Source organism: Alkaliphilus transvaalensis ATCC 700919 (assembly GCF_000621485.1).
GTDB lineage: Bacteria > Bacillota > Clostridia > Peptostreptococcales > Natronincolaceae > Alkaliphilus > Alkaliphilus transvaalensis.
Genome location: NZ_JHYF01000015.1, coordinates 1 through 57,671 on the forward strand (window position 1 = coordinate 1; position 57,671 = coordinate 57,671).

Genomic DNA, 57,671 nt, shown 5'->3' on the forward strand with positions numbered 1-57,671 from the left:
CAGATAGAAAAACGCACATTAGAGGAAACCGGGAGTTTTCATGGAAAAATGTTTCCTTATTTTACAATAAATAATAAACAGTATTTTTATAAGGATGAAATAGATGAGTGGTTAAGTGAAGTTGCAAGTAATAATAGAGAATATAACACAGTAAATGGGTGGATATTACATTAAAAAGTTGATAGTTTTTTTCTGATTATTATATAGAATTTACAAGAGAGCAAATCTATAATTATTTTACAAAAGTACAGCAAGGGATAAAAAAGCAAGCTTAAGGGTGCGACGTCCGATCGCACTCTGAGTCATAGGGCATATGGCATCGGAGAACAATACATTTGAATAAAGGTGCTGGTGGCACGTGTCAAGGGAAAAGTCAGAGTACCACACCATCTTACTGGGTGCAAGCACCGCCAAGAGGCATGTCTTTGGGGTCCAGTTCGAAGGTGTCGCAAATGCAAGACGTTAGCAGAAATTCTATGCTAATTAGGTGTATGAATAGATTTAGTGAGGAGATAAAGAAATGAAAAGCATAATAATCGGAAATGGTGTAATAATTCAATTTGGCGGGAGTAAATATTCAAATAAATCGATTATCAAAAGAGCTTTAAAAAATATATCATCAGGGAATTTTCCTAAAGAAATATATCCAGTTGAATCTGGTATGGCAATAAAAATGTTTGCTAAAGAATTAAGATCAGTTTTAGCAGGTGCTTATGATCAATATGTATATACAGATATTGAGAAACAATCATTAGGTCATATTAAAGCAAGATATAGTCAAGCTATTAAATACAAACCTGAGGATATAGGATTAGAGGATTATTTTTTTATTGGAAGAGTGGTATGTAATAAGCTAGTTCCAGAACCTGAAATTAGAAAAGCATCAATTGAAGGTTTGTGGTGTCCTTTTATAGATTCAATATACAATAATGGTGAGATTGAAACAGTACATTCTCAATTTACTAATGAATTCGTAAGTTTTTTACAATCGTTTGATAATATTTTCACTACGAATTATGACTCTAATATTGATTCTGTTGTAAAAATTGATGTACATCATTTACATGGTTCATTTAAGATGTTAAGTGATGTTTATAATCATGAAAGCTTAAGAAATAAGCTTCCTGATGCACCAATTAAAATTGCTAGAGTTATTGAAGGCTACGAGCATTTATATAGTAATGCTATTTTGGATTTCTCTGGTGAAAATAAGAAATGGAAAATAAATATGGGTGAAAATGCTAATGTAGGTATTAGAAAGCTGGTATATGCCTATAAAACGAATCCAAAGGTAAAAGCAGATGTTGATTCTTGGGCACAAGAGGATAATAAGATTGTTCGACAAATGTATAATAGTGTTATTGCAAGTATTGAAAATCCTGAGGCAATTTTTGCAAATTACTATGATTCTGAAAAACTAAGTACTATTGAAGGAGAATTTTCAATTTTAGGCCTATCTCCTAATAATGACCTTCATATATTCGAAGAAGTAATAGCAAATGAAAAGGTAGAGAAGATTATATATTATTATCATAGGCAAGGCGATTTTTCAGGCATTCAAACACTTTTTAACAATAAAGAGATTGAATTTAAACCTTCAGCTAGTTTATGGGATGACTTTAAATAACTTCATATAGAACATCTGCTAACAGACAGTTACCAAAATGGCTGACAAACGCCACTTCGGTAACTGCCGAAACGTTATATGCCATCCTTGCCAAAGAAAGTTGAAGCATTGGGTAAAGTAGTGCTGAAAAGATGGTCACAATAGATGGAAAAAGTGCAGCAAAATTGCCTTTGACATTGATTAAACTTTGGAACAATTACTAAAAGTTTTATTGTAAAATAGTACTATAGTTTGTGGTTGACAGGGAGATTAATATAGAGATGTCAGGATAGGACTTAGATAATAGCTTATTCTACCCCAACAACAAATGTATAGGAAACTGAACCCGCTATATTAGAGTTCTTAAAATTAGACCATTGGGCAATGACTTCATATACATAATCACCTTGATCTACGGGAATTTTAAATTGATTGTTGCTTAGAGGAATTACTTTCGCTCTTATGTCATCCTTCCATAGATATAGGGTTAAGTCAGGCTGATCTTCTAATTGAATTGTTACTTTTGTTTCAGGGGGCAGAGTCATTGCCTCAAATGATTCTGCAATTTGATTTGGTGAAGCTGCATCCGCTATTATGATTTTACCATTTTTCTCCCACTTAAAACCACCCGGCTCCATCTTCATGAGTGCGTCATTTGTTTGAATAAAGCCAACTATCTGAGGTGGGAAGTCTTCAGATAAGCCCAATATTTCAAGGGGAAATTTTTCTATATTTATATCCCCACCTTCAATCTTAGAATTTGTACAGCCTACTAAAAAAAGTAATAGCAATACAATTATTATAAATATAATCCATGGGCATTTCATTATATTCACTCCTTTTGATAATTTTTACTCCTTTATTCGCTTAGACGTTATAAGAAATAATAAGTTCCAAAGTTTGGTTAAACCATTAGACTATTGTGAATTTAACGTTAATAAGATTGACTTAAACGAGGACTCTCTGAGAAAAACATAGTTTAAAGCCTATAGAATTTGATTCCATTTTGGAGTTGAATCTTTGTATATCACAAAAGGGTAGACGCAAAGACCTACCCCCTACCAAAGAATATAACACAGTATCTATTAAATGTGCTACTAGAGAGTTAGAAAAGAAGGCGTTTAGTGGTTATAGAAGCTGCAGAGCTAAAGGACAGCATATATAACAAGCCATTCCCACAAGGGTGCAGCAAGCATGGTTAAGAAGAGAGTCTCTGTAGGCACCGTCACGGAGCAAGATCAGACACCACACCTTCTCACTGGGAGCGGAGCTCCGCTAAGACGGTCTATCTTTTGGGTCCAGTTCAGGGACGTTGCAGACACAGAACCGTTAGCGGAAATATTCTTAAAAGGTGTTGCTATCATAGAAAATTAGCTTTTATTAAGGACTTATTCATTATAATAAATAGAATTTTTAGATGTAGGTACTGGACTAATGGCTATTTATAAATAATTATTAATCAAAATATGTTTATTAGGGTCAGATCTATAGAGTTTCGGCGGAAAAGATAGAATTAGTAAATAATAGAGTCCAGTTTATAGCTGGATTTTTATTTAAATGGTAAGTTCTTAAAACGTTCATTTTGTAAGATTAAGTATATAGAAATCGATGGTTTCTTATTATATGTTACTGTTAAAAGATAGGTTAAAAGTCATGGGTTTACTAGGGCCAAACTTAAGGGATACGCTAAATGCCAACAAGATTTAAAAAAATTGGTTGCTTTAAGCATAAATATAGAATTTAGGTTAGGTAAAAAAATATATTGTTTTTAATGAAAGGATAAAGGGACAGTTGTAGAGAATTTTATCAAGAATAAATCCGCTAACAATGTGTTTCATTTGGTTAGGAGTATAGCTGGAAGGAAGGGTCAGTGACCACACCTTCTCACTGGGTGCAAGCACCGCCAAGGGGGAAGGTCAAAGGGGGCCAGTTCAAGGCGTCGCAAACACGGAGACGTTAGCTGAAATATATAAGGTTGATTTTTAGAAATGGAGGTTGAAATGAAAGAACATAGAATTCAAAAAATAAATTCAAAACTAAAAAATTTGTTTCCAAGTGGAGATGTAAGCTGGTTATATTTAGGAAGTAAAGATTATGCTGGGGCATATTATAAAAAGGTTGATTTTGATGGTGGACATATTTATTTAGTTAGTGGAAAACCTAGGTATCAAGTGAAAGTCTACCTAAGTTCGACAGGACTTTGGGAACTGACTATATTACTAAAATTATTAGAATTTAGTTCGAGTGAAAAGAGAATCCTAGCAGTTCTTCAAGAAACTCTTGCTAGTAGCCTTAGTGAAAGTAACAACGAGCTTACACGTTTATCAAGTCGAATTGGTAGTTTTTATGCATTTGAAATTGTATTAATTAGTAGAATACTGAAAAAGACGATGATTAATAGATTTTGGACGATAACGGAGATAACAGAGAATCTAAAAAATTTAACTTATAAAAGATATGAAGGGTCACCTGCTACATCAGGATTTATATATACAAGTCAGCCTGAAAAGTATATAAAAGCCCTTGATTTAAGTAAAGTTGAATATGAAGAATTTGCTGATGAAGTGATTATGTCTGATGAGTATTTTAGCTCACCTGCATCTTATAGATATGTTGATGGGAGGAATTCATTCTATCTAGTAAATAATTATGGAAATGTAATAGGGGTTATAAGAAATAAAAAAGCTTCTATGTTTTCGATTGTAGATAGATGTTCTGAGAAGATGTATAGTCATTTTGTTGATAAAATGCCAGGGAGAACATGGATTGGTTATGTTGGTCTTAACGATGACATTAACATTGTAGTTGATAAGCATTCTTCATTTAAATGGTCTGATAATAATTGGTATGTAAGAGATAGATCAATTATTAAGAAATATTTAGTAGGATATGGTTGTGACGATGGTTTTGCTGACAATCTAGTTGACATTATTTATACTTTATCGGAGTTACGTCATGGAACTGTAATTTGTATACCTATTGAAAAATCTACACCTCCGGTTATAGGGAAAATTGACACGAGTATAATTGGTGGAATGTTAAGAGATAAATTTGCCAGTCGAAAGTTCAGTGAGTTACTAGAAAGTAATCAAGCTATTGGATTATTAGCTTCGGATGGATTAACTACAATATCCCAATTGGGAACGATTATTAGCTGTGGAGATATTATAGATATAACAGCTGCTACAAAAGGAAAAGTAACTGGTGGTGGTCGTAGTCAAGCAGCATGTGCTGCTTCATATTATGGTTTGTCAATTAAAGTATCTGAGGATGGACCAATTTCGTTATTTTTAAATGGTGATAAGATAATAGAAATGCATTAATAATTACGAAGGGATTATAGGTTAAACCTTATATACATCAGCTAACAGATAATTACCAAAATGGCTGAGAAGCGCCACTTCGGTAACTGTCGTGACGTTATCTGAAATGCGGTAAAAAAATGGATGCTTAACCTTGGAGGATAAAATACCATTTTTAGGATGAAATCAATAAAAGCGAGGTAAATCAATCATGAAAAATTCAACCAACATATCAAAGTACAAACGATTAGCTCCAATATATGATATTATCTTTGGAAAATTTTTTATTAAGGGAAGAAAAAGAGCGATTAGTTTGTTAAATTTAAATCCTAATGATAAAATACTTATGGTAGGAGTAGGAACTGGTCAAGATATAAATCTGATTCCATTTCAGTGTTTAGTTACAGGAATTGATATTTCTGATGCTATGTTATCTAAGGCGAAAGAAAAGTCTAAAGATAGAAATGTAAATTTACTTAATATGAATGCTGAAAATTTAGAATTTGAGGATGAATCATTTGATTTTGCTATTCTTAATTTGGTGTTAAGTGTTGTAGAGAATCCTAGAGAAGCTATTTGTGAAGCTTTGAGAGTAATCAAAGATGGTGGTGAAATCTTAGTTTTTGATAAATTTATTGTGAAAAATAGAGTATCAATATTTAGAAAACTAATAAACAAAGCCACATCGATAATAGGTACAGACATTAACCGTTGTTTTGAAGATATAACAGATGGATTACCAATTTACATTATTAAGGATGAACCATCTATGTTCAATGGGAATTATAGAATAATCTTGCTCAAAAAAAATTGAAGGTGCCATGTCCATAGTGGCAAAGGTGCCTAAGATTCATGAGTGCACCGCACATCAGAGAACAATACATTTGCATAAAGGTGCTAGAAGGGTTGTCTGGGGAAAGTTCAGCACCACACTCTTCTCACTGGGAGCGAAGCTCCACTAAGGGGTATTCCTATGGGGCCCAGTTCGAAGGCGCGGGAATGGCAGAGACCGTTATGTGTAAGGGCAATTTCGGGGTTGAATATAAAGTTTTATTATTTAGGAGATTGAATATGATGATTAAAGAATTAATTGCTGATTTGGATTGGGGTAAACCTAGAGAAATTCAAGAGAATGCAATAAGAAGACTTGAAGAAATTGATGATGAAGATATAGTATTATTGGCTAAACAGTCGAATGATATCTGTCACAAAGGCTGCTGGCAAAATGCTGCAGTTGTGTTGAAGTTAATAGGTTATCCTCGAATTAAGCCGGTTTTACCCTACATTATGCAATGGTTCCAAGATATAAATTGGCCTGGGGTTTATACAATCATAGAAATTTTACGTGATGCCGAACCGCTTGAATTGATACCTTATATAGAAGAAGCTTCAAAAAGAGCAATAATAGATAAGGATGGATTGTGGGCACTTGGTATTGTCTTCTTGCTAGAAAAGTTAGAGCTAAACCATAGAATAAACAGCGATTTATATAATCAATTGGTTTGCTTATCCAATGAGTAAATCTGGTAGTCGATATTAAGCATTGCTTTGGGGGTTGTCACTACATATAACATGACCATCCCCACAGCGGGGCAAGAAGGACCGTCATGAAGCAAGTCTCTGTATTAACCGTAATGGAGCGAGGTCAACACCACATCTTCTCACTAGGTGCAAGCACCGCCAAGGAGTATCCTTTGGGGTCCAGTTCGAAGGCGTCAGGAATGGCAGGAACGTTAGACGACAAACTATATTGAAATTGATTATATATCTATATTTTGATATAATATGCATATAATAAAAACAGGAGGTGCATATTATGCCATCAATAAGACCTAGTTCTGATTTAAGAAACAATTATAATGAAATATCTAAATTTTGCAACGAGTACAATGAGCCTGTATATATAACAAAGAATGGGAAAGGTGATTTAGTAGTAATGAGTATTGAAACATATGAGCGACTTGTAGATAAATTTGAACTATATAAACTATTAGAAGAAGGAATGGAATCTATGGAAAAGAAAAGAGTAAGACCATTCACAAAAGCTATAGAAGATATTAGGGAAGGCCTAAAAAGTGAAAAGTAATAATTATAGTATAGAAATTACTGAACCTGCGGAAGCTGACTTACATCATATAGCAAATTACATTGCAAAAGAGCTATTAGAACCAGAACTAGCATTGAAAGTACTAAATACTATTAAAAGGCAGTTCTTAGTCTAGAAGAAATGCCTTTTCCACATGCGTTAGTAAAAGACAATCGACTGTGTCAATTAGGAATTAGACAAGTAATTGTTGATAATTACATAATATTTTATGTCATTAGAGAAAAGAAAAAACTAGTAACGATAATTAGAATTCTCTATAGCAGAAGAGACTGGATAAATCTATTGTAAAAGTTGTTGAAAAATACATAAATAAAGCTTAAACTACTTGTAGCGTTTATTTGTGCGTAAAGTTCGCCGTCTAATAATGTGTTTGCACAAGGGTGCGGGCGGGCACGTTTTAGGGAAAGGTTAGCGCACCACATCCCTTCACCGGAAACGAAGTTCCGTCAAGACGGTCTATCTTTGGGGTCCAGCTCGGAAGGCGTCGCAAACACGGAGACGTTCTACGCAATATATAACTAAAGATAGCAACTTACTAATATAAGTCTTGATATAAAAAGATATTACAATGATTTGTAAAATATATTGGAAGAGGAGATCATATGAAAAAGAATTATTTTTTAATTTTTATTATTATTGTTTCAATTTCTTTAATTGGTTGTAATAAGCAGGTGTTTGATGGTAGTAGAACAAGTAATGATAAACAATTTTTGTTGGAGTATGATATTTTAAATGATACAAAAACTCATAATATACAATTAGAAGAAGGGGATATTATAGCTGTTTTCATAGAAAATATTTCAGGTCGTCTGGATATAACTGTTGCTGATGTTGATGGTACAGAAATATATAGAGGTAATAATGCTTCTTCGGGAAAATTCAATCTTACTATACCCAAAACAAACACTTATACATTTATAGTTATAGGTAAAAAAGCAAAAGGAAGTGTAGGTTTTATGGTAACTGAGTAGATTAATTATCTACTAATAAAGAAGTATTAAAGGTTATGGTGGTATTTTACTACAGTAATGATATTGTACTGCGTAGGACAATGTGTTTATGGCAAGGGTGCGGGCGGGCACATGTTAAGGGCAGGGTCAGAGCACCACGCCTTCTCACTGGGTGCGAGCACCGCTAAGGGGCATTCCTTTAGGGTCCAGTTCGAAGGTGTCGCAAATCCGAGACGTTCTCCGAAACCATACGCTTAGACCGTGGCGTCCTGCCGCCGATTGTATAAGAGGATGTTAAGAGCTTTGTTAATTCATACTTGTAGGATAATGTGAAGCAAAGATTATTTATACTAGCTTATTGTGAGGGCTACCAATATGAAAGATGAAACCATTAAGAAAAATATTGCGCTATTTTTTATTTTTGTATTTGGGCTACCGTTGATATGCTTATTTATCGTAAAGAATTTCAGTATTTTTCAATCTGGAATGCCGAACTTTATTATGTATGGCATTCAAACAATGACACCAACGCTTGCGGCCTTGATTGTTGTTGCAACTTTAGGTGGTAGCAGAGAGATGCAGTTGTTTATAAAAAAGTGTTATTTTGACAATATAAGAATTGGTTATATCGCAATAGCAGTATTGCTACCATTAACTATATTAACTATTTCAAAGTTGACATCGCTCATTTTTGTAGATGGAAATCTATTTATAACAGGTATTACAAAAAAGAAGCTGATAATAATTATGTGGGCTTTGATTGCAGAAGAAATAGGTTGGAGAGGGTTTCTACAAGAAAAATTGGATAAGTTATATGGCTTCTTTACAACACCTTTACTTGTAGGCATAATATGGGCATTATGGCATTATCATTTGTTTTGGCTAGGGACTATGACAGCACCTATCGTATTATTTGTATCTGGGTGTATTGCTGATAGTTTTATTTATTACTGGGTTACAAAAAAATCGAAAGGGAACGTTATTCCTGCTTCTGTATTGCACTTTACACAGAATTTATTCATCAGTCTTTTTTTGATAAATCCTGAATACAATCATGGTAGCACTATACCATACTTGATATTTGTTGCTTATTCAATCATAATGGCTATAGGAGTAACTATGTGGGAATTAAAAACAAAGAAAAAACACGGCGCAATAAGCTGGTAGCATGTTTTATGGGCAGGTTCAGCACCACACCTTCTCATTGGGAACGAAGTTCCGCCAAGGCGGTCTATCTATTGGGTCCAGTTCGAAGGTGTCGCAAACACGGAGACGTGGGGCATCACATACTTTGATTTCGTAGAATCCGTCGATGAAATTGGCATCAAGGTAAGTGCCGAAGATGATTTAGTTGTATCATATGGAATAGGTGGGAAAGAGCATGCGTTTTCAAAGGAGAATGATGAGATCAAAGTTGGTAATTTTTCTGTTCAGGAGTATAAATTATACTTCACAACATTTCAATATGAAGATATAAATGGTCTATTAGGTTTAGATATACTAACTCATGGGGGCTTTATAATAGATTTGGAAAATCTTGAATTATATCAAAAGGAGTTTTAGTGATAGAAACTCTTTTATTTTTAAGTATCTATGGTAATATTATGCATTACATAAATAATATGTATGAAAAATAACATTATATAACAGCGTGTTTACAGGAGGTGCGGGCGTGCGCGTACTGAAGGGAAAGGTCAGCATACCACATCCCTTTACCGGGAACAAAGTTCCACCAGGGGGAGGGTCATGCGGGTCCGGTTCAGGGACGTTGCAGACACTGGAACGTTAGGTGAAATTGCTTTTTAAATTGCGGCATTATATAAGAGAAAAGAGGTGACCAGATGTCACTTTTATTTAAAATAAAAGAACGAAAGAAGATAATAGAAATCTATGATTTGTTAAGAAGTAATAGGAATGAAGAAGTAACAAAAGAGTGTAGTATTTTACTTGAAAAATATCCAAGAGAAAAACACATATTTCAACTTCAATATATTGCGCTTATTCAATCTGAAAAATTTGATGAAGCATTAAACTATTTGAAAAGGGTTATGGATTTTAAACCCAATAAAGAAACCAATTTTCAAATAGCTTCCCTGCTTTGTAATGAGCATTTTAAAAGGTATGAAGAAGCAATAGACATATTGGATAATTTAATCTCAAAGGAAATGAGAAATGCAGACCTTTATCTTAGTAAAGGAGTTGCTCTTGCCTGTTTAAAGAGATATAAAGAAGCTGAGGAATGCTATAACAAGGCATTACAGCTAAAACCAACGAACTTATATTGGATTTATGTAAATAAAGCAGTCATAAAACTTAATGTAGCTGAATTTCAAGAAGCTTTGGATTTATGTAATATGGCGGTTAAGAATAATAGAAACCTTGAAAACTTAGATTATTTATATATAACAAAAGCAAGAATTTATTCAAAGCTAAGTAATGAAGATCTAAGTACTGAATATTTAAAAAAAGCAGCTCAATTACATGAAATATGGAAACAAAAATATTACGAATGCGATGAGTTAAAGCGATTCGGTGATTGTTTATAAGGGTTTAGTATGCAACTTCCCCTAACACTGTGTTTATGGGAGGTGCGGGGAGCAAGTTTTGAGGAAAATTCAGCGGGGCACACCTTCTCACTGGGTGCAAGCACCGTCAAGGGGTATGCCTTTGGGGTCCAGTTTGAAGGCGTCGCAAATGCTGAAACGTTGTATAGAAATGATGTATTTGTATATTAAGGTGGATATAAAGAATGGAGAAATAACAATGATGTGTAATATTCGATATGCAAGTGTTGATGACGCAGAAATACTAGGGGTAATTCACTCACAATCATGGAAAATGGCATATAAAAACATTGTCCCTGATGAAATTTTGGATAACATTACATCGGATAAAAGAACTGAGTACTTTAGAAAAGCATTAAAAGAAGGCTGGGAAGAAGATGCAATAATATATAAAGATAATAAAGCAGTGGGATTAATTTGTATCGGGAAGTGTAGAGATACAGACAAAGAAGATTTGTACGGTGAAATAAGAGGGATATACCTATTACCAGAGTACTGGAATATTGGAATAGGTACACAATTAATAAGTTGGGGATTGAATGAATTAAAAAAAAGAGCTTATAAGGAAGTAACTCTATGGGTTCTTGAAGAGAACTTGAATGCTAGAAAATTCTATGAAAAAGTTGGATTCAAACATGATGGGACAGTTAAAGCAATTATTATTGGTAAAAAACTAAATGAATATCGCTATGTAAAAGTTATCTAATACAATTTTAGATTACGTTTAAATCAAGGCTGCTCTATAGAATTTGAGAGACCGACGTTCTGTCGGACTCTGAGTTACAGGTCCTCCCACGTTACATAACAATGTGTTTGCATTTGGTTATATAAATAGCTTAAAAGATGAAATTAAGGCCTGAAATTTATTCAATATTAAGATAAACAATAAAAAAATTCAGAGGAGCGATTTTATGAAAGAATTTAGAAATCCCAATAATATCCACAGTCCAGTTGCTGCTTATACTCATCAAATAGAGGTGTCAGGAAAAAACCGTTGGCTAGTTTTATCTGGACAACTTGGAAAAGATGAGAATGGGATAGTCCCAAGTGATCCGATAAAACAAATTGAAATTGCTATGGATAATATCATCAAGAACTTACACGCAGCTAATATGAATGTTAAGGATTTAGTCAAAGTAGTATTTTATCTAGTTGGAGACATTGACAGTTTAAGACGTAGAGAAGTTATTTCAAAGGTATTCAATGGTCACGAGCCATGTATGACAATGTTATATGTGGCCTCCTTAGGTGATCCTGTATTTAAAGTGGAAATTGATGCGTGGGCATGCTCTGACATCTAACAATTGCTTGTTTAAGTATGTACAGTGAATCCTTTAAAAAGGATGGCACTACTCACTATACAGTACATTTGCATAAAGGTGCTGGAAGCACGTGTTAAGGGGAAGGCCAGAGCATTACATCTTCTCACTGGGTGACAAGCACCGCCAAGGGGTATTCCTATAGGGCCAGTTCGAAGACGTCGCAAACACGGAGACGTTCTCCGAAACCACACGTAAAGGCCTCGGCGTCCTACTAAGGATAAGAAAAAAACTAATCATAATTTTATTGAGGTGGAGAGATTAAAATGTATATCGATTATTTATATAATCATCCAAAATATGTAGAAACTGTGTCAAATTGGATTTGTAACGAGTTTGTTATAGAATCCGAAAAGAATTCTAAAAAGTTAGAGCAGATTACTGAGTATTTTAGTAAGCCTCATTATATGTTAGTCCCAAATATAGAAGTCAAGGTATTGCAGAGAAGTTAATTAAAAGAGTTCAAGAAGTTGTAAAGAGAATTGGTTTTGAGAAGGTCTATCTAAGAACTGAACATACTTCCCATTATTACAGGAAATTAGGTTGGGAATATATTTATAAAACTAACGACGAAAAAGGACGAGAAATCGAAATTTTCAGTAAATCAGTAGTTAATTAAGAGGTTGTGACCAAGTTTATCGTATTTATTATCTAAAGTATTAAGGGTAGAGATTAAGGGTGCGACGTCCTGTCGCCCTCTGAGTCATAGGTCGTATGGCATCGGAGAACAATACATTTGAATAAAGGTGCCGGACACGCATTAAGAGAAAAGTCAGAGCACCACACCTTCTCACTGGATGACAAGCACCCCAAGGGGTATTCCTAGAGGGTTCAGTTCGAAGGCGTCATAAACAGGTAGAACGTTCGCTGAAATTGACGCAGGTGATGTCGATGTCAGGTACAAAAAATAGGCCGGGGGAGGAATTAAATGGATCTTATAAAAATTAAGGAGATAGCTACAAAGCAATTAGCAAATCGGAAAGAACGTAGCAATAGGGAAAGAGGATATACATATCGGCATGGTGAAAGAGTTGCATCTTTAGCTATTTTATTAAGAAAAATGATATCAAATGATGGTTCTAACGACGATATTATTAGAGTTGCATCATGGTTTCATGACATATCTAAGGGGGTAGAGCCACATGGGAAATATGGTGCTATCGTTGCTAGAGAAATTCTGAATGAATATTGTAGTCAAAGTGACTTAGATAGAATTTGTGAAATAATTAAAAACCATCAAATTAGATTAAAAGAAAACATTTACCCAGAATATATAAAAATTGTACAAGATGCTGACATACTTGACCATTTTGGAAATATCGGAATATGGATTACCTTTTTTGATCATGCTTGTGTAGACAAAAGTGTCGATGAAGTAATAGGTCATTACGGAGAAGATTTCGTTGTTCATGTTGCAAAAATGAGGGAATTGCTTAATTATGATATTTCAAAAGAAATATTTGATGATAAGATTAACAATACATTAGCATTTATTTCTGATTTATCAGTTGAAGTAAGTGGTGGAATATGCTCTAAACAAATGAAACATAAATAACATTAAGAAACTAATGTGTAAAAGCTGAACCAAGTATTGTAAAGGAAGAAGTTAAAAGACACTTAGAAAGTGAGATATGGAAAATTGGATAATACATTTAGTAATAGTAAAGAATCATTACTACATGTTTCAATAGAAAAGATAGATGTACTATTTCAATCATTCAAATTGTATAGAAATTAAAGAAAACCAAAAGTTGATGTTGGAGGTACAAACTAGAAAACTATATAAAAAATGTCCTGAGCATATCGAGGAAAGAACTCTGATGCAGATGCTTTAATAATAGAGACTTTGGTAAATATAAAGGATTTTATAACATTACTCGATGATGATGTTATTTATTTTATTACACGAAATATTGTATATTTTTCAAAAGGCAATAAAAAAGAGGATAAAGAACAATTACACAATGATATTTTGACAGACTTAGAACTAGTAGGATTGAAGGATCGTGTTGAAAATAGAATTCTGTTTACTAAAACTATCATTGATGATTTTAAAGATGAAGCCGAAGGCATAATTCCTTTACAGGAGATGATAGAAGATTTAGAACTTCAAAAGGAAGCATTTGAGCAACGATTAATCTGGGACAGATAAACATGGATAGAGAATCTGTTGGTTTAAGTGCTCTAGGTTCTGACTCAAATTATTTCGCAGAAGAAGCAATAAATGAATTGAGCAGCGTTGAATTGGTAAATAAAATTGGAAAATATAATTCCTCAGGGTATCACAGTCCTTGGGAGGCAAAGACATGCGCCACTTTTTCCGCCAAGGCGTTAAAAGAGAGAACGTCGTGAATCGCTATACCGTGACACGGCGATATCGGAGTTGTTCTTTGAGGGTCTGTTGATGAGAAAAACTATTTTTATGATATTAAGCGAGGGAGAGTACTAATGATAGAGATTAGAAACGTAACAAAAAAGGATTTGCAAGAGATCAAAGCGACAGTAAAATCAGCTTTTTATCGTGAGGGTAAGGATGAAGTATTTAATGAGTGGGAGTTTGTGGAGAAAGTTACCTACGACAGGGGTTTTGTGAAAGAACTATGCCAAGTAGCCGTGTTGAATGGAAAAATTATAGGATACATTTTACTGTCTGAAGCACATATTGGAAAGAATAAAGGTTTATCTTTAGGGCCATTAGCAGTGTCACCTGTCTATCAAAACAAGGGAATTGGGAAACAACTTATAAAGAATGGGTTAAAAGAAGCAAAAGCATTAGGTTATGAATGGGTTGCATTAATAGGGGGAGATTACTATTTACAATTTGGATTTAAGCCTGCATTGCAATATAATATTATTCTGTCAGAAAATAATCCTGAAAATGAATACCTAAAGATTCTTTTCCTAAACAGAATCAATGTAGATAAGGTTTGTGGTGTCATGAAATTTTGCAATTCATTCTATAGTGAAAACGGTGAGTTACTTTAACTTGCTAGCAGTGTTCATATTCTAATTATTGAACATTTTAAGATTCTAATAAGTGTGCAAATTAGGATTCACATTTACATTAGTATAGGTTATGAGAACAAACCTTAGCAAGCTAGTTACATATTATTTATTTTAACAAAATATTTGTGCAAGGGTGCACTAGGGTACAAGCCTAGGGCGATATGCACCACATCCCTTCGCTAAGAGTAAAACTCCACCTTGTGGTATATCTCTGAGGTCTAACTATTATATTCGACTTAGATGCTACATTGTTTAAAACTGATACGATATTTGTTGATGCTGTAAATCAAGTTTGCATGACAAGAGGAGTAGAAACATGGGAAAGAGATAAGTTGATAGAGCTTATAGGAAAACCTACGATAGATATTTACAGAATAATTTTTGAAGATAAAATAACCAATGAAGAAGTGGAAATCATTCGATATGAGGTAAGGTCAATCGAGGAAAAACTCTTAATTCAATCTGGAAAGCTATATGATGGTGTTGTTGATATTCTAGTCAAACTCAAGAAAGCAGGGTACACTCTTTGGATTTGTACAAATGGTAGTGATATCTATGCAAATAGAATACTAAATACCTTTTTAATTGTAGACAAGTTTTCTATTATCAAGTCGAGAGTTGAAGCACTTATTAAATCACAACAGATAAAACAGGTTTTAGATGAAACTGAGTGGTGTAGTGCGATAGTGGTAGGGGATAGGATTTCAGATACTGAAGCAGCTGAAGATACTGGTTGTCTGTCTATTGGAGTTTCTTATGGGTATGGATGTTGTGTCAAACTGACATTACATTTGCAATGAGGAGGGTATAATGCATGAGTAATACAATTGTGATTTATCAGTCTAAGTATGGAGCAACAAAAAAATATGCAGAATGGCTAGCAGAAGAATTATCCTGCGATTTGATTGAAACAAAAAGAGTTACAATCGAGCAGATAGAAAAGTATGATACTGTTATATTGGGTGGAGGCATATATGCTACAGGAATTGCAGGTATTTCTTTCCTTAGAAAACATCAAGAAAAACTAAAGGACAGGAAGCTTATAGTATTTGCAGTAGGAGCATCCCCATACGATGAAAAGGCAATGGCTGTATTAAAAGAGCATAATTTTAAGATTGAGCTTGCACATATTCCTTGTTTTTATTGCAGGGGTGCATGGAATGAAGAAATTATGTCTTGGAAAGATCGTATATTATGCAATATGTTAAAAAAAGCTGTCGAAAGAAAAGATCCAGCCACCTATGAACCTTGGGAAACTGCTTTAATACAAGCAATTGGCTCAAAACATGATTGGACGAAAAAAGAAAATCTTAAACCCATTATTGAGTTTATACAAACAAATCAAATAGAATCCTAGTAAAAGCAAGTAAACCGTACCCTAATAAAAATTAATAATTAATGCATAGTATCTTTTCTATATGCCATAAAATCAATGGTTTAGTGAGGGTAGAAAATTTAGAATCGACAGGATAGCATATAACATAGGGTTAGCAACATTTTGGCTTGGGAAATTAATAATCTGTCAGAACGTCGCAAACACGAGAACGTTAGCGGAAATATTCTTACAAGGTGTTGCTATTATAGAAAATTAGCTTTTATGAAGGACTTATTCATTATAATAAATAGAATTTTTAGTATAGGTACTGGACTAAAGGCTATTTATAAATAATTATTAATGAAATATGTTTATTAGGGTCAGGTTTATAGGGTTTCGGTGAAAAAGATAGAATTAGTAAATCATAGAGTCCAGTTTATAGCTGGATTTTTATTTAAATGCTAAGTTCTTAGAATGTTCATTTTGTAAGATTAAGTATATAGAAATCGATGGTTTCTTATTATATCAAGCTCCGCCGAGAAACTGTGGATTCCAGATTTATTTATATAATAGGAGGAGAATGAAATGCTTAACGAATATTTGAGAAATTTCAAAAATAAAATTAAAGATCCAGACATAATAATGCTTTATAAACTTAAATGGGCACAATTAGAAAGATATATTGAAACTAAAAACTTGAAAATTCTTGATTTTGGGAGTGGTTTTGGGACAACAGCAAATTATTTGGCAAAAAATAATGAAGTTATCGCAATTGAGCCCAATGTTGATATGGTTGAAGAACGTGAATGCGAAAATAAGTATACACAGATAATCGGGAAATATGAGAAATTGAATGATTTTGGTGATGGTACTTTTGATGTTATTGTATGTCATAATGTATTAGAGTTCATCTCAGAACGAGCCGAAATTGTGAAAGAATTTTCACGTATACTTAAAAGTGGTGGAGTTTTATCTATAGTAAAAAATAATAATGACGGTAGAATAATGTCCAAAGCTGTTGCTAATGATATAGACGGGGCTGTTGATTTACTTGAAGGTGGACAAATTTCTAACACTTTTGGTACAGTGCATGTATATTATCCCGAAGAACTATCAAAGTGGAGTTGCGATCTTAAAATTGAGAAAATATTAAGCCTACAGACGTTTTTTGGTTTGCAGAGTAACAAAGATAAAAAGAAAGAGCCATTATGGATGGATAAAGTTTTTGATATTGAAATGAAAGTATCAGATCTAGAGCCATATAAAAGCGTTTCGCTTTTTAATCACGTTTTGCTCAGAAAATTATAGTCATCTAGAATAACTAGAGTATTGAGTGAACGAATTATTGGAATAGAAATTAAAGATCTGAAGGCATTACTTAAAACGAGTACTCACTAGTTTACGTCATATAACATTATGTTTACGGGAGGTGCTGACGGAAACGGTCAGGGTGCAGGGGCAAAGAACCACATCCCTTCGGCGGGAGAATTAGTAAATAATAGAGGCCAGTTTATAGCTGGATTTTTATTTAAATGCTAAGTTCTTAGAACGTTCATTTTGTATGATTAAGTATAATAGGAATAAATATAGAATTTAGGTAAAGTAAAATAAATTTATTGCTTTTAAAGAAAGGATAAAGGGCACCACCAAGGGTAAGGTCAATCGGGTCCAGTTCGAAGGCGTCGCAAATGCGGGACAGTTAAGGGCCGTATTTTTAAAAGGTGTAGATTCTATAGAGGGTTTAGTTTTTAGTTGCTCCTAATATTGTGTCTGCACAAGGGTGTTGAAAGTATGTTTTAAAGTTTCAATCAGAATCAGAACACCACATTCACTGGGTGCAAGCACTACCAAGGGGTATTCCTATGGTGTCCAGTTCAGGGACTTGCAGACACTGAGACGGTATATGCCATCCTTAGCAAAGAATGTGGAGGAATGAGTAAAAACAGGGCTGAAAAGATGGTACAACAGATAGTTGATGTGAATTAAGGATTATTATTATATTAGACAAATGGAGTGTAAGAAATTTATGATTACTCAAAAACAAAAAAACATAATTATAGCTTTTATATTAGTATTAATTACAGTTTCTATATTTACTTATTACAAATATGCTAATAACGATACTAGTGAATTAGGAGTAGATTTGTCAGACATTGAACAAATGAATATTGGTTCTGAAATGCCACAGTTGTTGTATGGCGATAATAACTCAGCTGTTATACAGGGTACATTTGGGTTAGTGGTATATAATATAAATGATTCAATAGTTACGAATCGAATTTCATATGAGCGGCTTAAGTCATATGGTATTTCGATGTTGTACGCAGCTGTATCACAGGATGGCATGACGATCTATATTGGAAATGATGATATGAATGGTGGAAGTAACTTTACTCATCAATATAATATTAGAACCAGAGTAGTGAAAAAAATATCACAACAGCCAGTTAACGTGTTTACACCTATCCGAATTAAAACACCAGGATACAATGAAGAATACGATAAATATTTTGATTTTCAATATCTTATAAATGACACTATTGTAGAAGTTGATAATTCGTTTATATATCTGAGAGCGAATTTGGATTGGAGTATGAAAAGCCTACAGTTTATTATTTGCAGATATGTTGACGGAGTAACTAAAATTCATAATGTGTTTTGATAATTATTTTTGGTAAATATTGTTATAATTAAAAAAGAGATTATCTTTAGTAGCCTACTGCACATTACTCTTAAATATACACTGTGACGCTATATAAAATGGGAGGCAAAAGAACGCCGCATGGGTGGCGGATTTGATGATGGCAAAGCCTCAGTAGCTAATTTAATGCTTAAATATAATATGTTCTTGGAGGAATATAGTGTGGAAAAGCTAAAAGGATATTATTTTGGTACAGTTATTGATGAAAAGTGGTGGAAAAAATATTTAAGGTATACTTTTATTTCTCGGGGTGCAGGCAAGTACTGGCAAACAGATGAAGGAATACATTTTATAAGATATTTTACAAAGAGGTCGTTATTTATACCATTTGATAAAATTTGTGATACAAAGATTTCTAAAAGTCATAGTGGCAGATGGGGACAGGGAAAACCTGTATTAAATATCATATGGAATAATGAAGATAAACATTTAAACTCTGGCTTTATTGTTGGAAGTAGTGAAAAGACATTAGTAATATACAAACTATTGAAAGATATTCTTAAAAACTTAAGTAAAAGCAATTATATAACTCCGAAAAATAGAAATAGGTAATTTTTATGGGGATAACGTTCTATCGGGCTCTGAATCAAGGGGCCTTCTACATTAGATAACAACAGATGTAAAAGTGCAGTAGCAGGAGTAAGTAGTATGGCAGTACCACATGCCTTCAGCAAGTCTAAGTGTCACTAAGTTTGGGACACGTCGGCAATCCAAAACGTTATAGGAAATAGAGAGAGCGGGTTGTTCTTTGGAGTCTATTTTAAAAGATTGTGGATGATGATTGAGGTTGTGAAGTAGCTGATATAATCAAGAAAAAAGCGATAATCACATTATGAATGATGAAGAGATAAGAAATTACTTTGTAGAGAAGTTGTGTGATGTATTAATATATTTTAATGATGTAATGCTTTGTTATTTGATTTCACCGGAAGAATTAAAGAAGGTATATTTGCAAAAGTATAATAAGATATAGAACGTTGGTGAATTCCAGTTAGTAGTGTAACTATTGTGGATAATTTATAGATTATATAAGAGGAGTGTTTTATGATGGAAAAGGTGATATGGGTTAGAAGTAATGGAAAAATGCTAGGCGCAAAAGAAGATGACGGCTTGAATATCGTTAACAGATATCTAGAAGAAGGCTGGAAAGTTAAGCATATATCTGCATGCGCTTTAGGCGATAGCATGAACGCAGGACAGGCATATATTGTTATAGAAAAAGATATTGATTAGTAAAATTTTAAAAATAATTGATGACGTATCATTTATGAAAGATGTCACTACTCCCTTTAACAAAACATTTGCATAAAGTGATGGAAACACGTACTTAGGAAAAGATCAGAGTACCACAGTCTTCTCACGGGGTACGAAGCACCACCAAGGAGTATTCCTATGGTGTCCAGTTTAGGGATTGTAGACATTGAGATGTTATAGGAAATCAGTCATAACTATAATAATTAAAAAAAACATCAAAATCATGGAGGATTAATGAAAAAATTTTATATTGCTTCAAGTCTTAAGAATATAGAAACTGTGCGATTTGTAAGTGAGAGCTTAATAAATGAGGGGTTTATTCATACATATGATTGGACATTAAATGATAATATTACTTCAATTGATCAACTCAAAGATATAGGGAATAAGGAATTAGATGGAGTATTGAAGTCAGATTTTATTGTTGTTTTATTCCCAGCAGGCAAAGGCAGTCATGTTGAATTAGGTATTGCGCTTGGAAATGGGATTAAAGCATACTTGTATTCTAAGAATGATGAAATAAATGACCTTGAAATGACGAGTACATTTTACCATTTAGACGGTGTCTGCAAATGCAAGGGAACAATAGAAGAACTAATTCAAACCATATTGAAAGATCAAAAAATGAAAAAGAATTAAAAGAAATCTATCAATTAGGTGCTTTAGAGTGAGTTAAATAAATTTATTGTTTTTAAAGAAAGGATAAAGGGACAGTTGTAGAGAATTTTATCAAGAATGAATCTGCTAACAATGTGTTTGCATTTGGTTAAGTATTATAGATTGAGGGAGCGGTTAGTGACCACACCTTCTCACTGGGAGCTAAGCTCCTATAGGGTCCAGTTTGAAGGCGTCGCAAATGAGAGGACGTTATATAAAATCGAGTGTATTGTCGCCGCATCGTGCGGCGGTTAAAAGAAGAATAATAAAATAGGAATTTTGAAAGGAGTGATTGGCATGAAACGTCGAGTAATACAAAACAAGGTGATTGATATTTAAGTTGAAGCAGTAAATACTATCAGTTCTTTTAAGCTGACTAGAATTTATTAATGTTATTTTACTGTTTCAAATCCTGTTAGGGCATAAAAAATTATGAAAGAGGAGAATAACATGTTAAAACTAAAATGCTTTTTTGATAATAAAGATTTAGCTAAAATGATATTAGAGAATTGGGAGTATGATTTAGCTTCTATAGATATGTTCAATTTCTATAGAATTTCATCAAATGCAGTTTATCCATTTAAATATAAAGGAAAAACAAGATTTCTAAGATTCTCACCCGTTGGAGAAAAAGATATAAATAATCTTGTTGGTGAATTAGATTTTATCCGCTTCTTAATGTCTAGAGATTATCCAGCATTAAGTATAATAGTTTCTAAAAATAATGAAGAATTTATAGAAGTATATACACCTTGGGGTGATTTTTATGCTGTTGTTTTTGAAAGAGTGGATGGGGTACAACTGGGAGAGATAGAATACACCCCGGAAATTTGCAAGAAACATGGAAGTTATCTAGGGAAACTCCATAAGTTATCCTCAGACTATAAGCCTATTACAAAATTACGTTGGACATATGAGGATGTTTTTCTTTGGATTGATAAAGAATTATCAAATTTATCTTATGACATTTCAGCAATTGAGGAGATAAAAATATTAGAAACATATTTATCTAAAATACCAAAGAATGAAAAGAATTTCGGATTAATCCATTACGATTTTGAGTTAGATAATGTTTTTTATGATCAAGCTAAAGATGTATTAAATATTATCGACTTTGATGATGCAATGTATCATTGGTATGCTATGGACATTGAAAGAGCATTAGATAGCATAAAGAATGAAATACCAAAAGAGAATTATTTCTTAATGAAGGATAGCTTTATCAAAGGTTATAATGAAGAGTTTAATGTTACTGACGAAATGCTATCTTATCTACCAATATTCAGGAGATTTGCCAACCTATATGCATATACTAGAATTCTACGATCCACTGCAGAAGTTTGGAACAATGAACCTGATTGGTTAACAGAGATAAGAGGTAAACTGAATATAGCTATGGAACAACGCTCAAAGTTTTTTGGAAAACCCATACAATAACTGGAATTGTTATAGGGGCTGACGTTCTGTCAGCCTCGGTTCTTCGAAGTCGACAGACTATACATAACAATGTTTTTGAGCAAGGATACTGGCATTACGTGTTAAGGGCAGGTTCAGCAACACACCTTCTCACTGGGTATAAGCCCCGACAAGAGGAAAGGTCAAGTGGGTCCAGTTTGAAGGTATCTCAAACACTGAAAAGTTAGCTGAAACCTTTTGAAAGTACCCAATAATATAATCATGGAAAAATAATGCTTAGGTCATATATAGAAGAAAATTGTATTCTAAGGTGAATAACAGCAATAGGTGGTAAATAGTAACTTGTCGTTAAGTTAATGAGCATTTGTTCTTGTAGGCGTATTGAAACAGAACTACATAAAATATATTATACGAGGAGAAAGAGAATGAGGGAATTTAATATCGGCTCAATCGTGCCATTTGGTGGGTATCATTGGCGCGTTCTTGATATAAAAGGTAATGCGGTCCTGATTATAACTGAATATATGATCGAACAACAGCCCTATAATAATCGCGTTGGTGATGTGACATGGGCTGACTGCTCCCTAAGAAAATATCTTAACGGTGAGTTTTATAATAAATTCACTGCGGCCGAACAGTCAAGAATCATTCCCGTATTGAACAAAAACCAGGAAAATCAGTGGTACGGTTCAAAAGGCGGAGGAGATACTCGTGATTACATCTTTCTTCTAAGCATTGAAGAAGTGGTGTACAAATATTTCGGGGACAGCAGTAAAAACCTTGAAAACCGCAGCTCCAAACAACGATACTGGTTTCAAAGGAAAGACAAAAACAACAACAAGCGAAGATCAACATTCGATGGGTATGTATGGTGGTGGTGGCTTCGGTCGCCCGGGCGTGACAATAGAAGAGCCGTATATATCCATGGCGACGGCAATATAGGCATTCAGGGAAACGGCACCTTCCGATACAGCAGCAACACGATACACCCTTCAACCTGCGATAACAGTGGCGGAGTTCGTCCAGCACTGTGGCTGAGTTTGGAATTATAAATCTTGGGGTACTTTTTAAGTGATTTGATTATCATAACAAAATAAAGGACATCAATGTAAAGGAGCAAATTAACGCCGATGTTTCCGTCGGTGGGTTAGGCTTTATTTTCGTAATAAATGAAAGTCCAACTGCAGCCTGAACGTTACATGACAATGAGGCATGATTAGGCTACTATGCTAGAATTCAAACTAAGGAGGAAAAGTCAAATGAAAGTGTTCATAATCACTGGCACATCAAGGGGATTGGGGAATTCTTTGGTAAGGAAGCTAATTGATAGTAAACACCATATATTTTGCATTACACGTAGGCCCAAAGACGAGCTAACTAATTATGCGAAGGAAAAAAAGTGTAGAATGGATTATTTAGAATTCGATTTATCAGAAGTTTCTAAAATTGCAGAACTTATGAATAAAGTCTTTGATAAAATTAATCTATCAGAAATAAAAGCAATTTCATTAATCAACAATGCGGGTATTTTAGCGCCAATGAAGCGTATAGAAGATTGTGAAGGTAGCGAGATTATAAATAATATAAATGTAAATCTATTAGCACCTATTGTATTAACATCAGAATTTATAAAACATGTTAAACCATTTGAAGGAGATAAAAGAATTATAAACATTTCATCAGGAGCAGGTAAGAAACCGTATTATGGATGGTCAAATTATTGTGCTTCAAAAGCAGGGTTAGATTTGTTTACACAATGTGTGGGTGTTGAACAAAGTACAGGAGAACAAGCCGTAAAAATCCTGTCGTTAGCACCTGCAATAATGGATACAGAAATGCAGGCAGAAATAAGAAGAACAGATATAAAGGATTTTGAGCAAGTAGAGAGATTTAAAGACTTTAAAAATAACGGATTATTATTATCAGTTGATGAAGTTGCTGAAAAGGTTATTAAAGTATTAGTACATGAGGATTACCAACAAGGTGGAGTAATTGATGTCAGGGATATCTGCTGAGAGAGCCCTATCCGTCATATAGAATAAAGTGTTTGCACAAGGATACTGGAAGCACGTTTAAAATGCAAGGTCAATGCACCGCATCCCATCACCGGGGACGAAGTTCCGCCAAGGGGTTAGACTCTGTGGTCTGATTCAGAGACGTCGCAAACACGGAGACGTTATGTAAAATACACACGATCTCAAGGGTAAGAAGATTTTTAAAAAATTGTAATTAGACTCAAAAGGTAGGGGGATATGATGACAAAATTATATATAACAAGGCATGGTCAAACAGAATGGAATCTAGAGGGCAGATTACAGGGAAGGAAAGACTCAAGACTTACAGAACTAGGTGAAAAACAAGCAAAATGGTTAGGTGAAAAGTTAAAAGAAGTTGAAATAGATATAATTATTTCAAGTACGAGTGGACGAGCATTCAAGACAGCAGAGATAATACGTGGAGATAGAAAAATAGAAATAATTCAAAATGATAATTTAATGGAAATGGACTTTGGTGAATGGGAAGGTCAGTTACATACAGAAATTGAAGCGCATTCTCCAGATGAGAAAGAAAACATGTGGCAATATCCTCATCTATATAAATCTAGTGGTGGTGAGACATTTTTTGAAGTTTTGGAAAGGGTTGGGAATGAAATAAAAAAAATCATAACTGAGCATGAGGGAAAAACAATATTAGTAGTAACACATGCAGTAGTATTAAAAGCTCTATTTGCATATTTTGAGAATAAAGAAGTCGAGGATTTTTGGAGTGGAGCATTTATGCATTCTACGTGTTTAAATATTATAAATATAAAGGATGGTAGTAGACAAATAGTACTTCAAGGTGACATATCCCATTATCAAGAGTAGTACTAATAGATTGAGTTTGCTGGGGCTATGTAAAGGTTATTGAATAGTAGTCACGCCACATTCCTTCAACGGGAACGAAGTTCCGCCAAGACGGTCTATCTTTAGGGCCAGATAAGCCAAGTAAAAAATCCACCTCCTTAGAATACAGGAGATGGATATATATAAGTGGCTTTAAGAATTTATTAAAGAAATATTCTTTGTGTGCTTTGGACTAATGAAGTTGTTAGAAGGTATATGCCTATTGCTGAAGGTATATTGGATACTAGTAATACTGCCATAATAGTAGGAGTGATGAGCACTTGCTTAGATAGTCTCGGTATTTTAGTTGTCTTTAAAATGCTCATGCTAACTAATAAATTTGGCACTATTTGTACCAATACATATAGAATAGGAAGTATAAAATATGGGTCTGGAACTGATAAGGAAGTTAGCCAAGGGAAGATTACAGTGGATACGCTTGTAATATTCTTTGTAAAAAATCTATACATAACAATAGCTGCAGGCATTTGAATAAACATTAATAAAATACCCAAGTAAGATTTAGCGTTACTGGAGTAGAGTTGTTGAATTTCTTCATCCATTTTAGCTTTATTATTCTTATACTTTTGTTTAATGATGTTGGCTTCTTCACTTAAATTCTGCATTAAATTCATTGACTTTTTTTGCTTTATATTTAAAGGTAATAAAATAACATTAAATAAGATAGTCAAAGATACAATGGTAATTCCATAGTCATTAGTTAAACCGTTAATGCTATTGAATAATGTTTGTAATAAGTTCATCATGGTTATACAACTCCTTCTAATATTGTGATTTGCTTTTATACTTATTAACAATATTAGAATTCAACGACATATAACCACAGCAGAAATTTATTATAGATATCATAATTAATAGTGGATAACTTATTAAGAATGGTGTATTTAAAATAGTAAGTTAGAGATTTAGTTTCTGTTATATTATTAGATTGGCAGACAGTTCCTTCATATGTGTGCACTAAAAACATAAAAGTAAAGAATATAATTGCAAATGTAGATATTAGAAAAACAATATCTAAATTTAATAACATCTAAACACCATCCTTTCCTTTGTTGCTAACTCAATTATATTTTATTATAGCATAAATTAGATTAAAATATTTTAAAATTAAAATATAATAAGCATGCTAAGAATTTTCAGTTATAGGCTTACCACAAGTTAATATGATTTTACCAAAATCCTATTTCTTTAAATGAATTATAGGTATATAGATAGTGGACCAGAATTACAGTTAGATAATACTGTAGTTTTTAGATTACGAAAAGAAATAGTAAAATAAATGTTACAGACAAGGAAAGTGTTTACGAGACGATCACATAATCATATGTCCACATATTCGTAACAAAGTATTGGGCATACAACCGAGATTAACAAAATAATCCACCATATAAATAATAGTCCAAAGAAAGCAGGCCTAATAAGAAAATATTGGGAGATAGAAACAGAAATTGATTTTGAGAAAAATATAGATTGATATAGATTATTTTTTTTAGCGAATGAACTTAAGGGGGGATGTCGAACTCCATATAATAATATGTTTAAACTTTTCACTTTGCTATAGCTGTAAAATTAATGGCTTCATAGGTAAGGTTCATCACCATAACACATGAATTGTTCATATCTAATCAGATAAACAGGAGTTTGCAAATTAGTTTTAGAAGTATATGGAAAGTAAATTACAAGAGGTGAAAGATATGAGAAAAACGATTCAAGATGTGGTAAGCTATTTGAAGGAAATTATGGTGCCCGAAACCCATGAAGCATATGTGATTAATCCCACCTATACAAAAGTTTCAGTTGAAGAGAGCATATATCAGGGTGTTTTGGGCTTCAGAGCCTTTTTGGTTCGGCTTTACGATGTTTTATACACCAAAGGCGATGTTTATGATAATAGCAAAAAAGTTGCCCATGAATATGAAAACCGCACGACCCTTTCGGTATATTATCCCTTCCTACACAATGTAAGCACTATACTAATGAACATAGGTTATCATGGTATGCCAGTTGAAAACCCACAATCCCTCAACTGTGGAAATAACGTATTTAATGGAAAGCTGTCAGTTACTAAAACCCTAGAATGCCTTCGGTTTCTGGAGGATTGCGGTATTTGCATTGAAGGCATAGACATAAATAAAAAAAAGCAAAACTTGTCAGACATCAAAACCATAAAAATTACATATCCAGATAACCCCACTATGCTGACAGGCCTAAAGGTCATGGCAATCGCCGAAATAGACCATCGTACCCTCGTCAACCAAGATGTTTTTTTGCGCTGTGATTACAGGGTATTGAAAAAGGATGAAACCGATGTGCTTTCCATCGTGCAGGATACGATAAAGCCTTTATCCGCAGATGTGCAGGATTTCATTCTGCAAATCCATCAGCGCTATTTGGATAAAGGACTTACCTGCGTTGTGGAAGTAAAAGGGTTTCATATTTATATCAAGTATTGTTATAAACGGAAGGATTTATGGGGAATTAACGCTTCCCTCAACAACGGCTACCATATCAATGTGAAATCGACGAAGATGCACGAATACACTGACACCATCAAAACGTTTCCTCTAAATCTGCAAGAACTGATTGCAAAGGGATATGGCTGTGGGAGAAAAAGAGAAATTGGTCATTGTGATGGCGGTTGTCGTGGACTTTCTATATCGTTGGATGATTCTGTTTTAGATATACGAGATGACATTGAAACATGGTTTGATCAAGAACTGACCTACTTACAAAAGAAATAAACATATAATAGTTTGTATTATTTCAATTTACATCAAAAATTTTCAAACTTTTTTTGGGGGGGATGAAATGAGGTATATAGAGGACAAAAGTTTTAAGTATAAAGATGAATTGATAAAAGAATTAAGAGCTTACAATTTAAAACATACTGGTGAAAAAGACTCATCAACAGAATATTTTTATGCTATTGATGGTAAAAAATTGGTTGGTAGTCTATATGTAAATTATTCTTGGGATTGGGTAAGTATTGGTAGTATGTTTTATCAGGATATTGAAGTTTTAAAAACGTTGATTTCAGAAGTTAGTCATTACTACAAAAATAAAGCAGTAGGTATGAAATTATATACAGAAGTTGAATCTAGAGTAGAAGATTTTAAAACTGTTGGTTTTAATATTGGAGGAGTTACAGAAAAAACACCAAGAACAACCAGATATTACTATTTGAAGAATATTGATTTTCATATAAAAAGTAATAATCAGGTAGAAGTTATAGTTGATACTGACAAAATAGATAAATATCATTCTATCTTATTAAGTCAAATAGAAAAATTTAATAAAGAAAATAATATCTATCCAATGGAAGAAAGAAATATAATGTTTGTAGCATTAGATGATGATAAATTTGTTGGAGGAGTTCATGGGAGCATAAATGAAGATTCAATGTATATAGGTTGGCTTGTAGTGAATGAAAGATATAAAGGTAATGGAATTGGTAAAAATCTTATGTATAAAATAGAGGAAAAAGCAAAAGAGCTAAATGTCTTTAGCATTAATTTAGGTACAGTAGAGTTTCAAGCAGAAAAATTCTATACTAAATTAGGATACAAGATAGTTTTTATAAAAGAGAATGATCCACGAGGCTATAAATCATATAGTATGGTTAAAAATTTAAGAAATTTAGAAAGATGCTAAAGTCATGACTAGAGGAGAGGACGATATGATTTATAAATTAAATTTAAAAGATGATGTAACATCTAAATCTGTACTAGAACTACAAATGGCTTCATACAAAATTGAAGCTGAGATTATAGGTTTTCAAGAATTACCTCCATTAAAGGATACTATAAAGAGTATAAAGGAAAGTGAAGAAATTTTTTATGGATATTATATAAATAATGTTTTAACAGGGATTGTTTCTTTCAAGATCATGGAAAATGTTTTAGATATACACAGAGTTGCAGTGCATCCTGACTTCTTTAGAAGGGGGATTGCTGAGAAGTTGATTAACTATGTAGAGAAACTTGAAAACAACATAGTAAAGATTACAGTATCTACTGGCACTACAAATCTACCTGCTGTTAATTTGTACTTAAAAAACGGATATCATAAAAAAGAAGATATTGAAATAAGTCCAAATGTATATATAACTGAGTTTGTGAAAAATTGTATTAGGTAATCTATAAATATTAGAAACATACTAACTTTTAAATGCATCAGTGAAGGCTATAAAGACGATGTATTGTGGAATTAGTAAGTCTAAAATAACTGGAGGCATATAGCAGGCGGGTTAGTGGTTGTGATGGAGGACCCGTTTGTAGAATACGATTAGGCATCACATCCCTTTAGGGAGAAGGGGATTCCGACAAGAGGAAAGGTCAAGTGTGTCCAGTTCGAAGGTGTGCAAACATAACCGTTCTACAATTTTCATGAATTCTAGAGATGTTTTAAATTAAATTGTTTTCAAAAAGGGGAAATTATTTTGGAAATTTTAAATATGTTAATTAGTGGGCTTCTTCAAATAGTATTGTTTACTATTATTCCATTTGTATGGTGGTTGTTTAGAATTAGAAAACGTGAAAGCTTTTTTAATTGGATAGGTGTTAAGCCTATTATTATAAAGAATAAAAGAAAATACATACATATTACTATAACAACTTTTATTTTGATGATATTACCTTTATTTATTACAATATTATTTATGGATACTGCTATTATGGCTACTTCACAATTTTTAGGTAGAGGATCAGAAGTTATAGTACCAGCAATAATTTATTCGTTTTTACAGACAGGGCTCTCTGAAGAAGTTTTCTTTAGAGGTTTTTTAGCAAAGAGATTAATTGCTAGAATTGGATTTAGTAGTGGAAATGTTATTCAAGGACTTTTATTCGGACTGCTTCATGGTGCAATTTTTATATCATTTACAGGTTGGAAAATGGCATTCATTATCGTTGTTGTTACTGGGCTGGCAGGTTGGTTAATGGGGTATATTAATGAAAAACATTCAGGTGGTTCAATAATATCAAGTTGGATTTTGCATAGCTTTGCAAATCTCGTAGCGTTTATAGCAGCCATGTATAAACTATTTTAGTATTAATAAAGGATACTCAGATATAACAGGTCTTTCTAATATTATTATAGAGGGGGGTCTGTTGATCTTTACTTATATTTTGTAAATAGAGAAAAGGGGTTATTATGTATTATTTATATCAGTTTACTAAAACGGTAAAATATATAATATAATATCTATGCCAAAGGATCAAATCTTGGAAGGATATATTTCACGTGAGTACAATGTTACTATTGATTAGAGGGATATTTAAAAAACTAATATATAATGTATTTCAAAATTTCAAATAAAGATTAGGGGAGGATGTTTTATGTGTCAACTTAATTTATATTTGGTACCTAAAAATATACCGGCAAAAAAGATAATAAGTATTTTTGAGAAATATAATTTGAGTACTAGTATAGATTGCTATAACATAATTGATAGCTTAGCAGACGATTATACATTTTATTCTACTAGTAGCCATTGTGATTGTGATAGCATTATTTCAAGGCTCCAAAATGCAAAAGTTAGTAGTTTTGATATGTATAAAAGAAAAAAGCAGGAGAAGGGTATAAAAAAGCTAAATAATATAAAAAAATTAAAATCTAATAAAAATTATAATAAAATAGTTAAGGAATTTGAGGCTGAAAGGGATCAGTTATGGGGTAGAATAGAGAGCTTTAGCCAACATATAAAAGATTATGAAATTGAAGAAAGTAAGAAAATATCAGCATTAAACCCTAGTGATGAAGAACGAAGTAGGATGTATGATGAATTGATTTACTCTAAAACTAATGAGATGTTCAAAGAACTTAATAATGATAAAGAGTACCAGAATGTCTTAAAAGAGTATCAAGATTTTCTAACAATAAATGCCGATTTAGATGACTCTATATCAAATTCTATTGCTGAACTGGAAAAAACATTAAATGATGATTTAAATGGTTTCGTTAACCAATTTAACATCTTTAATAATGTATGTAGAGAGATTTTAGAATTAACAGATCAAATATGTATATACCCATTTTGGCAAGATGGACAATCATTAGAAGTTGAAAATACACGTCATGTTCTATATGAAAACTTCAATATTGATCATTTAGTTTTTCAACCCTATAGAAATCTTTTGAAAATAGGCGGGCCCACTAAGCAATCTTAATAATTATGAAATAATAAAAGGAGTGTTATCTGATATGACCTATGAAGAAGCATTAGTACAATACATAGAAGCTACTAATTCACATGATTTTAACAATGTTAAGAAGATCCTTCATGACAAAGCGATTTATTGGTTCACCGATAAAACATGTTCTAATTTAAGTGAAATTCAAAATTACTTCGAAAATGCTTGGGATATTATCAAGGAAGAGGTTTATACAGCTAATGATGTAAATTGGATTACAATTGACCAAAACTCTGCAACATGTATTTATACATATCATTATGAAGGTTATTACAATGGCAAATTTATAGAGGGTAGTGGAAGGGCTACAAATATATTTATAAAAACTAATAATAATGAATGGAAGTTAATTCACGAACATTTAAGTAGACATTAATTTTCAATCTAGATCTAGTGGATTCTCTGATAGTTCAGGAAAGAACTTCTTATTTACGTAATATATTATTATGGGCAATTAAGTTAAGGTTGGGATATGAATGCCATTTAAAGAAAAAGTTTTAAAGATTGTTGTAGAAAAAAACATGTATAGCATTATGAATAATACAAAATGGAGAGAGTTAAAAAAAGGAATAAGTGAGTTGCCTTTTCAGCCCCCTTTTGTAATTAAAGCTGTAGATGAAGAAGAAACCTTATATCATCAATTTGATAAAGATGTTTGGTATCATGGAGATTGGGGACTTTATTTAGATGGTTATTTAGGTGGCGATATGTTTGCTACTCCATTCTATGCTGTTGAATGGATAAAAGTTAGACCACGTTACTTAAAGGGACAAGGGAGACTTATTGCTGACAAAATCATTGATGAAACAGAAGAGTTTAGATCTATTTTAAAAAAGTATAACATTCCTTATGAAGAGGAAAATGGTTGTTTTCTTATCTATGGCTACCGTTCAATATGAGCATAATTTACAATTGAATTTTGTATTATATGTAATGTGAAATATGAAAGAAAGCAGAAGGTAGGCTACCTTATAAATCAAAACAAAGGTGTTTGATTGAAAGGAAAAAGAGTAATGTTAGAGAATATTAATAAGCATACATCTGCTAACAAATCCTAAATTAAGGTATTAATATTACGGAACCCAAGTACTTACAATTTAAGTGTTTTTTTAATCTTTTTACTCGAACAATGCCGTGGAGAAATAGCTATATTGATTTTTAGTCACCAAAGTAAAAGAAGATACAATTATTGTGGATCTCTTTAATGATCAACAGCTAATTTTTGAAAGAAATAAATCTTTTTCAGTAGAAGTTTATACATCTGTAAAGAATGAGTCTGGACCACATAATAAGATAGAAATAGAAAATATTAAGGTTTACTTGGAGGTTTTATGGTCGATTAGAATAGCTTATTAAAAGGAGTTTCAAAAGAAACTCTTTTACTTTACATAGCTATGGTAATATTATGAATTATAAGGATAATATGTATAAAAATAATGCCATACCATATGAATATAAATTCATTGTTATGGTATTATGCAATTTACTTAATTGATACTTATAGTTTAGTATATTTTATATCGAAAGTGAGGTGACTTACAATGAAAACTAGATATCATGAAATAACAACAGATCTTATCAAGAATATTAAAAGGGAAGTTTTAATAGAAGATCCTTATTGCTTATTAAAACAAGAATTTAATACATTAGATGATGCGATACCATTAACTGGAGGTAGAATAAGTAGGGTTTATAAAATTAAGGATGATGGTATTGAGAGAGTATTGAAAATCTCTATGGGATTATATAGGATGACTGAGTTGATGAGAGAAGCTGAGGCACTGAAGAACATAAGTATTGATGGAGGTGGACATTTTATTCCTCAAATATTTAAATCTAAGTCAATGAAAAACTATGCCTACTTAATTGAGGAATATTTTGAGGGGGAAAGTGTTAGAGAAAAATTAATCAATTGTCAAATTGAAGAAGAGAGAGCTAAGATATGGAAAGGACTAGGGCAAATCTTATCAGAAGTACATAATTTCTATAACAGAGAAGATTCAGAGGGCAGATGGCTAGATGAGCAACTTGAGATGTCAAGAATTAACATGGAAAATGATATGATAGATGCTGGAGAGTTTGAAGAAGAACCGCCGGAAAAAATGCTGGAGTGGCTCAATTTAAATAAACCTAAAAGAAAACAGTTATCGCTAATTCATGGGGATTTTCGAACGAAAAACATTCTAATAGATAATTATATGAGATATAAAGTAATAGATTGGGGTTTTGTAGATATAGGTGACCCCTATTATGACTTAGCAATAATTGATTATTATTTTAAATGTAGTGATGATAGAGAAGGTTTTTATAAGGGTTATAAAGCCAATGCTTATAATAAAGGGCTTATAGAGTATTATGATAAGCTAAGCAAATTCATTAATGTATAGAAAATATTAAAAATAAATAGTAAAAATTTTACATGGGATGTGTTTATGAATGTATTATAACAATAATAATGGAACTATTTATTACGAAGTTCATGGTTCAGAAGCATCTCCAACAATAGTTTTTTTACATGGAGTTGCTATGGACTATCGAACCTTTAAAGAACAGATTCAGGTTTTAAAAGATAGCTATCGAGTGATTGTATTAGATCTACCTTACCATGGTAAGTCATCTGGCATAGATGAAAACCTAAGATTTTCTACCACAACTGCAGAGATAACAATAGGACTTTTGGATTCATTGAATATTGAAAAAGCAATAATAGCAGGGGTATCCATGGGAAGCTTTGTTGTACAGCAGATAGCGACAAAATATCCCCATAGGGTAATTGCTACTATTCATATTAGTGGAGGTTCTCTATATCCTAAATATCCTAGCTGGATAAAGATTTTCAATCCTTTTTACTCCTTCTTCATAAATATCTATCCTAAAAAATATTTATACAAGGCATTTGCTAAACACAAGGCAATCCATCCAAGTACAATAGCGTATCTTGAAGAAATCTCCTATAAGTTAGAAAAGAAGACTCTTATTCATTTAATAAAGGAAATGATTAATGATATGGTTCAAGGTATCCATGAACCGCTTAAACAACCTATGCTTTTGGTATATGGAGATCATGAGCTTAGTTTGATTAAAAAATTGTCTACTAAGTGGCATTCTCGTAGCTCCAATAGCTATCTTGTGATGATTAAAAATGCCCATCATATTACACATCAAGATAACCCAAAGGATTTTAATGACACCCTAATATCATATCTTGAGAAACTTAAGGAGATTGTGTAGTGATATGGCAATATAGTTATTAGTTAGATAACCTTAGTCGATTACGAAAGCTTTAAGAGTCCTCTCAATTTCTGAGTGTTTAGTATATTGCTTTTACTTTAGAGCGTTAGAAATCTAATTTAACTATTGAAAGCAGATAGAGGTGATGGGAATTGAAGATACAGAAAAGAAAAATAGCAATAATAATGGTTATTTTGATGATTATAGTGTTGTGGATTAGTGGTATTATTCCTCAACAGATAGGTAAAATGACTGCAATAAATTATATTGAAAAAAATTATGGAGATCAAGGATTAATCTACGTGAAAATGGAGTATTCTTCTGCACATGGAGACTATTTTGCTGTTTTTAAAGATTCTGATGGAGCGTATTATAATTTTCTAATGCATTCAAAACTACTTCCAATAATTGTTCTATACGACCCACTAAATCCTCCAGAGGGATAGTACTAAATGAAAGGGTGTTTTAGCAGATAATAACGCTTTAGAGCACATGACTTGGGCTAAGAGACTTTTTGGTATAGTTATTGTTAGTTTTATTATTTTTAGTTTAAATGTAGTTGTTGTTTTGCGAAAAGAAAAAGAGTATAGTATATAAAATGACAAAAATACTACTAAACTGTTCTTAAATGAAGTAGCTTTAATTACAGAGCCATAAAGAGAAAAAATTATAGGAGATGGTATGATTATGTTGGATTTGATTAAGAAAGCTGAGAAATTCAAATACAAATCATTGGAGTATATAGAATCAGAAGATATATTAAATGCAGAAATATTAGCGGATGATGATGAAGCCTTGGTTATTTATACAAAAGAATCAGAAAGATTAAAAATAGACTGGGCTACAAATTCCCCTACTAAATTAATGATTAGATTAAAGGAATTAATTAATCGTGTGTCCTTTGATCAGGAGATAAAAAAAATACATATAGAATTTATTCCAGAAGAGATTGTTCCGGAACTAGAAGCTTATGGATTTAAAATATCTAGTGAATGGGTTGATTTTTGGAATAACAAATTAGAAAAATCTTGCTATGAACAGGACAAGTCATTAATCATAAGAAATATAATAGATAGAGAATACCACGTTGCTTCCGAAATAACAAAATCTTGTAAAGGTATTTCAAGAGGGTATTATGGAGAATCTGTCGATTGGATTAAAGATTGGTATGAGAAAGAAAATTCACAGGTTTATGTAGCTGAGATTAATAATAAGATTATAGGTGTGTGTTGTGTAAGTTTATATGGTTTTGATAGTTCTAAGGGAACTGTATTATGGATACGTGAGGTTGCTGTTGATCCTAATTATCACTCACAAAAAATTGGACTTAATCTAATGTCTTTTGCCATAGATTGGGGCAAAAAAAATGGCGCTAAGAGAAGTTTTTTAGCTTGTGATATGGATAATAGAAAGGCTATTAGACTGTATGAAGGTCTGGGATATGAAAAGATATCTGAACGTGGTCAAATTAACATGGAAAAAAATATTAATAGATAGATTGATCTTAGCTTAATGAAAATTGTGAGTAATGGTGCAATGGTACATTTTAAGGAAAAGGTCCAACACCTCATCCCCTCAGTAACGAAGATTCTTTAAGTTTGTTTAGCTATGGGGATCAGTTTGAAGAGGTTTGAAACACGAGACTATTAGCTGAAATATATAGAAAAAGGTTGGGAGTTTAATGAAGAATTTAAAGCCAAATATGAAGCAAATAAATTTATTTTCTACTCTAGTTTTAGTCGGGATCTGGATCGCTTTAATACTTGGTAGTGGGATGGTTAGAGTACTAAGTTGGACTATGCTTTTAATCATCATTCCATTAGTGGGGTTCTTCTATTTTCTTATAAGTATATTTATGATATTTAGAAGACTATTCAAAGAAGGAAAAATAAGAAAAGAGGCATTATTTAGCATACTGCTAAGCATTGTTATGATTATTCCTTTTAGCATCACTCTTGGCCTTACAGAAATCGTCTATCCATCTTCCCATGAAGCTTCAGATGACCTTGTTATAGTATCCCCTTTTAAAGAAGATGTCATTATAGGTTGGGGAGGAAATTCAGCACAAGATAATAAACCACATGTGATATGGGCATCAGAGCGTTATGCTTATGACTTGGTTAAGGCACCATATAATACTGGGGCGATAAACCTGAAAGAGTATGGAATATATGGGTTAGAGTGCTTTTCGCCTGTAGAGGGTATTGTAATAGCTGCCTATGATAATGAACCCGATATACCTCCTAACACAGAAACTTTTACTAGTCTTGCAGGAAATCACGTATACATATATGTAAAATCTACTGAAACTTATCTGTTACTTACACACTTTCAAATGGGGACTATCGCAGTATCAGTCGGTGATGAAGTTAAAGCTGGTGATTATTTGGGAAGAGTAGGAAACTCAGGCACCACCTCAGAACCACATCTTCATATACACCATCAGCGCCAAGATCCTACAAAAACAATACATCCAATCTTAGCAGAAGGACTTCCGTTATTGTTTACAGTTAGTTACAGAGCAAATGACGGTAGCCCAGCTAGAATATTAATAAAAGGAGACATACTACCAAGAAATGAAACCTTAAAACCTTAAAACCTAATAGTACGACAGAAGTGAGAAGGGAGGAGTAGTTACATGAAAAAAATATTTGTAATTATACTTATTGGATCAATACTATTCTTTCCTATAAGAGAGTGGTATGGCAGAATAACGATGCCTAACAAAGTGCTTGTGGTAGGAGAACAAGTGGGAGAATTTGCTATTAAGTTCAATAAAGAAGTTCGAGAAGAAAAAAAGATAGCTCAGTATGAGCGTATACTGGGGGAATTAATCTTTGAAGAAAGTGAATGGGTGCCAGAAACCTATCCAGAGTTCGTTCTTAAAATTGTACATAAGGAAGGATATTTTATAGGCTTTCATCATATATGGATTAATGAAGAAGGAGGAACTTTATTAATACCAAACGGTTCAGATCGGAATTATGCAAAACTAACAACTAATCAGGTGAAAGAATTGGAGGAGATAATTGAATACTAGTAGTTAGCGAGCAGCTTAACATTTTCCTAGTGTATTGGCAACAATACGTTATCACGAAATCTTAAAAAACCTCGGCATTAATGTATCGGCAAATGCTTAAATGTTATTTGACAGAGCAAAACACTAAAAATTAAATATTTACCAGAGGTGTGTATATATGAAACTAGAGATTGTTGAACAAAACATTTTAAATTTAGCTTATAAGTATTCAATCTTGAATGATACAGATAAACAGATACTTGCAAAAAAGCTATTTGATAATGGTGCAAGTGACTTTTTGATGGATTTACAATTAAGGATAAACACATTAAGGCTTATAGAAAGTATAAATAATGAAGCTTCTATAAATATAAATGAGTTGTATCAAAATACAAAATATTTTTTTCAACAACATAGCAATTATAGTTATGTACATTTATCTCCCATCTTTTCTTTTCCAACTACTAATTCTAAAGATTATATAAAATTTATTGATAATGAATTAAAAAACGTTAAGAGAAAATGGGTTTCAACAGGTGGACAAGAGGGCAATGCAGTTTACAATAAAATTTTAAAACAAGAATTAATTGTTTTCGATAGCAATACCCCTATGGAAATAAATACAAGATGCAATGGAGTTTATGTAATTGCAAATGAAGAGGGAAAAGTGTTATACGTTGGAAAGCGTGAATCAAAAGGTGATCATGTTATAGTGCGTTTTTTAGATCATTTAGTTCCTGTTAAATCGCCAAGATATCCATATGGTCAACCTTCAAATAATGATAATTTTCTTTGGGACTATTTAAAAGGCTTAAGTATTACGAAAGAGAAAGCTAAATTGCAATGTTTTATTTGTTTCAATTTAAACTTTGATGCGGGTATTCTTGAAAAATACTTATTACGTTGTAAACATAAATATAATAATGTTAAGACACGGTACTAATTTGAATCCATCATATAACCAACATTTGCATAAAGGTGTTGGGAGGAACTAATACATATTTTGTGAAATACTGTGCAGTAAAAAGTTATGAGGTAATTTATGTATAATGTATAGTTCCAATAATTAGTTTAATAGGAATATTTTAGATGAAAGTGGGTTAAATAGATGAACAGAGAAATAAGTAAAAAGATATGTATATTCATATTTATTTTTACTTTTACTTCAATTACATTGTTATTGACTGCCTGCGATAACTCATTAAGAAAGAGCATTGAGAGTAATATTGTTGTATTTGATGAGACAGTTATCCCAACCGAATTAATTGAAAGACTAAAGGATAAAAAAGTAGTAATAGTAGGAGAGTATCACGGGATACAGGAACATAAAGATTTTGTAACGGATCTAATGTTGGATTTAAAATACTATAATCAATTCGATCAACTGCTTCTAGAAATGTCTCATTCGTTAGGATGGATTTTGGAGGATTATACATGGGGACTAATAGACCAACTGCCAGCTTATTTTGAAAAGCTTCCACAGGCAGATATTTCACGCATTAGAGATTTTAACCAAAATGTTCCTGAGGAAGAGAGAATAAGAGTGAGAGCTATAGACATTAACCACAGTCCAACCTTTATAGGAGTCTCTTTAAACACAATGCTTCAAATGGGATTGCTGGAATACAAAGAGCCAGTAGAAGCATTTTTATCTGTCTTTGATGACGACAAAAGCATCATAGAAGATATTATGTTTTATGAACATGTAGAAGAATTTTATTACAAGCTGATAGCTGAAGAAGCTAATTTAATTGAAGTTTGGGGCGAGAGATACTACCACAGGATTTTAGATATTGTAGAGATTGAGCTACAGAGTATTATATGTAGAAAACCCTTAGAAGGTGGAAATGTGCAGTTGCGTAGCCAACTTAGAGAGGATTTTATAAAAAATATGGTAGATGAATACTTAAAGGGAACTAATCATGGTACTATTATTAATGTTGGCTTTTATCATGCTCAAAACAGCCACTTTTTAGGTACAGAAAACAAATGGCTTGGAGAGCATCTTAAACATCAAAGTCCTTACACCAATAATAAGAGCTACTCCCTAGTGGTGGTACCGGTAAAAGGAGAAATTAAATGGGGAGATACTGAATACAAAACAATTGATATTACGAGTAGTGGCAGAAGGGATGAATTATTTAGAATTATCGAAAGTCTAGTTGATGAACGTAGGGCTTTTTTATCTCTAGATGATGTATTATTTCTTGAGAAAGCAATCTATATAAACTATCACTACACTATGCTAAACATCATCCCTAAGGAACAATTTGACGGATTTGTTTTACTTCCTAGGGCAACTAGAATAAAGTAATTCTAATACTTTCGAGATATTAGTTCATAAAGAGAAGGATTATAAGTAGTAATGATTTACTTTTCGTAGAGGATATTCATTATAACATGTTTAAATATTACATATAGGTACTGTATCGAGGTCAAATTTTAAAGATATGACATAAAAAGAAAGATAGGAAGTGGCTTATGGTTACTATTTATGATTGGTTCGGCTATGAACTGCCCAATAAGGAACGTTATCGGTTAATAAAAGAAGCAGGATTTGATGGTGTTTTATTATGGTGGAGTGATGGTTTTGGTCGTGACATCTTTGGTGGGAATGATTACCGCAACGGGCCACAAATTGCACGAGAAGCTGGTCTTTTTATTGAAAATATCCACACACCGGTTCAAAACCAAAACAGCCTCTGGCTTGACAATCTAGACGGTGAAGCCTTAACAGATTGTTATTTACAATGTATTGTAGATTGTGCCAAATTTGAGATTCCGACAATGGTGATGCACCTGCCCAATGAAGACAATCCATATAGTGCATTGGGGCTGGATAGAATTAAGAGAATTACTGACAAAGCTGAAAAGCTAGGTGTCAATGTTGCATTGGAAAATTTACGAAACTTTGCCAATTTGACATATGTGTTGGAGCAAGTGGATTCTCTGCGTATCGGATTCTGTTATGACAGCGGGCATCATTACCGGTATTATCCCGACAAAGATTTATTATCCATGTATGGCTACCGGTTAATGGCATTACATTTGCATGATGACGGCGGAATGTATAATCAACACCAGTTACCCTTTGAAGGTACCATTGATTGGTCCATAACAATGAAAAAAATTGCAGAAACAGGTTATTCGGGTGCTACTGCAATAGAGGCTATGAATTGGGACTATAAGGACTTATCGGCAGAAGAATTTCTACAGAAAGCGTTTGAAGGAGCAAAAAGACTGGAAGCGCTAAAGCTTTATACATCATGAAGATAAAAAAACTCATGTAACTTTGTGTGGACTATTTTGAGGGCTAGTTTAAAGTTGTAGAAAAACAACGATATTAGTTGAAAACCCATTAGCAGAGTAGGATGTTAAGTTAATCTTTTTATTTGTTGATACTGAACAACAGATGAAAAATGTGTAATAAAAGGGGGCTGTACAAAATGCTATTCGTTATAAGGATAATTTTAATCGGGATATTTTCCCTTAGTGTACCACTGTTAGTAAAGAAAGATTATTTCAAACGATCTCAAATATTAATCGGGATAACATGGTTACTTTTACTAATCATTGGTCCATTTAAAGGTTTTTCACAAGAAGATTTAATTGCTATAATGTTATTCTTTTTCCCTGGATGGACTTTAGGCTCGTTAATAGCTTTTTGGAATCATATGCAGGTAGAAATAGAAGAGGCAAGGCTTCTACATGAAAGACTTCGACACAAAAAAGAGTAATAAGCTCCTTTTGTACACCCTAGAGAAAAGTAATGAAGGACTTTTCTCCAATGATGAGGGCATCGAGAATAGATGGAAGGTCACACACACAATGTGACATCTATATAATACCATACAGATTTAAGATAATTAGGAAGGGATATATTTATATGAATAGAAAAACCTTATTTTTAATTTTAAAAAAAATATCGGAGGTATCATTGGTACTTCAAATAGTGCTGATGGTAGTAGAGCGAACTATATATCCACCACAAGATTTAGTAAACATAATTAGAATTCTGCTTATAACAGGATTTATCCTTGCTGCCCTAGCTCTTCCGTGGGTGAAAAACACTAGTTCATTGCTGAAAATCCTAAGTTTGATGGGAATAATTCTATATTTTATAGGTTTATTATTTTCAGATTTTTATATCTTAATAGCTATAGCAATTTTGATTGGTGTTTTAATGATTTTGTTAAGCGATTCTTTTGAGGGTACTAAAGATGGAAATAATAAAAAAGAGCCTTTTCCACTACCAGAACCAGCTGAAAGGTCTGGTAATGCTAAAACTCTTATTAAATACTTTACTTCTACAATGTTGACTTTATTAAATCCATTTCAACTTGTACAAATGATTTACCAAATTATAGGGATGATACGTCTTTCAAAAGTTGAAGATTTTCAGCAAAAGGGTAAATATACGTTACCGTTTACAGATGAATGGTTAATTTTAAATGGTGGTATTGAGAGAAAAGATTCTCATTCATGGGATGTTATAAATCAACGTTATGCCTACGATTTCGTAGTAGCTGATTCGAAAAATAAGCGACACGTAAATAATGGAGATAATCTTAAGGATTATCATTGCTATGGTAAAAGTATTTTATCTCCTGCAGATGGAAAAGTGATAAAAATTAAAGATGGCATTAGAGATTATCCAAAACCAGGCACTATGACATTAGACTTTTTGGCGAAAGATTTTAGAGGAAACTTTGTAATGATAGAACATGAAGATAAAGAGTATTGTTTTATGGCTCATTTTATACCTGGAAGCTTTGAAGTAAAGGAAGGGGATTTAGTAAAAAGAGGACAAATAATTGGGAAATGTGGAAACTCAGGACACTCAACAGAACCACACCTGCATTTTCATTTTCAAGATCACCCTAATTTTTATTTTGGTAGAGGAATCCCTATTAAATTTAGCAACTTAAAAATTAACGGAGAAGATAAAATAGATGCATATGTAAAAAAAGAGGATAGAGTTGCGCCAGTAAATCATGACATGTTTATCTATCATACTCGTATGTAAATTATTCCATGGTGTGATATTATGATGATACAACATCTAAGAGCAAAGTTTTGAAATGCCTCAATAATAGTGCTGAGGATAGCTTAGATTTCTTGAACAATACTGAATTGAATGAAAAACAAACAGAATTACTTCTAGCTTTATTAGAGCATGAGATTCAGCATCATGGCCAGCTGATTAGATATTTCTATGGGAATGAACTTATTTTTCCTAAAAGTTGGAATGAGAGATATACTGTTTAAGTTTTTGATACCTATGGGGACTAAAGCGGTCTAATTATTTCTTGGAGTATTTTTGATTTTATTCTTTTTACATTGGGGGAGTGAGCTAATGATTAATATTAGAGAATTGACTGAAGAAGATATGCAACAAGCGATGGAATTAAAGGTTATGTGTTGGACGGAAGAATTGGCGGGAAAGGCTGAAAACACCCTCTCTGTTTCTCAAGAACTTGACTTTTGGGCGAATTGGAAGAATACTGCCCAAGAACATGAGGATATTCGTTTGCTTATTGGTGCATTTGAAGAGGATAAGATGCTTGGAGTAGCTTTTTGCAGTTTTGCTGAGACTTACGATATCCCTGAAAAAGGGATAGAACTAAACGGTCTTTGGGTGTATCCAGACCATCGAGGAAGAGGAATTTCTCTAATGATGATAATCCATGCATTAGATTTTTATTTAGCTAAGGGGATGGAGAAGATTGTTATATATAATCCACATTATTCACCATCCAATGGCTTTTATCATAAACATGGCGCACAGGTTGTTAGACAAGAGTATCAGATGGAGGGTATGCTTTTAGTGGATATATTCTTAGGAGACATGATATTAATGAAAAATAACATGGAAAAGTCACTAAAAAAATATAAGTTGATGTGTTAATAAGCAATATTATATTGGTTATTTATCTTTGGTTTATAAAATCAAACAGGTAACAAGTAATTAAATTAACCGATAACCAAGCCATTTTAATTATTGGAGATAACATTACTATTTTAGAGTAGATTGGAAATGAATTTATATAGTCAATAGTGGGGGAGTGTTATTACTCCTACAAAATGTTAATGAGGGGTGTAATGATATGAATCTTAGGTTTGAAGGACTAGAAACTTTAATTCAAATTTTTGAGGAAGATAGTTTTAATGAAGAACTATTTGTGGAATTTATAAACTGTGAGCAATTCAAAGGGTTTATCGAACATGAAAAGAATCTTCATAGACAAACTTCAGAGGAGAGTATAAAAAGTTGTCTAAAGTTAACATTAGCAGGAAGTGGAGCTAAAGAAACTTATGGATTTAACTATATTGCAAAATATAAATCTCAAATTAAAGATAAGATTAGTGAGTTAAGAAATAATAGTAAAGAAATACAACAAGTACTACGGGAAAGAATTAGTAGATATGCTCCTTTAGATATTTATGAAGATAATTTTACGATACATATATATGGAGGGGGATGGGATTATGGTTTTTCGGAAAAAGATGGTGAATGTTATATAAATCTAGCTTTATTAGCTGACGATATAGAATTTTTAGAAGATATAATGGCTCATGAATATTATCATTCTAGAAGAAGGGAAGCTGAAATACAGCCCTATGATTTTACAAAGGAAAATTATTTGAAGACTTTTATGTATCATATTATGGAAGAAGGGGTAGCTACTTTAGTTCAGTTTGAATATGAAAAAAAGTATGATGGGTTTGCATTTATATCTAAAGAAAGATTTGATAAAAGATTAGAATATTTTCAAAACCTAGATAATTGTATTAGAGAATGCGAAATAAAAAATAATTTTTCAAACGAAGCTGTATTCGGGTATTTTCAAGACTCTATACCAAATTACATAGTAGGATATTATATTGCACAAGTATTGTTTCAAGAAGAAGGTAAGGGTGGATTAGAGTTATGGAATCGTAATTGCAATTATGTAGATTCCTTCAAAAAATATATTAATATTTTAAGATGCAAAGGGCTGGGTAGTGGTTTTTCTATGGAAGTAGAGGACTACATACTAGGTTTGTAGCATGTAGAGTAATTATATATTTAGGATAATTTGGTACAAATTTAAGGATATGCAACAATGCAGTGCTTAAAGTGATAGAAGATAGAGGAGGTAAGGGGATGTTAACGATGATCATTTCGATAACCGGAGCTTTTAGAGTTGGGAAAAAAAACATCTGTAAATAAATTATTGGATTCAGTTGATAGTAGTATGATTTTTGACCCTGAAGAAGTTAGATTATCGGAAATGCCTATTAATTAATAGAAGGAGTAGATAATGTGACATTATTTATTGAAAGAGCAAAATTAGAAGAGGCAGAAGTGCTTTGGACAATACAAAAAAGAGCATTTATTAGTGATATGCAAAAATATAATGATAAAATGAATCCATATAATGAAACGTTGGAAAGGCTTAAAGAAAAAATACAGAATTTTATCTATTTTTCAATATATCTTGAAGACGAAATTATTGGAGGTGCTGATATACGAAAAAGAAGTGAAAGCCATTACCGATTAAATAGAGTTTATATTGACCCATCATATCATAATAGGGGTTATGGATTTAATGCTATTAAATTAATCGAAGACTATTTTCCAGAAGCAACAAAATGGGATCTTGATACACCTCACCTTAGTCTTGCTAATCATCACTTGTACGAGAAATTGGGTTATAGGAAGATAGCTGAACATAAGATTTCTAATGATTTGACCTTGTTTGATTACTTAAAGGAAGTGTAAAAGTTTGAAGCATAGCTAGTTCTCTTATGTTAAAATAATTAAAGTAAAACTGTTTTATTCGATATAAAATATATATTTTCGGTGTAATAACCTTTTATTTTTATAGAAAGTACTTTGATTTGCTGCATTAGAGATAATAAGCCTTCTGTATTAATAAAAAGTAAAATTAGCAAAGTGATTATTCTAAATGTTCATACAATAATCTACGTGGGTATGGAACAGGGATACATTAGAAGGCAATTAGACTATGTTTAAGTAGAATTATATAGGTCAGCATGTAAAAGATTTCCACATGAAGATTATTTACATGGTGGAGTTACTGATATTAGGGATAGCACTGAGGGATAAGAATGTTTAAAGTTGTGATATCTTATGTTGGTATTTTAAAATAGATAAATAAGAATTTGAGGTGTAATACCATGGATAAATATACAAAAGAAGAATTACTAAAAGCACTAACAGTTGTATCTTCAACGATTTGTAAATGTGAAAAAGCACAGCTAAAATTTGCAGAGGGCACATCTCAGCATACACTTCTTAAAAACAGGATAAAAGCAATGAATATTTCAAAATTAATAATAACAGATGAAGATGTTACAGACAAATATTCAAAAGAAGAATTGACAGAAGCTCTACCTCCAGTATCTTCAATTATTAGTAAATGCGAAAAAGCACAGTTGAAATTTGTGGAGGGTACACCTCATCACACTCGCCTTAATAACATTATAAAAGCAATGAATATTTCAAAGTCATTAATATTAGATACAGTTAGTAAAATAAGTTAATATCCACATTATTATATGAATAGATAGATACTACTAATTTCCCATATATTAGACAAAAGATAAGCTAGGACCATTTAATTATTGGAGATAACTGCATCAAAGCAACATTCTGGATTGAAGGTAGATTTAGAACTTGTAAATATAGTAAAATAAATGAATCAATAGTTTATATTACATATTGCTTAGTTAAGGAGAACAATCGTTGAAAACACTGATTTTCGTGTTTAATCGGTAATTTTTAAGTATAGAAATATTCAGGAGGAATAAGGCAATGATATCCACTACAACAGCAAAAATGATAAGTATGCTTCCAGATAAACTTGTAGCATACATATCTAAAAAAGTTACTGATCATTATTTAAAAAAATACGCTAATATAAACCTACAGGGAAGGGAAAATCTGATGGGAATAAAACTCCCTACTATTTTTATATCTAATCATTTAAGTAATTCAGATGGATTAGTATTAGCCAAGGTTTTAAAAGAAATTGATCCAACTTTTGTAGCAGGTATAAAGCTTTCAAATAATGCTGTTACAAGTATAGGTGTAAATGGTATAAAGACTATAAATATAAAACCTAATACTGCTGATAAAGAGGGTCTTAAGAAAATTATTGAGCTTATCAAACATGGAGAAAGTTTATTAATTTTCCCAGAAGGAACAAGAAGTAGAGTAGGTAGTTTGATAGAGGCAAAGAAAGGAATATTTTTGATCGCAAAAATGACAGGAGCTCCTATTGTACCTATCGGATTATATGGGACGGAAAACCTTTTGCCTATAAATGAAGAAGGAGATATGAGTTCAGAAACCTTTAATTATGCGGATATTTATATCAATATTGGAAAACAATTTGAATTTCCTAAGAGAGGAAAAGAGGAAGATAAAAAAGAATATGAAGAATTTTCCACAAAATATATAATGAAGAAAATAGCAGAATTGTTACCTGTTAATTATAGAGGAGTTTATAAATAAGTAGTTTAAAATAGTCTGCTGAATAGCTGGCAAAACGCCCAAAATTGAAATATATAACATTGAATCTACCTAAGGATAAGAAATCCTATAGGGATATTAGGAGGAGGAATTATGATGAAACCAGAAAAAAAATTAAGAGTCTGTGAAAAAGGCCATAAGTATTACAAAAATAGTGACTGCCCAAGTTGTCCTACTTGTGATAAAGAAAATAAGCCAGAAAATAACTTTCTATCGAAACTAAGTGCACCAGCCAGAAATGCCTTAGTTCATGAGGGAATTGATACTTTAGATAAACTCTCAAAATATACCGAAAAAGAAATTTTAAAAATTCATGGTATTGGCCCAGCTTCATTACCAACTATGAGAAGTTCATTAGAAGAAGCTGGGTTGTCATTTAAAGACTATATTAGATAAAATTGTTTTTGTTTATTATGGTGGGAAAGGGTTTTAGATAAGATTAATCTTGATAGCTCATTTAATTTTAAAGGGTGTAAGAGGATATTCTTTTGAAGATAACAATATCCAGTAGCATTAAGCAAAGATTTTTATTAAAGGTAGGGAGAGATAATATATGTTAAGAGTGAATAAAATGTTTACTATATTATTTCTAGTTGTAATGACAATAATCTGTTTACCTAACATTGCTTATGGAAATTCTGCCGAACCACCATCGATATTAATTATTGTACCTAATCCACCAGATGATTTAGAGATAAGCATTGAATTTGGCGGTCGTTTTACACAAGCTAGGAAAACAGACAAAGTAATTGAAAAACACTACACTTTTTATTCCCACGAAATTAAAGGCTTTGAAGAATATGTATTCAACATTAATACAGGAAATAACAATTATAAGATTACCTTAGATAAACCACTGCAAAAATATAATAATATTTATACATTAAATTTAAATTCACAAAGGTTAATTCAAGGGAAATCAGTGTCAAGGTCTATCCTATTAGTCTCATTTCGTTTAACTTTGACACTTATTATAGAGGGAGTAGTTTTCTGGCTATTTGGGTTTAGACGGAAAAGATCATGGATAGCTTTTTTAATAATAAATTTGATTACTCAAGGATCGCTAAACCTTTGGATCAATAGCTTTACTCCTACAACTAGCTATTTAATATTTGGCTTAATATTTATCGAAATATTCATAATAATAGCTGAAGTGTTGTTCTTCTTAAATTTGACAAAAGAACATTCTAAAGTTATTACAATATCCTATGCTATTGTAGCAAATATTTTAAGTTTGATTGTTGGTGGTTATGCCATTACAGTGCTTCCCATATAGTAAAGGAAAACTGTTAAAATACCACATCCCTAAGCTTGAAATAAGTTTTCATTAAGAAAAATATCTAAGGGGATTTTTCACTAACTTTTTAGATAGGAGGGAAAATATTTGATTACGGGAGAAGAATTATTAGAAATGAATCTAGATCCTATACCCAAATATCGATTAATGAGAGATGTGCTCAAATTAAAGTCAGATAACAAAGAATTAATCAATGCTAAATATGATGTTTTACAAACTAAATGGGTAAAAGAAATTACAAAGCTCCAATGGGATGATGGATCATGGGGACAATTTCATAGTTTGAGTCAATCTTCTAGTTCGGTAATGACAACAGAACAAGCCTTACGAAGATTACTTATCTTGGGTTTAGATAAGGAGGACGAGCCCATCAAAAAAGCCCTTGCTTATATGGAGAAATATTTACTTAGAGAAGTAGATTTGAGGGATTATAAAGAAAAGAAGCACGATTGGGATTTATTAACTAGATTGTTTGTTGCAGCATGGTTGTTAATAATTGATCCATCAAATGTACTAGCGTTAGAAATAGCAAATGACTGGGCCAAAATCATAACTTATGGGTTTTCAGAAGAAGCCTACAATCATGAATATTATAAAGAAGCTTATTTTGACGTACATAAATCATCAAATGAAAAACATATGTGGGGATTTCAGAACTTTTACATTGTTGCTTTACTATCTAGAATTTTACCAAGGGACATTGAAAATAAGTTTCTAGATTTTATACTTAATTCAGAACAAGGCATTTACTATATTTATGATAGTAGTCTTAATGTCCCACCAGATAATTATTGTTCCAAACAAGCAAGTAGATTTATAGGGGCATTTGAGTTATTAAGTAATTATCATTTATTGTCAGGAAAATGTAACCATCTTATTAAATGGATTAATGAAAATTCTTCCAGAGACGGTTTTAGGGATATGGGGCAATCAGTTAAAGACCATATATATTTTCCATTATCTAATTCATGGAGAAAAACTATAAATAGAAAGTTAGATTGTACTGTCAGGATGCAAATTTTACTAACAAATTTATAGAAGGGGAGATTAACATGACAAATGGTAATAAAATCATAAATAAAAAAGAGTTGCCACAAGAACAACGCAAAGAACTTCTTAGAACATTGGAAGTTCGTTTTGAGAAAAACATGAATCGCCATAAAGGTCTAGAATGGTCAGAAATACAAGCAAGGCTGGAAGCTAATTCTGAAAAACTATGGTCACTTAATGAGATGGAAAGAACAGGAGGGGAACCAGATGTTATAGGCCATGATAAAGAGACGGGAGAATATATTTTTTATGATTGTTCAAAGGAAAGCCCTAAAGGTCGTAGGAGTATTTGTTATGACCGTGAGGCACTGGATTCAAGAAAAGCACATAAACCTGAAAATAGTGCGGTTGATATGGCTGCTACCATGGGTATTGAACTTTTAACAGAAGAAGAATACCGAGAACTGCAAAAACTTGGAGATTTTGATATGAAGACCTCCAGCTGGGTGAAAACACCTGCTAATATTAGAAAACTTGGTGGGGCAATCTTTTGCGATCGTCGTTATGACACTGTTTTCGTCTACCACAATGGAGCAGAATCCTACTATGCTGTCAGAGGCTTCCGTGGTTCCTTAAGGGTTTAAATTAGTGGCAAGTTAAAGATTATACTGGCGGGGATAGCATTTTATATAAAATAGGAGGTCATTAAAAATGGACTTTTATCATGGTACAACAAAAGCGGGGATTAAAGAACTACTGTCATTTGCTTCTTCCTACTCAAATTTAAAAGAACCATTTGTATATTTAACTACAAGCAAGCAACTTGCCTTACACTACATATGGGACACTGAAAAGGTACCCTTTAAAATGCCTATGTTGGATATACGGAAAGATGGAATTTTGGTTTTTCAGGAGATGTTTAGTGGAGCTTTAGAGTATTTCTATAAGGGATTAAGTGGATATATCTATCATAGTGTAGGTGACTATCAAATCAATGACAATACTGGTGTTTTTACTTGTGCAACATCGAGTTCGCCAGTACCAATTGTTGATTATGAATATATAGATGATGTATATGAAAAAATAATTCAATATCAAGAACAAGGAAAATTCATATATGAGAAATTTGAAACATTACCACAATATCGACATGATATCATTCGTGGGATTATAATTCGTGCTATAAAAAGAGATAATTTATTGGATACACCATCGGACCCTAGGTATAAATTTTATCAAGAGAAGTTTCCACAATATTGCAGAGAAGCAGGCGTATTGCATCAACATGGATTGTTATAAGAGGTAGCTTACAGGGGATATCAGTGGTTAGCTTTAGACACCTTGAAGAAATGATTGAAAAACATGATATAATATGTTTAATATATAAGACTTAAATTATAAAATAAGGAGGGTTTTTATGAAATTTTGTTGGAGTACATTGAGGGTTAGAAACATGGATGAATCATTAAAGTTCTATGAAGAGATAGTTGGTCTTACGGTGGACAAAAGATTTAAAGCTGGACCAGATATGGAAATTGCATTTTTAGGAGATGGAGAAACAAAGGTAGAACTAATACATAATACGAGTAGTAATGATGTAAATGTAGGATCAGACATTACATGGGGATTTGAAGTAAAATCAGTTGATGAAATGATAAATTTTGTAAAAGAGAAGGGTATAGCTGTTGAGGGTGGTCCCTTTCAACCAAATCCATTTACAAAGTTCTTTTATATAATGGACCCTAATGGATTGAAAATTCAATTTGTAGAGAACCTATAAAGATTTTGTCAGTCGTAATTCAAAATTTAAATAAATTTAAATACAAATTCAAATACAAATTCAAATATAAACTAACAGTATTTTAGTGGAGCTAAATTGGTAATTGCCTATATTGAAATTAATTAGAGACAATCAAACTCAATATAAAATAATCTGAACCTATATTTTATCCGTATTTTTTCAACTATATCCTAGCTCTAATAATTCAAAAATAATTAGTATAGAAAGAAAATATTGTAAGAACACAGAACAGTATCATTACAGACTTAGTAAATTAATTAATCAATTTAAACGATAGATAAATGATAGAAATAATCTTTTAATTGATTTACAGAAGGCGATAAATCATTAAATAAAAATATGCTAGTTAGGGGGATGATTAAATGAATGAGGTTGAAAATTGGTATGATAATGTTTACGACGAATGGGCCCGACTTGATCGTCATAGATTAGAATTCGATATAACAAAAAGGTATATGGACGAATACATTAAAGGTGAAACTCTTAAAATATTCGATATAGGTGGTGGGCCAGGTAGGTATTCATTTTATTTGGCAGAAAAGGGCCATAAGGTTTCACTTTTAGATTTATCACGTAAAAATATTGAAGTTGCAAAAAGCAAAATCTAGAGAATTAAATATTGAACTTGAAGAATATATTCAGGGTAATGCTCTGGAGTTAAGTGAATATGAGGAAAAATATGACGTGATTCTATTAATGGGACCCCTCTATCATTTAATTAAAGAAGACGATAGAAGAATGGCCTTAAAAAATGCATTAGATTTATTGAAATCTGGTGGCATTATTTTTGTGGCTTTTATTTCAAAGTATGCTCCAATTCAAGACAGTCTAGCTCATCTATATGATATTAATGATCCTCAATCTCTGTTAAAATACCTAAAGGATGGTGAAAACAAAGAGGGCGAAGGATTTACAAGCGCATATTTTACAAGCCCAGAGGAAGTCAATAACTTAATGTCTGATTTTGATATTCATGAGTTGGCTTTTGTTGGAGTAGAAAATATTTTGGGATGCAAAGAAAAAGAAATTTGCTCCCTCGATGAAGAACAGTATCATAAATGGTTAGAAATAGGTTATCAATTGAGTGCTGATAAAAATCTAATGGGTACAAGTCAACATTTTTTATATATAGGTAAGAAAAAATAATCTTCATAAATAGAGATAATGAAACTGGAATACTTAGCAATTTTTATAATATTGAAAAACAATAAGCCATGATATTTGCAACTTATTATAAAATTTCTATAAAATTACAAAAAAAAGATTGCATTCCAAATAATTCCGTAGTATACTTTATAAAGTAGGTTGAAAACAATTAAAATGTTAAACAAGGAGGTAAGGATGATATGAAAAATTTAGTTAGCAGAGGCATCAAGTTTGGCAATGTTAAAATGTTAAAATTTAATATTCTGTTGACTAGAGTAGATCATCTTTACTAATTGAACTGATTTAAATAATCAGCCCAGGTAAGGATATGCTTATCTGGGCTTTTATTTGTGCTTGTTTACATTCTCTAATTATTTACACACATATAAAAAAAGTCTAAGAGGGCAGCTTTCTTCTTGGGCTTTTTTTATTTCTAAAAAAAGCGAGATTGCAACCCATTAAGCAGCCAAGTTTTCAATTTGTATTAATACAGGTCTAATGCAAATTAAGCAATAATGTATTTCAACAAATTCTACCGAAAATTCTTTAAAGGCAGAATTTGGCTTTAAAATAAATTGAGTAAACTAAATTAATCAAGGGGGAGACTGGGTATGAACAGTAGAGTAGGACTGGTAGATTAATTACAGAGAGTGAATAGGAATAATTCACCAGCAGGGAGGTCTTATCATGAAAAATATAAAAATATTATGGAATTTTATGAAGGGGAATAGGAGCCGTTATATGGCAGCTATCATAAGTATTGGGATAGCAACATTATTTTCCTTAGTTGGCCCACTAATTATTAGGATCACGATAGATTCAGTAATAGGCCAAGAGGAACTTAACGCCCCAATACTTATTGCAAATATGATTGATAAAATTGGTGGAGTAGCGTTTTTAAGGCGTAACCTTTGGATACCAGCTGTGGTATTAGTTAGTTTTACTTTATTAAGGGGTATTTTCCTGTTTTATAAAGGGAAGTGGTCGGCTGAGGCTGCAGAAACAGTAGCAAAGAATATGAGGGATGATGTATACGACCATTTACAACATCTATCCTATCAATATCATGTCAATGCAGAACCAGGAGACTTAATTCAGCGTTGTACATCAGATGTTGATACAATAAGAAGGTTTTTAGCAGCCCAGTTTGTTGAAATTGGTAGCGCAATTTTTATGTTAGTTTTTTCAGCCTATATTATGTTTTCAATGGATGTGAAAATGACACTTATATCTTTGGCTTTGATCCCTTTAATTTTTGGCTTCTCCATCGTTTTTTTTAGAAAGGTAAAGAAGGCTTTTAAATTAATGGATGAAGCAGAAGGAAGCATGTCAACAACGCTACAAGAAAATCTTACAGGACTAAGGGTTGTAAGGGCCTTTGGCAGACAGAGTTATGAAGTAGATAAATTTGAAGAAAAAAATAGTATAAACAGAGATTTAACCTATAAATTAATTCGTTTGTTTGCTTGGTATTGGTCTGTGTCCGACTTAATTTGCATGTTTCAAACAGGAATGGTGCTAATAGCAGGAATCTACTGGACTTCAGTAGGAAATATTACATTAGGAACAATGGTGGTTTTCTTGACATATATCGGAATGCTTTTATGGCCTATCAGACAGTTAGGTCGAGTAATTACCGATATGGGTAAGGCAATGGTGGCCATTGAAAGAATTCAGGAAATTATGATTCAAGAAAAAGAAATAATGGAAGAGACGGGAAATCAACCTCCTATCACTGGAAGTCTTAGTTTTAAAAATGTAGAGTTCCAATATGAAGAAGGTAAAACAGTATTAAAAAATCTAACCTTCGATGTAAAAGAAGGAGAGACCTTAGCCATACTAGGAGCAACAGGTGCAGGTAAAAGTACCTTGGTTCACTTATTAACAAGACTCTTTGATTATCAAAAAGGATCTATTAAAATAGATGGTCGAGAACTTAGAACAATAGATAAAAAATGGATAAGAAGAAATGTAGGTTTAATCTTACAAGAGCCCTTTCTCTTTGCAAAAACCATAAAAGAAAATATTGGTCTAGGTAAGAATGAGGCAACAGAAGAAGAAATATATGAAGTTGCAAAGGTAGCTTCAATCCATGATGTAGTCACTGGCTTTAACCAAGGCTACGAAACCCTTGTTGGAGAAAGGGGTGTATCCCTATCAGGTGGTCAAAAACAAAGGTTGGCAATTGCTAGAACCCTAATTTCAGATACGCCAATCATTATATTTGATGACTCCCTAAGCGCAGTAGATACTGAAACTGATGCTTCTATCAGAAGGGCTTTGAAGGAACGTTCCAGTAGAGCAACGACCATCATCATTTCCCATAGAATTGCTACCTTGGCAGAAGCGGATAAAATCATCGTTTTAGAAAAGGGAGAAGTAGTGCAAATGGGTAAACATGAGGAACTTTTAAAGCAACCAGGACTATACAAACGTATTTGGGATATTCAAAATTCTGGCGAAGAAGAAGAAACTAAAATCACAATTGATAAGTATGCAAACTAAGTGGTCAATAACATTGTCGATAACTTAGACTATTCAATTTGATAGGAAAGTAAGGTGAGTTAAAGTGGAACAGAATCATGAACAAGAACAACAGAAAATAGATTTTAAATTATGGAAAGAAATCTTTAAATATACTTTGCCAATGAAAAATCAAATGATTCTTCTGGCGGTCCTTATGGTATTAGTAGCTGTGATCGACGTTGTATTTACCTATATGACGAAAATAGCTGTAGATCATTTTATTCTTAAAGAAACATTAGAGGGAATAAAAATCTTTGGAATAGCCTATTTAGTATTGATTATAGCACTGTCTGCTTCAGTATTTGCGTTTATTTCTGTAGCAGGAAAAATTGAAACAGGATTAACCTATGCCATTAGAAAAGAGGGATTTAAGAGGTTGCAAGAACTGTCCTTTTCCTATTATGATAACAAGGCAGTTGGATGGCTAATGGCTAGAATGACTTCTGATATCGTAAGGTTAGGGGAAATTATTTCGTGGGGGACAGTAGATCTGGTTTGGGGGTCTACTAAGATGGTAGCAATTGTTGCCGTAATGCTATACTTAAATTGGAAGTTAGCATTAATCTCCCTTGTGGTTGTACCCTTCTTAGCTATTACAAGTCTTTATTTTCAAAAGAAAATCCTTAAAGAGTATAGGCTTGTAAGGAAAACAAATTCAAAAATTACTGGAGCATTTAATGAAGGAATTACAGGGGCTAAAACGACTAAAGTCCTAGTAAGGGAAGAAAAAAATCTAGAAGACTTTTCGCAATTGACATCAAGTATGCGGGGAAGCTCTATAAAAGCGGCAATCTTCTCGTCATTATTTTTACCAATCGTGTTAGCTTTTGGAAGTATTGGAACCGCCTTAGCCCTATGGTTTGGGGGTATTGCAGTAGAAACCCATGGAGTTTCCTATGGAACCCTAGTAGCCTTTATTTCCTATACAATACTTTTCTTCGAACCCATCAGAGAAATGGCAAGGGTTTTTGCAGAATTTCAATCCTCCCATGCATCAGCGGAAAGGGTTATGTCAATGATCAATACAGAGCCTGAGATTAAGGATACACAGAAGGTGATTTTAAAGTACGGCGATTCCTTTAACCCAATAAAAGAAAATTGGCCAGAAATACAGGGGAATATTACCTTTAAAAATGTGTCATTTCACTATAATCCAGAAGAACCTATATTAAGTGATTTTAATTTAGAGATCAAAGCAGGGGAAACAATTGCCCTTGTGGGAGAAACGGGGTCGGGAAAGAGTACAATAGTTAATTTAGCCTGTCGTTTCTATGAGCCTACTGAAGGAGAAATTTTTATAGATGGGGTTGAATATCGAGAATTGTCTCAACTATGGTTACAATCAAATTTAGGTTACGTATTGCAAAGTCCCCATTTATTTAGTGGAACCATTAGAGAAAATATAAGATACGGTAAGTTGGATGCTAGTGAAGTTGAGATTATAAGAGCAGCTAAACTAGTTAATGCCCATGAATTTATTATGAAGCTTAGCAATGGTTACGATACAGAGGTAGGAGACGGTGGAGGACTTCTTTCATCGGGGGAAAAACAACTTATTTCCTTTGCAAGAGCAGTCCTAGCAAATCCTAAAATCTTCGTTCTAGATGAAGCGACATCATCAATTGATACCGAGACTGAGCAAATTATTCAAAAAGCTATTCAGAAGGTTTTAAAGGGTAGAACTAGTTTTATTGTTGCCCATAGACTTTCAACAATCCGTTCAGCCGATAGAATACTTGTAATCCGAAAAGGTAAAATTGAAGAGATGGGTAATCATAACGAATTAATGAATAAAAAAGGTTATTATTATAGACTCTATACAAATCAGTTTATAGAAGAAGAAGAGCAGAAAGTATTAAAAACAAAGTAAAAAAATCAGGCATAGTCCTGATTTTTTTTTAGCACTTATTTATAGCAGAGCTTTAAAGTAGATAAATAAAAAATAAAGAGAGGGATTAATACTATTAAAAAAGGAAATATATATAAAAGGATATATAAAAAAGTAAATATATAAAAAAGTAAATATATGAAGTAAACAAAATAAGAAAATAGAAAGATTTTTACTTACAGTAACTTATACGAAGTTAAACAAAGAGAAGGAGGATTTATAATGAAGGCACTTATTATATTTGCCCACCCAAATACAGAGAGTTTTAATGGAACCATATTAGATACAATAGAAAAGACATTTACAGAAAAAGGAGAAGAATATATAACTCGAAATCTTTATGACACGAATTTTAATGCTTACCTTACATTAGATGATTTAATAAAAATTAATAACAGAACCCTTGCAGAAGATATTGCAATAGAGCAAATGGATATTAAAAAAGTAGAAACAATTATTTTCATATTTCCCATTTGGTGGGGGGGGCCGCCAGCAATTTTGAAGGGTTGGTTTGATCGGGTACTAACTAAAGGATTTGCCTATAGCCCTAAGGTAGATGGTAGTGTAGAAGGATTATTAAGTCATAAAAAGGTTATTGTTTTTGCTACTTCTGGGTCCAGTACCGATACAGAAACCCAGAAGGAAATATTCCAGGCGATCGAGACTATTTTAATTAAGGGAACATTCAATTTTTGTGGCATAACAGATGTAAGTTATCATAATCTTGAGGCAGTTCCTTCAACCAACAATGCTAATAGAAATCAAATGCTTGATGATGTAAAAAAAATTATTGAAAAACTATAAAGCTCAAATAGAAAATCAAATCTAAAACTAGAATTAAAAATAAAAGTAAAACTAAAATTAACTAAAATCAAAACATAAATAATCTTTAAGACCAGTACTTACGTTAAATCATATTACGTATAGACTGGTTTTAA

At 32.5% G+C, this 57,671-nt stretch carries 62 protein-coding genes and 1 pseudogene; 61 read left to right on the forward strand and 2 right to left on the reverse strand.

Features of this window, described 5'->3' with window-relative positions; all coding sequences use genetic code 11:
- Window positions 1-520: 520 nt before the first annotated feature.
- Window positions 521-1,627, forward strand: a complete 1,107-nt coding sequence (locus tag T335_RS0111335; protein WP_026477659.1) for a hypothetical protein — start codon at window positions 521-523, stop codon at window positions 1,625-1,627.
- A 287-nt stretch (window positions 1,628-1,914) separates the two neighbouring features.
- On the opposite strand, the gene T335_RS0111340 is transcribed toward T335_RS0111335, so the two are convergent.
- On the reverse strand, window positions 1,915-2,433 hold the full coding sequence (locus T335_RS0111340) for a hypothetical protein (protein WP_026477660.1): 519 nt from the start codon (window positions 2,431-2,433) through the stop codon (window positions 1,915-1,917).
- Between the two features lie 1,173 nt (window positions 2,434-3,606).
- Here T335_RS0111340 and T335_RS0111350 point away from each other — a divergent pair.
- The 25 genes and pseudogenes from T335_RS0111350 (at window position 3,607) to T335_RS0111490 (ending at window position 25,064) form a co-directional block, all read left to right on the forward strand.
- Window positions 3,607-4,929, forward strand: a complete 1,323-nt coding sequence (locus T335_RS0111350; protein WP_026477662.1) for a hypothetical protein — start codon at window positions 3,607-3,609, stop codon at window positions 4,927-4,929.
- 190 nt (window positions 4,930-5,119) lie between these two features.
- Window positions 5,120-5,722, forward strand: a complete 603-nt coding sequence (locus T335_RS0111355; protein ID WP_026477663.1) for a class I SAM-dependent methyltransferase — start codon at window positions 5,120-5,122, stop codon at window positions 5,720-5,722.
- A gap of 38 nt (window positions 5,723-5,760) precedes the next feature.
- Window positions 5,761-6,429, forward strand: a complete 669-nt coding sequence (locus tag T335_RS0111360; protein WP_026477664.1) for a DUF5071 domain-containing protein — start codon at window positions 5,761-5,763, stop codon at window positions 6,427-6,429.
- Window positions 6,430-6,724: 295 nt separating this feature from the next.
- Entirely contained in the window at window positions 6,725-6,994 is a 270-nt protein-coding gene (locus tag T335_RS0111370; RefSeq protein WP_026477665.1) for a type II toxin-antitoxin system Phd/YefM family antitoxin, read from the forward strand.
- A 135-nt stretch (window positions 6,995-7,129) separates the two neighbouring features.
- Window positions 7,130-7,303: pseudogene (locus T335_RS23020) on the forward strand (type II toxin-antitoxin system RelE/ParE family toxin); the annotation flags it as partial.
- A gap of 314 nt (window positions 7,304-7,617) precedes the next feature.
- A complete protein-coding gene (locus T335_RS0111380; RefSeq protein WP_026477666.1) occupies window positions 7,618-7,986 on the forward strand; it encodes a PPC domain-containing protein in 369 nt (122 codons plus the stop codon).
- 354 nt (window positions 7,987-8,340) lie between these two features.
- The gene (locus tag T335_RS0111385) at window positions 8,341-9,132 is read left to right on the forward strand and encodes a CPBP family intramembrane glutamic endopeptidase (protein WP_026477667.1); all 792 of its coding nucleotides are present in this window, start codon (window positions 8,341-8,343) and stop codon (window positions 9,130-9,132) included.
- 674 nt (window positions 9,133-9,806) lie between these two features.
- Window positions 9,807-10,511, forward strand: a complete 705-nt coding sequence (locus T335_RS20520) for a tetratricopeptide repeat protein (protein WP_034328360.1) — start codon at window positions 9,807-9,809, stop codon at window positions 10,509-10,511.
- 148 nt (window positions 10,512-10,659) lie between these two features.
- Window positions 10,660-11,235, forward strand: coding sequence for a GNAT family N-acetyltransferase (locus T335_RS0111405; protein ID WP_242837289.1), 576 nt, complete (start codon window positions 10,660-10,662; stop codon window positions 11,233-11,235).
- Between the two features lie 205 nt (window positions 11,236-11,440).
- Window positions 11,441-11,830 carry a RidA family protein gene (locus T335_RS0111410; RefSeq protein WP_026477670.1) on the forward strand — a complete coding sequence of 130 codons (390 nt, stop codon included), beginning with the start codon at window positions 11,441-11,443 and terminating at the stop codon, window positions 11,828-11,830.
- 469 nt (window positions 11,831-12,299) lie between these two features.
- Window positions 12,300-12,467: a GNAT family N-acetyltransferase gene (locus tag T335_RS23025; protein WP_408605164.1), complete on the forward strand. Its 168-nt coding sequence runs from the start codon at window positions 12,300-12,302 to the stop codon at window positions 12,465-12,467.
- Between the two features lie 309 nt (window positions 12,468-12,776).
- Window positions 12,777-13,403, forward strand: a complete 627-nt coding sequence (locus T335_RS0111420; RefSeq protein WP_026477672.1) for an HD domain-containing protein — start codon at window positions 12,777-12,779, stop codon at window positions 13,401-13,403.
- A 291-nt stretch (window positions 13,404-13,694) separates the two neighbouring features.
- Entirely contained in the window at window positions 13,695-14,000 is a 306-nt protein-coding gene (locus T335_RS0111425) for a hypothetical protein (RefSeq protein ID WP_026477673.1), read from the forward strand.
- A gap of 296 nt (window positions 14,001-14,296) precedes the next feature.
- Window positions 14,297-14,833, forward strand: coding sequence for a GNAT family N-acetyltransferase (locus T335_RS20525; RefSeq protein WP_051569277.1), 537 nt, complete (start codon window positions 14,297-14,299; stop codon window positions 14,831-14,833).
- Between the two features lie 248 nt (window positions 14,834-15,081).
- A complete protein-coding gene (locus T335_RS0111440; RefSeq protein ID WP_278246896.1) occupies window positions 15,082-15,654 on the forward strand; it encodes an HAD family hydrolase in 573 nt (190 codons plus the stop codon).
- Between the two features lie 14 nt (window positions 15,655-15,668).
- Window positions 15,669-16,211: a flavodoxin domain-containing protein gene (locus tag T335_RS0111445; RefSeq protein WP_026477676.1), complete on the forward strand. Its 543-nt coding sequence runs from the start codon at window positions 15,669-15,671 to the stop codon at window positions 16,209-16,211.
- A 543-nt stretch (window positions 16,212-16,754) separates the two neighbouring features.
- Window positions 16,755-17,477, forward strand: coding sequence for a class I SAM-dependent methyltransferase (locus tag T335_RS0111450; protein ID WP_026477677.1), 723 nt, complete (start codon window positions 16,755-16,757; stop codon window positions 17,475-17,477).
- Window positions 17,478-18,195: 718 nt separating this feature from the next.
- On the forward strand, window positions 18,196-18,831 hold the full coding sequence (locus T335_RS0111455) for a hypothetical protein (RefSeq protein WP_026477678.1): 636 nt from the start codon (window positions 18,196-18,198) through the stop codon (window positions 18,829-18,831).
- Between the two features lie 201 nt (window positions 18,832-19,032).
- Window positions 19,033-19,422: a PH-like domain-containing protein gene (locus T335_RS0111460; RefSeq protein ID WP_156943677.1), complete on the forward strand. Its 390-nt coding sequence runs from the start codon at window positions 19,033-19,035 to the stop codon at window positions 19,420-19,422.
- Between the two features lie 495 nt (window positions 19,423-19,917).
- Complete coding sequence (locus T335_RS20530; RefSeq protein WP_156943678.1) at window positions 19,918-20,103, forward strand: hypothetical protein; 186 nt, start codon at window positions 19,918-19,920, stop codon at window positions 20,101-20,103.
- A 255-nt stretch (window positions 20,104-20,358) separates the two neighbouring features.
- Entirely contained in the window at window positions 20,359-20,763 is a 405-nt protein-coding gene (locus T335_RS0111470) for a hypothetical protein (protein WP_026477680.1), read from the forward strand.
- A gap of 468 nt (window positions 20,764-21,231) precedes the next feature.
- Window positions 21,232-22,218: a phosphotransferase enzyme family protein gene (locus T335_RS0111475; RefSeq protein ID WP_026477681.1), complete on the forward strand. Its 987-nt coding sequence runs from the start codon at window positions 21,232-21,234 to the stop codon at window positions 22,216-22,218.
- 404 nt (window positions 22,219-22,622) lie between these two features.
- On the forward strand, window positions 22,623-23,249 hold the full coding sequence (locus tag T335_RS0111480; RefSeq protein ID WP_026477682.1) for a DUF6273 domain-containing protein: 627 nt from the start codon (window positions 22,623-22,625) through the stop codon (window positions 23,247-23,249).
- Window positions 23,250-23,456: 207 nt separating this feature from the next.
- Window positions 23,457-24,212, forward strand: a complete 756-nt coding sequence (locus T335_RS0111485; RefSeq protein ID WP_026477683.1) for a (S)-benzoin forming benzil reductase — start codon at window positions 23,457-23,459, stop codon at window positions 24,210-24,212.
- 240 nt (window positions 24,213-24,452) lie between these two features.
- The gene (locus T335_RS0111490) at window positions 24,453-25,064 is read left to right on the forward strand and encodes a histidine phosphatase family protein (protein ID WP_026477684.1); all 612 of its coding nucleotides are present in this window, start codon (window positions 24,453-24,455) and stop codon (window positions 25,062-25,064) included.
- A 182-nt stretch (window positions 25,065-25,246) separates the two neighbouring features.
- Here the strand turns inward: T335_RS0111490 and T335_RS21670 are convergent, their stop codons facing one another.
- On the reverse strand, window positions 25,247-25,849 hold the full coding sequence (locus tag T335_RS21670) for a YidC/Oxa1 family membrane protein insertase (RefSeq protein WP_051569278.1): 603 nt from the start codon (window positions 25,847-25,849) through the stop codon (window positions 25,247-25,249).
- 948 nt (window positions 25,850-26,797) lie between these two features.
- On the opposite strand from T335_RS21670, the gene T335_RS0111505 reads away from it, so the two are divergent.
- The 35 genes from T335_RS0111505 (at window position 26,798) to T335_RS0111680 (ending at window position 57,537) form a co-directional block, all read left to right on the forward strand.
- Complete coding sequence (locus tag T335_RS0111505) at window positions 26,798-27,844, forward strand: hypothetical protein (RefSeq protein WP_156943679.1); 1,047 nt, start codon at window positions 26,798-26,800, stop codon at window positions 27,842-27,844.
- 67 nt (window positions 27,845-27,911) lie between these two features.
- A complete protein-coding gene (locus T335_RS0111510; protein ID WP_026477687.1) occupies window positions 27,912-28,754 on the forward strand; it encodes a GNAT family N-acetyltransferase in 843 nt (280 codons plus the stop codon).
- A 25-nt stretch (window positions 28,755-28,779) separates the two neighbouring features.
- Complete coding sequence (locus T335_RS0111515) at window positions 28,780-29,238, forward strand: GNAT family N-acetyltransferase (protein ID WP_026477688.1); 459 nt, start codon at window positions 28,780-28,782, stop codon at window positions 29,236-29,238.
- A gap of 303 nt (window positions 29,239-29,541) precedes the next feature.
- Complete coding sequence (locus tag T335_RS0111520) at window positions 29,542-30,150, forward strand: CPBP family intramembrane glutamic endopeptidase (protein ID WP_051569279.1); 609 nt, start codon at window positions 29,542-29,544, stop codon at window positions 30,148-30,150.
- A gap of 289 nt (window positions 30,151-30,439) precedes the next feature.
- Window positions 30,440-31,270 (forward strand): hypothetical protein, encoded by an 831-nt coding sequence (locus T335_RS0111525; RefSeq protein WP_026477690.1) that lies wholly within the window; start codon window positions 30,440-30,442, stop codon window positions 31,268-31,270.
- Window positions 31,271-31,304: 34 nt separating this feature from the next.
- Window positions 31,305-31,670: a YybH family protein gene (locus tag T335_RS0111530; protein ID WP_026477691.1), complete on the forward strand. Its 366-nt coding sequence runs from the start codon at window positions 31,305-31,307 to the stop codon at window positions 31,668-31,670.
- Window positions 31,671-31,770: 100 nt separating this feature from the next.
- Window positions 31,771-32,193 (forward strand): DUF6678 family protein, encoded by a 423-nt coding sequence (locus T335_RS0111535; protein ID WP_026477692.1) that lies wholly within the window; start codon window positions 31,771-31,773, stop codon window positions 32,191-32,193.
- Between the two features lie 642 nt (window positions 32,194-32,835).
- Entirely contained in the window at window positions 32,836-33,681 is an 846-nt protein-coding gene (locus T335_RS0111545) for an aminoglycoside phosphotransferase APH(3') (protein WP_026477693.1), read from the forward strand.
- Window positions 33,682-33,730: 49 nt separating this feature from the next.
- A complete protein-coding gene (locus tag T335_RS0111550) occupies window positions 33,731-34,525 on the forward strand; it encodes an alpha/beta fold hydrolase (RefSeq protein ID WP_026477694.1) in 795 nt (264 codons plus the stop codon).
- 152 nt (window positions 34,526-34,677) lie between these two features.
- Window positions 34,678-34,971: a hypothetical protein gene (locus T335_RS0111555; protein WP_026477695.1), complete on the forward strand. Its 294-nt coding sequence runs from the start codon at window positions 34,678-34,680 to the stop codon at window positions 34,969-34,971.
- A 241-nt stretch (window positions 34,972-35,212) separates the two neighbouring features.
- Complete coding sequence (locus tag T335_RS0111560) at window positions 35,213-36,022, forward strand: GNAT family N-acetyltransferase (RefSeq protein ID WP_026477696.1); 810 nt, start codon at window positions 35,213-35,215, stop codon at window positions 36,020-36,022.
- Between the two features lie 184 nt (window positions 36,023-36,206).
- Window positions 36,207-37,121, forward strand: coding sequence for a M23 family metallopeptidase (locus T335_RS0111565; protein WP_207640673.1), 915 nt, complete (start codon window positions 36,207-36,209; stop codon window positions 37,119-37,121).
- A gap of 42 nt (window positions 37,122-37,163) precedes the next feature.
- The gene (locus tag T335_RS0111570; protein ID WP_026477698.1) at window positions 37,164-37,565 is read left to right on the forward strand and encodes a hypothetical protein; all 402 of its coding nucleotides are present in this window, start codon (window positions 37,164-37,166) and stop codon (window positions 37,563-37,565) included.
- A gap of 157 nt (window positions 37,566-37,722) precedes the next feature.
- Window positions 37,723-38,487 carry a hypothetical protein gene (locus T335_RS0111575; protein ID WP_026477699.1) on the forward strand — a complete coding sequence of 255 codons (765 nt, stop codon included), beginning with the start codon at window positions 37,723-37,725 and terminating at the stop codon, window positions 38,485-38,487.
- 165 nt (window positions 38,488-38,652) lie between these two features.
- On the forward strand, window positions 38,653-39,858 hold the full coding sequence (locus T335_RS0111580) for a hypothetical protein (protein WP_026477700.1): 1,206 nt from the start codon (window positions 38,653-38,655) through the stop codon (window positions 39,856-39,858).
- Window positions 39,859-40,025: 167 nt separating this feature from the next.
- Window positions 40,026-40,814, forward strand: coding sequence for a sugar phosphate isomerase/epimerase family protein (locus tag T335_RS0111585; protein WP_026477701.1), 789 nt, complete (start codon window positions 40,026-40,028; stop codon window positions 40,812-40,814).
- Between the two features lie 176 nt (window positions 40,815-40,990).
- Window positions 40,991-41,281 carry a hypothetical protein gene (locus T335_RS0111590; protein ID WP_026477702.1) on the forward strand — a complete coding sequence of 97 codons (291 nt, stop codon included), beginning with the start codon at window positions 40,991-40,993 and terminating at the stop codon, window positions 41,279-41,281.
- Window positions 41,282-41,430: 149 nt separating this feature from the next.
- A complete protein-coding gene (locus tag T335_RS22845) occupies window positions 41,431-42,570 on the forward strand; it encodes a M23 family metallopeptidase (RefSeq protein ID WP_051569280.1) in 1,140 nt (379 codons plus the stop codon).
- A 50-nt stretch (window positions 42,571-42,620) separates the two neighbouring features.
- On the forward strand, window positions 42,621-42,812 hold the full coding sequence (locus tag T335_RS0111600; RefSeq protein WP_026477703.1) for a hypothetical protein: 192 nt from the start codon (window positions 42,621-42,623) through the stop codon (window positions 42,810-42,812).
- A gap of 88 nt (window positions 42,813-42,900) precedes the next feature.
- Window positions 42,901-43,452 (forward strand): GNAT family N-acetyltransferase, encoded by a 552-nt coding sequence (locus T335_RS0111605; RefSeq protein WP_026477704.1) that lies wholly within the window; start codon window positions 42,901-42,903, stop codon window positions 43,450-43,452.
- Window positions 43,453-43,651: 199 nt separating this feature from the next.
- The gene (locus tag T335_RS0111610; RefSeq protein WP_026477705.1) at window positions 43,652-44,593 is read left to right on the forward strand and encodes a DUF5700 domain-containing putative Zn-dependent protease; all 942 of its coding nucleotides are present in this window, start codon (window positions 43,652-43,654) and stop codon (window positions 44,591-44,593) included.
- Window positions 44,594-44,850: 257 nt separating this feature from the next.
- Window positions 44,851-45,309, forward strand: coding sequence for a GNAT family N-acetyltransferase (locus T335_RS0111615; RefSeq protein WP_026477706.1), 459 nt, complete (start codon window positions 44,851-44,853; stop codon window positions 45,307-45,309).
- 419 nt (window positions 45,310-45,728) lie between these two features.
- Complete coding sequence (locus T335_RS0111620) at window positions 45,729-46,094, forward strand: hypothetical protein (protein ID WP_026477707.1); 366 nt, start codon at window positions 45,729-45,731, stop codon at window positions 46,092-46,094.
- Window positions 46,095-46,365: 271 nt separating this feature from the next.
- Window positions 46,366-47,067, forward strand: a complete 702-nt coding sequence (locus T335_RS0111625; protein WP_026477708.1) for a lysophospholipid acyltransferase family protein — start codon at window positions 46,366-46,368, stop codon at window positions 47,065-47,067.
- A 111-nt stretch (window positions 47,068-47,178) separates the two neighbouring features.
- Window positions 47,179-47,481: an RNA polymerase alpha subunit C-terminal domain-containing protein gene (locus T335_RS0111630; protein ID WP_242837290.1), complete on the forward strand. Its 303-nt coding sequence runs from the start codon at window positions 47,179-47,181 to the stop codon at window positions 47,479-47,481.
- A gap of 157 nt (window positions 47,482-47,638) precedes the next feature.
- Window positions 47,639-48,361: a hypothetical protein gene (locus T335_RS0111635; protein ID WP_026477710.1), complete on the forward strand. Its 723-nt coding sequence runs from the start codon at window positions 47,639-47,641 to the stop codon at window positions 48,359-48,361.
- Between the two features lie 108 nt (window positions 48,362-48,469).
- Window positions 48,470-49,420, forward strand: coding sequence for a hypothetical protein (locus T335_RS0111640; RefSeq protein WP_026477711.1), 951 nt, complete (start codon window positions 48,470-48,472; stop codon window positions 49,418-49,420).
- The gene (locus T335_RS0111645; protein ID WP_330371229.1) at window positions 49,381-50,016 is read left to right on the forward strand and encodes a DUF4256 domain-containing protein; all 636 of its coding nucleotides are present in this window, start codon (window positions 49,381-49,383) and stop codon (window positions 50,014-50,016) included. Before T335_RS0111640 ends, T335_RS0111645 begins: the two co-directional genes overlap by 40 nt.
- 67 nt (window positions 50,017-50,083) lie before the next feature.
- A complete protein-coding gene (locus tag T335_RS0111650) occupies window positions 50,084-50,671 on the forward strand; it encodes a hypothetical protein (protein ID WP_026477713.1) in 588 nt (195 codons plus the stop codon).
- Window positions 50,672-50,789: 118 nt separating this feature from the next.
- On the forward strand, window positions 50,790-51,152 hold the full coding sequence (locus T335_RS0111655) for a VOC family protein (RefSeq protein WP_026477714.1): 363 nt from the start codon (window positions 50,790-50,792) through the stop codon (window positions 51,150-51,152).
- Window positions 51,153-51,535: 383 nt separating this feature from the next.
- Complete coding sequence (locus T335_RS22700) at window positions 51,536-51,781, forward strand: class I SAM-dependent methyltransferase (RefSeq protein ID WP_242837291.1); 246 nt, start codon at window positions 51,536-51,538, stop codon at window positions 51,779-51,781.
- Window positions 51,762-52,319 (forward strand): class I SAM-dependent methyltransferase, encoded by a 558-nt coding sequence (locus tag T335_RS20545; RefSeq protein ID WP_242837292.1) that lies wholly within the window; start codon window positions 51,762-51,764, stop codon window positions 52,317-52,319. Before T335_RS22700 ends, T335_RS20545 begins: the two co-directional genes overlap by 20 nt.
- A gap of 687 nt (window positions 52,320-53,006) precedes the next feature.
- On the forward strand, window positions 53,007-54,824 hold the full coding sequence (locus T335_RS20550; RefSeq protein ID WP_034328377.1) for an ABC transporter ATP-binding protein: 1,818 nt from the start codon (window positions 53,007-53,009) through the stop codon (window positions 54,822-54,824).
- A 64-nt stretch (window positions 54,825-54,888) separates the two neighbouring features.
- Window positions 54,889-56,715 carry an ABC transporter ATP-binding protein gene (locus tag T335_RS0111675; protein ID WP_026477715.1) on the forward strand — a complete coding sequence of 609 codons (1,827 nt, stop codon included), beginning with the start codon at window positions 54,889-54,891 and terminating at the stop codon, window positions 56,713-56,715.
- A gap of 240 nt (window positions 56,716-56,955) precedes the next feature.
- Window positions 56,956-57,537 carry an NAD(P)H-dependent oxidoreductase gene (locus tag T335_RS0111680; RefSeq protein WP_026477716.1) on the forward strand — a complete coding sequence of 194 codons (582 nt, stop codon included), beginning with the start codon at window positions 56,956-56,958 and terminating at the stop codon, window positions 57,535-57,537.
- Window positions 57,538-57,671 lie beyond the last annotated feature (134 nt).

Bases quoted from the DNA above. Each gene is read 5' to 3' on its own strand.
- T335_RS0111335 (WP_026477659.1), top strand. From the start codon at position 521: ATGAAAAGCATAATAATCGGAAATGGTGTAATAATTCAATTTGGCGGG.
- T335_RS0111340 (WP_026477660.1), bottom strand. From the start codon at position 2,433: ATGAAATGCCCATGGATTATATTTATAATAATTGTATTGCTATTACTT.
- T335_RS0111350 (WP_026477662.1), top strand. From the start codon at position 3,607: ATGAAAGAACATAGAATTCAAAAAATAAATTCAAAACTAAAAAATTTG.
- T335_RS0111355 (WP_026477663.1), top strand. From the start codon at position 5,120: ATGAAAAATTCAACCAACATATCAAAGTACAAACGATTAGCTCCAATA.
- T335_RS0111360 (WP_026477664.1), top strand. From the start codon at position 5,761: ATGAGTGCACCGCACATCAGAGAACAATACATTTGCATAAAGGTGCTA.
- T335_RS0111370 (WP_026477665.1), top strand. From the start codon at position 6,725: ATGCCATCAATAAGACCTAGTTCTGATTTAAGAAACAATTATAATGAA.
- T335_RS0111380 (WP_026477666.1), top strand. From the start codon at position 7,618: ATGAAAAAGAATTATTTTTTAATTTTTATTATTATTGTTTCAATTTCT.
- T335_RS0111385 (WP_026477667.1), top strand. From the start codon at position 8,341: ATGAAAGATGAAACCATTAAGAAAAATATTGCGCTATTTTTTATTTTT.
- T335_RS20520 (WP_034328360.1), top strand. From the start codon at position 9,807: ATGTCACTTTTATTTAAAATAAAAGAACGAAAGAAGATAATAGAAATC.
- T335_RS0111405 (WP_242837289.1), top strand. From the start codon at position 10,660: ATGCTGAAACGTTGTATAGAAATGATGTATTTGTATATTAAGGTGGAT.
- T335_RS0111410 (WP_026477670.1), top strand. From the start codon at position 11,441: ATGAAAGAATTTAGAAATCCCAATAATATCCACAGTCCAGTTGCTGCT.
- T335_RS0111420 (WP_026477672.1), top strand. From the start codon at position 12,777: ATGGATCTTATAAAAATTAAGGAGATAGCTACAAAGCAATTAGCAAAT.
- T335_RS20525 (WP_051569277.1), top strand. From the start codon at position 14,297: ATGATAGAGATTAGAAACGTAACAAAAAAGGATTTGCAAGAGATCAAA.
- T335_RS0111445 (WP_026477676.1), top strand. From the start codon at position 15,669: ATGAGTAATACAATTGTGATTTATCAGTCTAAGTATGGAGCAACAAAA.
- T335_RS0111450 (WP_026477677.1), top strand. From the start codon at position 16,755: ATGCTTAACGAATATTTGAGAAATTTCAAAAATAAAATTAAAGATCCA.
- T335_RS0111455 (WP_026477678.1), top strand. From the start codon at position 18,196: ATGATTACTCAAAAACAAAAAAACATAATTATAGCTTTTATATTAGTA.
- T335_RS20530 (WP_156943678.1), top strand. From the start codon at position 19,918: ATGGAAAAGGTGATATGGGTTAGAAGTAATGGAAAAATGCTAGGCGCA.
- T335_RS0111470 (WP_026477680.1), top strand. From the start codon at position 20,359: ATGAAAAAATTTTATATTGCTTCAAGTCTTAAGAATATAGAAACTGTG.
- T335_RS0111475 (WP_026477681.1), top strand. From the start codon at position 21,232: ATGTTAAAACTAAAATGCTTTTTTGATAATAAAGATTTAGCTAAAATG.
- T335_RS0111480 (WP_026477682.1), top strand. From the start codon at position 22,623: ATGAGGGAATTTAATATCGGCTCAATCGTGCCATTTGGTGGGTATCAT.
- T335_RS0111485 (WP_026477683.1), top strand. From the start codon at position 23,457: ATGAAAGTGTTCATAATCACTGGCACATCAAGGGGATTGGGGAATTCT.
- T335_RS0111490 (WP_026477684.1), top strand. From the start codon at position 24,453: ATGACAAAATTATATATAACAAGGCATGGTCAAACAGAATGGAATCTA.
- T335_RS21670 (WP_051569278.1), bottom strand. From the start codon at position 25,849: ATGATGAACTTATTACAAACATTATTCAATAGCATTAACGGTTTAACT.
- T335_RS0111505 (WP_156943679.1), top strand. From the start codon at position 26,798: ATGAGAAAAACGATTCAAGATGTGGTAAGCTATTTGAAGGAAATTATG.
- T335_RS0111510 (WP_026477687.1), top strand. From the start codon at position 27,912: ATGAGGTATATAGAGGACAAAAGTTTTAAGTATAAAGATGAATTGATA.
- T335_RS0111515 (WP_026477688.1), top strand. From the start codon at position 28,780: ATGATTTATAAATTAAATTTAAAAGATGATGTAACATCTAAATCTGTA.
- T335_RS0111525 (WP_026477690.1), top strand. From the start codon at position 30,440: ATGTGTCAACTTAATTTATATTTGGTACCTAAAAATATACCGGCAAAA.
- T335_RS0111530 (WP_026477691.1), top strand. From the start codon at position 31,305: ATGACCTATGAAGAAGCATTAGTACAATACATAGAAGCTACTAATTCA.
- T335_RS0111535 (WP_026477692.1), top strand. From the start codon at position 31,771: ATGCCATTTAAAGAAAAAGTTTTAAAGATTGTTGTAGAAAAAAACATG.
- T335_RS0111545 (WP_026477693.1), top strand. From the start codon at position 32,836: ATGAAAACTAGATATCATGAAATAACAACAGATCTTATCAAGAATATT.
- T335_RS0111550 (WP_026477694.1), top strand. From the start codon at position 33,731: ATGTATTATAACAATAATAATGGAACTATTTATTACGAAGTTCATGGT.
- T335_RS0111560 (WP_026477696.1), top strand. From the start codon at position 35,213: ATGTTGGATTTGATTAAGAAAGCTGAGAAATTCAAATACAAATCATTG.
- T335_RS0111565 (WP_207640673.1), top strand. From the start codon at position 36,207: ATGAAGAATTTAAAGCCAAATATGAAGCAAATAAATTTATTTTCTACT.
- T335_RS0111570 (WP_026477698.1), top strand. From the start codon at position 37,164: ATGAAAAAAATATTTGTAATTATACTTATTGGATCAATACTATTCTTT.
- T335_RS0111575 (WP_026477699.1), top strand. From the start codon at position 37,723: ATGAAACTAGAGATTGTTGAACAAAACATTTTAAATTTAGCTTATAAG.
- T335_RS0111580 (WP_026477700.1), top strand. From the start codon at position 38,653: ATGAACAGAGAAATAAGTAAAAAGATATGTATATTCATATTTATTTTT.
- T335_RS0111585 (WP_026477701.1), top strand. From the start codon at position 40,026: ATGGTTACTATTTATGATTGGTTCGGCTATGAACTGCCCAATAAGGAA.
- T335_RS0111590 (WP_026477702.1), top strand. From the start codon at position 40,991: ATGCTATTCGTTATAAGGATAATTTTAATCGGGATATTTTCCCTTAGT.
- T335_RS22845 (WP_051569280.1), top strand. From the start codon at position 41,431: ATGAATAGAAAAACCTTATTTTTAATTTTAAAAAAAATATCGGAGGTA.
- T335_RS0111605 (WP_026477704.1), top strand. From the start codon at position 42,901: ATGATTAATATTAGAGAATTGACTGAAGAAGATATGCAACAAGCGATG.
- T335_RS0111610 (WP_026477705.1), top strand. From the start codon at position 43,652: ATGAATCTTAGGTTTGAAGGACTAGAAACTTTAATTCAAATTTTTGAG.
- T335_RS0111620 (WP_026477707.1), top strand. From the start codon at position 45,729: ATGGATAAATATACAAAAGAAGAATTACTAAAAGCACTAACAGTTGTA.
- T335_RS0111625 (WP_026477708.1), top strand. From the start codon at position 46,366: ATGATATCCACTACAACAGCAAAAATGATAAGTATGCTTCCAGATAAA.
- T335_RS0111630 (WP_242837290.1), top strand. From the start codon at position 47,179: ATGATGAAACCAGAAAAAAAATTAAGAGTCTGTGAAAAAGGCCATAAG.
- T335_RS0111635 (WP_026477710.1), top strand. From the start codon at position 47,639: ATGTTAAGAGTGAATAAAATGTTTACTATATTATTTCTAGTTGTAATG.
- T335_RS0111650 (WP_026477713.1), top strand. From the start codon at position 50,084: ATGGACTTTTATCATGGTACAACAAAAGCGGGGATTAAAGAACTACTG.
- T335_RS0111655 (WP_026477714.1), top strand. From the start codon at position 50,790: ATGAAATTTTGTTGGAGTACATTGAGGGTTAGAAACATGGATGAATCA.
- T335_RS22700 (WP_242837291.1), top strand. From the start codon at position 51,536: ATGAATGAGGTTGAAAATTGGTATGATAATGTTTACGACGAATGGGCC.
- T335_RS20550 (WP_034328377.1), top strand. From the start codon at position 53,007: ATGAAAAATATAAAAATATTATGGAATTTTATGAAGGGGAATAGGAGC.
- T335_RS0111680 (WP_026477716.1), top strand. From the start codon at position 56,956: ATGAAGGCACTTATTATATTTGCCCACCCAAATACAGAGAGTTTTAAT.